This window comes from Streptomyces sp. NPDC051776 (assembly GCF_040681345.1).
In the GTDB taxonomy this organism is placed as follows: Bacteria; Actinomycetota; Actinomycetes; order Streptomycetales; family Streptomycetaceae; genus Streptomyces.
On the sequence record NZ_JBFAYQ010000013.1, the window covers coordinates 90,953 to 147,442 of the forward strand.

At 70.2% G+C, this 56,490-nt stretch carries 53 protein-coding genes, 1 tRNA gene and 1 pseudogene (2 of these 55 only partly in view); 29 read left to right on the plus strand and 26 right to left on the minus strand.

Annotation, left to right across the window (positions count from 1 at the left end):
• The 3 genes in view from AB0M26_RS13405 to AB0M26_RS13415 are tightly spaced (at most 17 nt apart) and all read left to right on the plus strand, a layout consistent with a single transcriptional unit that may run on beyond the window.
• Positions 1-311: the 3' end of a hypothetical protein gene (locus AB0M26_RS13405; protein WP_365259254.1), read on the plus strand. Its footprint begins 454 nt before the window's first position; the window shows 311 of its 765 coding nt (coding positions 455-765); its start codon lies off the left edge, out of view; it ends in the stop codon at positions 309-311.
• A 17-nt stretch (positions 312-328) separates the two neighbouring features.
• Complete coding sequence (locus AB0M26_RS13410) at positions 329-1,147, plus strand: EI24 domain-containing protein (protein ID WP_365259257.1); 819 nt, start codon at positions 329-331, stop codon at positions 1,145-1,147.
• Between the two features lie 15 nt (positions 1,148-1,162).
• Positions 1,163-1,453 (plus strand): hypothetical protein, encoded by a 291-nt coding sequence (locus AB0M26_RS13415; protein WP_365259260.1) that lies wholly within the window; start codon positions 1,163-1,165, stop codon positions 1,451-1,453.
• A 61-nt stretch (positions 1,454-1,514) separates the two neighbouring features.
• Here the strand turns inward: AB0M26_RS13415 and AB0M26_RS13420 are convergent, their stop codons facing one another.
• Complete coding sequence (locus AB0M26_RS13420) at positions 1,515-2,732, minus strand: pyroglutamyl peptidase (protein ID WP_365259443.1); 1,218 nt, start codon at positions 2,730-2,732, stop codon at positions 1,515-1,517.
• 675 nt (positions 2,733-3,407) lie between these two features.
• Positions 3,408-4,082 carry a TetR/AcrR family transcriptional regulator gene (locus AB0M26_RS13425; protein ID WP_365259263.1) on the minus strand — a complete coding sequence of 225 codons (675 nt, stop codon included), beginning with the start codon at positions 4,080-4,082 and terminating at the stop codon, positions 3,408-3,410.
• Positions 4,083-4,208: 126 nt separating this feature from the next.
• On the opposite strand from AB0M26_RS13425, the gene AB0M26_RS13430 reads away from it, so the two are divergent.
• Positions 4,209-6,710, plus strand: coding sequence for a glycoside hydrolase family 3 C-terminal domain-containing protein (locus AB0M26_RS13430; RefSeq protein WP_365259265.1), 2,502 nt, complete (start codon positions 4,209-4,211; stop codon positions 6,708-6,710).
• Positions 6,711-6,740: 30 nt separating this feature from the next.
• Here the strand turns inward: AB0M26_RS13430 and AB0M26_RS13435 are convergent, their stop codons facing one another.
• Entirely contained in the window at positions 6,741-7,685 is a 945-nt protein-coding gene (locus tag AB0M26_RS13435; RefSeq protein ID WP_365259268.1) for an SGNH/GDSL hydrolase family protein, read from the minus strand.
• A gap of 459 nt (positions 7,686-8,144) precedes the next feature.
• On the opposite strand from AB0M26_RS13435, the gene AB0M26_RS13440 reads away from it, so the two are divergent.
• Positions 8,145-8,639, plus strand: a complete 495-nt coding sequence (locus tag AB0M26_RS13440) for a DUF3145 domain-containing protein (protein ID WP_365259271.1) — start codon at positions 8,145-8,147, stop codon at positions 8,637-8,639.
• Between the two features lie 75 nt (positions 8,640-8,714).
• On the plus strand, positions 8,715-9,602 hold the full coding sequence (locus AB0M26_RS13445; RefSeq protein WP_365259274.1) for an NAD(P)-dependent oxidoreductase: 888 nt from the start codon (positions 8,715-8,717) through the stop codon (positions 9,600-9,602).
• Positions 9,603-9,681: 79 nt separating this feature from the next.
• Here the strand turns inward: AB0M26_RS13445 and fabF are convergent, their stop codons facing one another.
• The 5 genes from fabF to AB0M26_RS13470 all read right to left on the minus strand — a co-directional run bounded on the left by fabF (position 9,682) and on the right by AB0M26_RS13470 (position 14,625).
• Positions 9,682-10,944, minus strand: a complete 1,263-nt coding sequence (gene fabF / locus AB0M26_RS13450; RefSeq protein WP_365259277.1) for a beta-ketoacyl-ACP synthase II — start codon at positions 10,942-10,944, stop codon at positions 9,682-9,684.
• A 76-nt stretch (positions 10,945-11,020) separates the two neighbouring features.
• Complete coding sequence (locus AB0M26_RS13455; RefSeq protein WP_365259280.1) at positions 11,021-11,269, minus strand: acyl carrier protein; 249 nt, start codon at positions 11,267-11,269, stop codon at positions 11,021-11,023.
• 48 nt (positions 11,270-11,317) lie between these two features.
• Positions 11,318-12,352 carry a ketoacyl-ACP synthase III gene (locus tag AB0M26_RS13460; RefSeq protein ID WP_365259283.1) on the minus strand — a complete coding sequence of 345 codons (1,035 nt, stop codon included), beginning with the start codon at positions 12,350-12,352 and terminating at the stop codon, positions 11,318-11,320.
• Between the two features lie 12 nt (positions 12,353-12,364).
• Positions 12,365-13,351: an ACP S-malonyltransferase gene (locus AB0M26_RS13465; protein WP_365259286.1), complete on the minus strand. Its 987-nt coding sequence runs from the start codon at positions 13,349-13,351 to the stop codon at positions 12,365-12,367.
• 89 nt (positions 13,352-13,440) lie between these two features.
• Positions 13,441-14,625, minus strand: a complete 1,185-nt coding sequence (locus AB0M26_RS13470) for a helix-turn-helix domain-containing protein (protein ID WP_365259289.1) — start codon at positions 14,623-14,625, stop codon at positions 13,441-13,443.
• A 171-nt stretch (positions 14,626-14,796) separates the two neighbouring features.
• Between AB0M26_RS13470 and AB0M26_RS13475 the strand changes: the two genes are divergently transcribed.
• On the plus strand, positions 14,797-15,453 hold the full coding sequence (locus AB0M26_RS13475; RefSeq protein WP_365259292.1) for a pirin family protein: 657 nt from the start codon (positions 14,797-14,799) through the stop codon (positions 15,451-15,453).
• 147 nt (positions 15,454-15,600) lie between these two features.
• Here the strand turns inward: AB0M26_RS13475 and AB0M26_RS13480 are convergent, their stop codons facing one another.
• On the minus strand, positions 15,601-16,416 hold the full coding sequence (locus AB0M26_RS13480; protein WP_365259295.1) for a serine hydrolase domain-containing protein: 816 nt from the start codon (positions 16,414-16,416) through the stop codon (positions 15,601-15,603).
• Positions 16,417-16,575: 159 nt separating this feature from the next.
• Here AB0M26_RS13480 and AB0M26_RS13485 point away from each other — a divergent pair, with 159 nt between their 5' ends.
• Together AB0M26_RS13485 and AB0M26_RS13490 are read left to right on the plus strand one after the other, a co-directional pair.
• Positions 16,576-17,031, plus strand: coding sequence for a MerR family transcriptional regulator (locus AB0M26_RS13485; RefSeq protein ID WP_365259298.1), 456 nt, complete (start codon positions 16,576-16,578; stop codon positions 17,029-17,031).
• A gap of 3 nt (positions 17,032-17,034) precedes the next feature.
• Positions 17,035-18,069 (plus strand): aldo/keto reductase, encoded by a 1,035-nt coding sequence (locus tag AB0M26_RS13490; protein WP_365259300.1) that lies wholly within the window; start codon positions 17,035-17,037, stop codon positions 18,067-18,069.
• A gap of 101 nt (positions 18,070-18,170) precedes the next feature.
• Here AB0M26_RS13490 and AB0M26_RS13495 read toward each other — a convergent pair whose 3' ends face one another.
• The 3 genes from AB0M26_RS13495 to AB0M26_RS13505 all read right to left on the minus strand — a co-directional run bounded on the left by AB0M26_RS13495 (position 18,171) and on the right by AB0M26_RS13505 (position 21,290).
• Positions 18,171-19,091, minus strand: coding sequence for a DUF4429 domain-containing protein (locus AB0M26_RS13495; protein WP_365259303.1), 921 nt, complete (start codon positions 19,089-19,091; stop codon positions 18,171-18,173).
• A gap of 56 nt (positions 19,092-19,147) precedes the next feature.
• Positions 19,148-20,386, minus strand: a complete 1,239-nt coding sequence (locus tag AB0M26_RS13500; RefSeq protein ID WP_365259306.1) for an alpha/beta hydrolase — start codon at positions 20,384-20,386, stop codon at positions 19,148-19,150.
• A gap of 181 nt (positions 20,387-20,567) precedes the next feature.
• Positions 20,568-21,290, minus strand: coding sequence for a TetR family transcriptional regulator (locus AB0M26_RS13505; protein WP_365259309.1), 723 nt, complete (start codon positions 21,288-21,290; stop codon positions 20,568-20,570).
• A gap of 116 nt (positions 21,291-21,406) precedes the next feature.
• Between AB0M26_RS13505 and AB0M26_RS13510 the strand changes: the two genes are divergently transcribed.
• Together AB0M26_RS13510 and AB0M26_RS13515 are read left to right on the plus strand one after the other, a co-directional pair.
• A complete protein-coding gene (locus tag AB0M26_RS13510; RefSeq protein WP_365259311.1) occupies positions 21,407-23,008 on the plus strand; it encodes an MFS transporter in 1,602 nt (533 codons plus the stop codon).
• 558 nt (positions 23,009-23,566) lie between these two features.
• Positions 23,567-23,974, plus strand: a complete 408-nt coding sequence (locus AB0M26_RS13515; protein ID WP_365259314.1) for a peptidase inhibitor family I36 protein — start codon at positions 23,567-23,569, stop codon at positions 23,972-23,974.
• Between the two features lie 310 nt (positions 23,975-24,284).
• Here the strand turns inward: AB0M26_RS13515 and aceE are convergent, their stop codons facing one another.
• Positions 24,285-27,032, minus strand: a complete 2,748-nt coding sequence (aceE, locus tag AB0M26_RS13520) for a pyruvate dehydrogenase (acetyl-transferring), homodimeric type (protein ID WP_365259317.1) — start codon at positions 27,030-27,032, stop codon at positions 24,285-24,287.
• A 449-nt stretch (positions 27,033-27,481) separates the two neighbouring features.
• Between aceE and AB0M26_RS13525 the strand changes: the two genes are divergently transcribed.
• The 6 genes from AB0M26_RS13525 to AB0M26_RS13550 all read left to right on the plus strand — a co-directional run bounded on the left by AB0M26_RS13525 (position 27,482) and on the right by AB0M26_RS13550 (position 32,159).
• Complete coding sequence (locus AB0M26_RS13525) at positions 27,482-27,922, plus strand: DUF3052 domain-containing protein (RefSeq protein WP_365259320.1); 441 nt, start codon at positions 27,482-27,484, stop codon at positions 27,920-27,922.
• Positions 27,923-28,185: 263 nt separating this feature from the next.
• Positions 28,186-28,644: a peroxiredoxin gene (locus tag AB0M26_RS13530; protein WP_365259323.1), complete on the plus strand. Its 459-nt coding sequence runs from the start codon at positions 28,186-28,188 to the stop codon at positions 28,642-28,644.
• A 165-nt stretch (positions 28,645-28,809) separates the two neighbouring features.
• Entirely contained in the window at positions 28,810-29,385 is a 576-nt protein-coding gene (locus tag AB0M26_RS13535) for a TerD family protein (protein WP_365259326.1), read from the plus strand.
• A gap of 99 nt (positions 29,386-29,484) precedes the next feature.
• Positions 29,485-30,060 (plus strand): TerD family protein, encoded by a 576-nt coding sequence (locus AB0M26_RS13540; RefSeq protein ID WP_365259329.1) that lies wholly within the window; start codon positions 29,485-29,487, stop codon positions 30,058-30,060.
• Between the two features lie 47 nt (positions 30,061-30,107).
• A complete protein-coding gene (locus AB0M26_RS13545) occupies positions 30,108-31,247 on the plus strand; it encodes a DUF475 domain-containing protein (protein ID WP_365259332.1) in 1,140 nt (379 codons plus the stop codon).
• Positions 31,248-31,424: 177 nt separating this feature from the next.
• The gene (locus tag AB0M26_RS13550) at positions 31,425-32,159 is read left to right on the plus strand and encodes a Tellurium resistance (protein WP_365259335.1); all 735 of its coding nucleotides are present in this window, start codon (positions 31,425-31,427) and stop codon (positions 32,157-32,159) included.
• A gap of 98 nt (positions 32,160-32,257) precedes the next feature.
• Here the strand turns inward: AB0M26_RS13550 and AB0M26_RS13555 are convergent, their stop codons facing one another.
• Positions 32,258-33,115 carry a TerD family protein gene (locus tag AB0M26_RS13555; RefSeq protein WP_365259338.1) on the minus strand — a complete coding sequence of 286 codons (858 nt, stop codon included), beginning with the start codon at positions 33,113-33,115 and terminating at the stop codon, positions 32,258-32,260.
• 234 nt (positions 33,116-33,349) lie between these two features.
• Between AB0M26_RS13555 and AB0M26_RS13560 the strand changes: the two genes are divergently transcribed.
• From AB0M26_RS13560 to AB0M26_RS13575, 4 genes are all read left to right on the plus strand, one after another.
• Positions 33,350-34,507 carry an HpcH/HpaI aldolase/citrate lyase family protein gene (locus AB0M26_RS13560; RefSeq protein ID WP_365259341.1) on the plus strand — a complete coding sequence of 386 codons (1,158 nt, stop codon included), beginning with the start codon at positions 33,350-33,352 and terminating at the stop codon, positions 34,505-34,507.
• A gap of 74 nt (positions 34,508-34,581) precedes the next feature.
• Positions 34,582-37,095 (plus strand): phosphoribosyltransferase, encoded by a 2,514-nt coding sequence (locus tag AB0M26_RS13565; protein ID WP_365259446.1) that lies wholly within the window; start codon positions 34,582-34,584, stop codon positions 37,093-37,095.
• Positions 37,092-37,946, plus strand: a complete 855-nt coding sequence (locus AB0M26_RS13570) for an HAD family hydrolase (RefSeq protein WP_365259344.1) — start codon at positions 37,092-37,094, stop codon at positions 37,944-37,946. Before AB0M26_RS13565 ends, AB0M26_RS13570 begins: the two co-directional genes overlap by 4 nt.
• 14 nt (positions 37,947-37,960) lie before the next feature.
• Entirely contained in the window at positions 37,961-38,656 is a 696-nt protein-coding gene (locus tag AB0M26_RS13575) for an O-methyltransferase (protein ID WP_365259346.1), read from the plus strand.
• A gap of 111 nt (positions 38,657-38,767) precedes the next feature.
• On the opposite strand, the gene AB0M26_RS13580 is transcribed toward AB0M26_RS13575, so the two are convergent.
• The 3 genes from AB0M26_RS13580 to AB0M26_RS13590 form a co-directional block, all read right to left on the minus strand.
• Positions 38,768-38,983 carry a zinc ribbon domain-containing protein gene (locus AB0M26_RS13580; RefSeq protein WP_365259349.1) on the minus strand — a complete coding sequence of 72 codons (216 nt, stop codon included), beginning with the start codon at positions 38,981-38,983 and terminating at the stop codon, positions 38,768-38,770.
• Between the two features lie 101 nt (positions 38,984-39,084).
• Positions 39,085-39,720, minus strand: a complete 636-nt coding sequence (locus AB0M26_RS13585) for a DUF4383 domain-containing protein (RefSeq protein ID WP_365259448.1) — start codon at positions 39,718-39,720, stop codon at positions 39,085-39,087.
• Positions 39,721-40,330: 610 nt separating this feature from the next.
• The gene (locus AB0M26_RS13590) at positions 40,331-41,737 is read right to left on the minus strand and encodes a hypothetical protein (RefSeq protein WP_365259352.1); all 1,407 of its coding nucleotides are present in this window, start codon (positions 41,735-41,737) and stop codon (positions 40,331-40,333) included.
• 167 nt (positions 41,738-41,904) lie between these two features.
• Between AB0M26_RS13590 and AB0M26_RS13595 the strand changes: the two genes are divergently transcribed.
• A tRNA-Val gene (locus AB0M26_RS13595) sits at positions 41,905-41,979 on the plus strand.
• Between the two features lie 56 nt (positions 41,980-42,035).
• Here AB0M26_RS13595 and AB0M26_RS13600 read toward each other — a convergent pair.
• Both AB0M26_RS13600 and AB0M26_RS13605 read right to left on the minus strand, forming a co-directional pair.
• Positions 42,036-42,326, minus strand: a pseudogene (locus AB0M26_RS13600) (hypothetical protein); the annotation flags it as partial.
• A gap of 457 nt (positions 42,327-42,783) precedes the next feature.
• Positions 42,784-43,059, minus strand: a complete 276-nt coding sequence (locus tag AB0M26_RS13605) for a hypothetical protein (RefSeq protein WP_365259354.1) — start codon at positions 43,057-43,059, stop codon at positions 42,784-42,786.
• A gap of 243 nt (positions 43,060-43,302) precedes the next feature.
• Between AB0M26_RS13605 and AB0M26_RS13610 the strand changes: the two genes are divergently transcribed.
• The 5 genes from AB0M26_RS13610 to AB0M26_RS13630 all read left to right on the plus strand — a co-directional run bounded on the left by AB0M26_RS13610 (position 43,303) and on the right by AB0M26_RS13630 (position 48,160).
• The gene (locus AB0M26_RS13610; protein WP_365259357.1) at positions 43,303-44,034 is read left to right on the plus strand and encodes a GAF domain-containing protein; all 732 of its coding nucleotides are present in this window, start codon (positions 43,303-43,305) and stop codon (positions 44,032-44,034) included.
• A gap of 509 nt (positions 44,035-44,543) precedes the next feature.
• Positions 44,544-45,014: a DUF3592 domain-containing protein gene (locus tag AB0M26_RS13615; RefSeq protein WP_365259359.1), complete on the plus strand. Its 471-nt coding sequence runs from the start codon at positions 44,544-44,546 to the stop codon at positions 45,012-45,014.
• A gap of 421 nt (positions 45,015-45,435) precedes the next feature.
• Complete coding sequence (locus AB0M26_RS13620; RefSeq protein WP_365259362.1) at positions 45,436-46,029, plus strand: hypothetical protein; 594 nt, start codon at positions 45,436-45,438, stop codon at positions 46,027-46,029.
• Between the two features lie 804 nt (positions 46,030-46,833).
• Positions 46,834-47,271, plus strand: coding sequence for a tyrosinase family oxidase copper chaperone (locus AB0M26_RS13625; protein ID WP_365259365.1), 438 nt, complete (start codon positions 46,834-46,836; stop codon positions 47,269-47,271).
• A 70-nt stretch (positions 47,272-47,341) separates the two neighbouring features.
• Positions 47,342-48,160 (plus strand): tyrosinase family protein, encoded by an 819-nt coding sequence (locus AB0M26_RS13630; RefSeq protein WP_365259368.1) that lies wholly within the window; start codon positions 47,342-47,344, stop codon positions 48,158-48,160.
• A gap of 34 nt (positions 48,161-48,194) precedes the next feature.
• On the opposite strand, the gene AB0M26_RS13635 is transcribed toward AB0M26_RS13630, so the two are convergent.
• The 5 genes from AB0M26_RS13635 to ligD form a co-directional block, all read right to left on the minus strand.
• Entirely contained in the window at positions 48,195-49,265 is a 1,071-nt protein-coding gene (locus AB0M26_RS13635) for an MASE1 domain-containing protein (protein ID WP_365259451.1), read from the minus strand.
• 180 nt (positions 49,266-49,445) lie between these two features.
• The gene (locus AB0M26_RS13640; protein WP_365259454.1) at positions 49,446-51,290 is read right to left on the minus strand and encodes a glycoside hydrolase family 15 protein; all 1,845 of its coding nucleotides are present in this window, start codon (positions 51,288-51,290) and stop codon (positions 49,446-49,448) included.
• A 113-nt stretch (positions 51,291-51,403) separates the two neighbouring features.
• Positions 51,404-52,108: a L,D-transpeptidase family protein gene (locus tag AB0M26_RS13645; RefSeq protein WP_365259371.1), complete on the minus strand. Its 705-nt coding sequence runs from the start codon at positions 52,106-52,108 to the stop codon at positions 51,404-51,406.
• Between the two features lie 75 nt (positions 52,109-52,183).
• Complete coding sequence (locus tag AB0M26_RS13650; protein ID WP_365259374.1) at positions 52,184-53,089, minus strand: ATP-dependent DNA ligase; 906 nt, start codon at positions 53,087-53,089, stop codon at positions 52,184-52,186.
• Positions 53,086-53,982, minus strand: coding sequence for a non-homologous end-joining DNA ligase (ligD, locus tag AB0M26_RS13655; protein ID WP_365259377.1), 897 nt, complete (start codon positions 53,980-53,982; stop codon positions 53,086-53,088). Before ligD ends, AB0M26_RS13650 begins: the two co-directional genes overlap by 4 nt.
• Before the next feature lie 30 nt (positions 53,983-54,012).
• Here ligD and AB0M26_RS13660 point away from each other — a divergent pair, with 30 nt between their 5' ends.
• Both AB0M26_RS13660 and AB0M26_RS13665 read left to right on the plus strand, forming a co-directional pair.
• Complete coding sequence (locus AB0M26_RS13660; protein WP_365259380.1) at positions 54,013-55,056, plus strand: Ku protein; 1,044 nt, start codon at positions 54,013-54,015, stop codon at positions 55,054-55,056.
• A 45-nt stretch (positions 55,057-55,101) separates the two neighbouring features.
• The gene (locus tag AB0M26_RS13665) at positions 55,102-55,338 is read left to right on the plus strand and encodes a hypothetical protein (protein ID WP_365259383.1); all 237 of its coding nucleotides are present in this window, start codon (positions 55,102-55,104) and stop codon (positions 55,336-55,338) included.
• 270 nt (positions 55,339-55,608) lie between these two features.
• Here the strand turns inward: AB0M26_RS13665 and AB0M26_RS13670 are convergent, their stop codons facing one another.
• Positions 55,609-56,232, minus strand: coding sequence for a VTT domain-containing protein (locus AB0M26_RS13670; RefSeq protein ID WP_365259457.1), 624 nt, complete (start codon positions 56,230-56,232; stop codon positions 55,609-55,611).
• Between the two features lie 219 nt (positions 56,233-56,451).
• Positions 56,452-56,490: the end of an FAD/NAD(P)-binding protein gene (locus AB0M26_RS13675; RefSeq protein ID WP_365259386.1), read on the minus strand. It continues 2,133 nt past the right edge of the window; 39 of the gene's 2,172 nt are visible here — the last part of the coding sequence; the start codon falls outside the window, past its right edge — the gene reads right to left on this strand; its stop codon occupies positions 56,452-56,454.

Here is a 56,490-nt window from a genome sequence, read left to right on the forward strand (position 1 = left end):
GCAGTGGGCAACGCGTCGGCGAGATCTTCGCGCATCCCGGATCGCCCGGATGGATCTACATGTCGGTCGACCTCGACGACTACGACAGCTCCGGCTACGGCCAGGCGCCGACCCCGACCGGCAAGGTCACCTGCCAGCTCGCGCGCACCGACGGCACCACGACGGACGTCGGCACGTACACGCTCAAGGACGGCCACGGTTACTGGGGCGGCCCGGCGCCCGTCGACGCCGACACCGTCTCCGGTGCCCGCCTGGTCGCCGAGGACGGCGCGGTGCTCGCCACCGCACACTTCGACGCGGCGGGCCGCTGACAATTAGGCTGCCCCCCATGGGCGACCTCGGGCTCGGTATCCGCTATTTCGTCGACGGGCAGCGCTGGGTGGCCCGGCACGGCCGCTGGTGGGGATTCGGGCTGCTGCCCGGGCTCATCACCCTCGTGCTGTACGTCGCCGCGCTCATCGGCCTGGGCTTCTGGGCGGACGACCTGACCACCTGGGCCACGCCGTTCGCCGATGACTGGGGCTCGCCCTGGCAGGGCATCTTCCGTGGCTTCCTCACCGCCCTCGTCTTCGCCTTCGGCCTGCTGCTCGCCGTCATCTCGTTCACCGCGGTGACCCTGCTCATCGGCCAGCCCTTCTACGAGTCGCTGTCCGAGCAGGTCGACATCTCCGAGGACGGCTTCGCCCCCGAGTCCGGACTGCGGCTCTGGCGCGAGCTGTTGATCTCCGCCGTCGACAGTCTGTCGGTTCTGGCGCGGGTCGCTCTCTACGGTGTGCTGCTCTTCGCCCTCGGGTTCCTCCCCCTCATCGGCCAGACCGTCGTCCCGGTCATCGGAATCTGTGTCTCCGGCTTCTTCCTGACGGAGGAGCTCACCGCTGTCGCCCTCCAGCGCCGCGGCTTCCGCCTGACGCCGCGACTGGCCCTGCTCCGCCGGCGCCGCATGCTGACCCTCGGGTTCGGTGTTCCGCTGGCGCTGCTCTTCGTCGTCCCCGTCGCCGCGGTCTTCCTCATGCCCGGAGCCGTTGCGGGGGCCACGCTCCTTTCCCGCGACCTCGTGGGCCAGGACGACCGGCCCGACGAAGAGACCGGGGATGGCGGCACCCCGGACGCCCTGACCGCCAAGCCGCCGACACCGTTCCAGGGCTAGCCTGCGCGTACGACCATGCGCCTCCTCCTCGTGGCCGCCGCGCTCGCGGCCACGAACACGCTCACCAACCGCCTGCCGGAAGTCTGGTACGTCCCGCTGTGCGTGGTGGTCTCAGCCCTCCTCCTCGCCCTCGCCCGCTGGGACGGCATCAGCTGGTCCGACCTGGGGCTGGGCCGCGACACCGTCCGCCGCGGCCTGCGCTGGTGTGAACTGCGCCGCCGCTCCGGCAGCTTGATCGCCCCGGCCTCACTCCACTGCGCCCTCAACGGCGCGGGCTATGTGCTCGCCTGGCTGGCCGCCACATAGCCGAGCCGGCCCAGAGCACCCCAGCTCAACGCTCGGTTGTGCCGGCCGCCGGGGCGGCGCGTCAGCCCCGGGGCAGGGTGCCCGCCCCCGTGCGTATCACCGCCCGCACCTGCTCGGTGATCGCCAGCCGGTTCCGTATGAAGTCCGGATCCTCTGGCCGACCGGTGGCAGGATCGGTGTTGCCCTCGCCGAACTGCAGTACAGGCGTGTGGAGATGGCCCCCGGGGACGGCTTGCCCAAGCGCGTCGCGCAGCAAGGTCGCCCGATAGGCGATCTCGTTCGAGAGGTAGTCGCCTCCGCCGCCCGCACGCGCCGTCGAACCCTCGGTCGGCCCGTCGGGCCGGTCCACCGGCTCCGTCGCACCGGCCGGTATTTCGGTGACGACCCTGTTGTCGTTCACGGGGAAGGCACCGGTGTCCGCGTCCACGATCTCCCGGTACGGCAGGCTGGTCGTCGTCCACTGCGGCTGTGGCTCCACGGTCGGGAGGCCGTCCGGCACCGGCACGGTCTCCGTGCGTGACACATTCACGTTGTCCGGATAGCCGCCGCGCCAGGCCCCGTTGAAGCGTTCGACGTCGAAGCGCCCTACCCGGCCCTGGCTGACCGTGGTGAACATGTCCACCCGTCGCGGCCCGTTCCTGAAGTGCGGAAGCAGCGTGTGCTCCACCGTCCCCTCCGCGAAGTCCCCCCAGCGCACCGGGAAGACCGCGGTCTCGATTCGCGCGGGCCCCGAAGCCGTACGGACGGTGGTCCCGTCGAGCGCGAGCGCGGCCGCCCCCGACGGATTGCTGCGGCGAATGTCCGCGTCCAACTGGAACGGGTCGAACCCGGTGACCACGATCCGCTTCACCTGCCGCCCCGCCGGCAGATCGATGGAGTCCTGTCCGCGCGAGGTGCGCTCGAGGCGGGCGATCAGCGCCGCGCGGCGCGCGTCGGGCAGATCGAAGGAAGGAGACCACTCCCGCAGCGCCTTGCTCATGCCCAGCCGTGCCCAGTACAGCGGCCGATCGTCACCCCGGCTCAGATCCTCGCCCGCGGGCCCGCGGCCCTGCACTCGGTCGACCGCCCGCTCCCAGAGTCGCGCTCCGGAACGGCCGGTGAGCCGAGCGGCCTCGCGATAGGAACCCGCGCCGTCCAGTGCCCGCCCGAACTCCGGCGCCACCGCGTCGAATCCGCTGCGCCGCAGAATCTCCTGCGGCGTCTCCTTCGCCAGCCGCTGCTCCTCTACCGTGAGCGCAGTCGCCCCCGCAGGCGGGTCAGCGGGGGCGGCCGAAGCCATGGGTGTGCAGAGCGCCAGTACGGCACCGGTACCGAGCAGAACCTTGCGGGCGTCCGTCCATCTCATGGCTGGTGTCTCCTCCAACTCCGAAGTGGGACGAGGACGACTCCACCACACCGCCTCAACCCCCGTCACCACCTGTGGATAACCACGCGACCACGAGCAACCGGCGCGTCCGGCCCTATGAACCCCGGACATCGGCCCGGTACCGCATGTCCCCCCACCACCCCGCGCCCGGCACGGGCGTGGCGGCGACCGCCGGCCCCCACTAGGGGAGGCCGGGCCCGAGTGCACGTCCTCCGCACTGCCCGAGGACGCGCCGAGTTCGGCCGCTGCCGCCGAGGCGGAGTCCGGCACCACCGCGTACTCGCCCGAGGAGGCGCCGAGTTCGGCCGCCGTCGCCAGGACCACCGAAGTACGCGAGGAGCGCGTCGGCGTGGCGGCGGCTGTCGCGACGATGGCGCCGGGCGCCAAGGCCGACACCGGCGTCGACCGCGGACGCCCCCGCTAGGCTGTGATCATCAGAGGTTGTGCTGACTTCCGAGGGGCGTGCGGTGGCCGAGCGCAGGTCCCTGCCCGCGGGCTTCTCACCACCACCGTGCCGGCCGCCGGGTGCACCACACGCGTGCGCCGATGGCGGAGCTTCGCCCCGTTTTCCCCACAGCGCCCTGGAGTTCAGCCGTCCGCGCCGCCGTCGGCCGCGTCCCTGTCGGCCCCGCCACGCTTGTCCCCGCCCCCGTCGCCCGCGCCCTGCCGGAACAGTGAGACCAGGGCACGGAATGCCGCAGGCATGTCCACCCGGTCCGGGTCCAGCAGCCACTGGAACTGCATCCCGTCCATCACCGCCACCATCAGCGGTGCCGCCTCGTCCGGTGTGAGGCCCCCGGGCAGCCGGTCGCCGAACTCGCTGCGCAGCGTGGTGGCCATCCCCTCGCGCACCGATACGTAGCGGCGCCGGAAGAAGTCCTGCGCCGGGTGAACCTCGGTGACGCTCTCGCCGAGCAGGGCGGAGAAGGTCTGCACGATGCCCGGCCGCGTCGCGTTGTACTCGACGAGCGAGGTGTAGAGATCCAGCGGCCACGGCTCTCCGCCGGGCGCCGCGGCGCGCTGGGTGTCCCAGTCGTCCCGCGCTTCGAGTACCGCGATGAGCAGGGCCTCCTTGGTGGGGAAGTAGTGCAGCAGCCCCTGCTGGGTGAGGCCCACCCGGTCGGCGACCGCACTGAGTGACGCCCCGCGGTATCCGCGCTCGGCGATGACGGCCATGGTGGCTCGCAGGATCGACTCGCGCCGTTCCTCCCCGCGAGCCTCACGCCCGCTGCCACGCCTTCCCGGCTGCCACTGCTCCGCCACGCGCCCGAGCCTAGCCTCCGCATGAAGATAACGAAATGAAGACGACACCTACCGCTCACACGGTGTGCGAGGTCAGGATGGCGTGCGTCAACCCCGACGAAACGGACCACCCCGAGGAGGTCGACAGTGGCCACGCAGGACGCGGCAGACACCCCGGCACCGGGCACAGACGGCGACGCGGCGCGCGAGGCCGCCGTCGAGACCGCCCTCGCCAAGCTGGACCTGGACGCCAAGGCCCGGCTGCTCGCAGGTCAGGACACCTGGTCCCTGCCCGCGCTGCCCCAGATCGGTCTGAGGTCACTCGTCATGTCCGACGGGCCCGTCGGGGTACGCGGAGTGCGCTGGACCGCCGCCGATCCCTCCGTCGTCCTCCCCAGCCCCACCGCTCTCGCCGCGACCTGGGACCCGGCGCTCGCCCGCCGCGCGGGTCGGCTCCTCGCCCAGGAGGCCCGCCGCAAGGGCGTGCACGCCCTCCTCGCTCCCACCGTCAACCTGCACCGTTCGCCGCTCGGGGGCCGCCACTTCGAGTGCTACTCCGAAGATCCGTACCTCACGACTCGCATCGGCACCGGCTATGTGCGGGGCGTGCAGGACGGCGGCGTGGGCACCACCCTGAAGCACTTCGTCGGCAACGACGCCGAGACCGAGCGCTTCACCGTGAACAACACGATCCCGCCGCGCGCCCTCCGCGAGCTCTACCTCGCCCCCTTCGAGGCCATCGTCCGCGACGCCAGCCCCTGGGGCGTCATGTCCGCCTACAACGGCGTCAACGGATCCACCATGACCCAGCACGCCTCGCTCCAACTCGGCGTCCTGCGCGGCGAGTGGGGCTACGACGGCGTCATCGTCTCCGACTGGATGGCCACCCGCGACACCACCAGAGCCCTGAACGGCGGGCTGGACGTGGCCATGCCCGGCCCCCGCACCGTCTACGGCCAGGCCCTCGCCACCGCCGTACGGGAAGGCCGCGCCGAGGAGTGCGCCGTCGACGCCGCCGTACGGAACGTACTCCGGCTCGCCGCCCGTACCGGCGTGCTCGACGCCGCCCCGCCCGCCGTCGCCCCCGCAGACCTCCCCGCCACCGTCGACGGCGACGCCCTCGCGCGCGAAATCGCCCATCGCTCCTTCGTCCTCGTCCGCAACGAGCGCGGGACGCTGCCGATCGACCCCGCCGGCGTCAGCAGCGTCGCCGTCATCGGTGCCGCCGCCCGCGACGCCCGGATCCTGGGCGGCGGCTCCGCCGAGGTCTTCCCTGCCCACATCGTCTCCCCGCTCGACGGGCTGCGGGCCGCCCTCCCGGAGAGCGTCGCGGTCCACCACGCCGTGGGCGCCGACCCGAGCGACGAACCGGCCGTCGCGGGCCAGGGGTTCGAGCTGCGCGCCGTCTGCCGGGACGTCTCGGGCCGCCAACTCGGGAGCGAGCCGCTGCCCAGCGGCCTGGTGCAGTGGCTCGGCGACTTTCCCGACGGGGTCAGCTTCGAGGACCTGCACACCGTCGAGATCACCGGCACCTTCACCGCGCGCGAGAGCGGCGTACACGCCTTCGGTACCCGCGGGCTCGGCGGCCTCGCGCTCACAGTCGGCGGCCGGCTGCTCTTCGAGGGCATCGAGGAACCCGCCGACGAGGGCGATCCCTTTGAAGCATTCCAGGGCACCGCTGTCCCGCGCGGCGAAGTGGAGCTGACGGCGGGTGAGTCGGTTGAGGTCTCACTGATCTGCACGGTCGCCAAACTCCCCGAGGCGCCCATGTCCGCGGTCGCCTGCGCCTTGGTCCACAGGGACCCTGTACGCGACCCCGAGGCGCTCATGGAGGAGGCTGTCGCCGCCGCCTCCGTCGCCGACACCGCCGTCGTGGTCGTCGCCACCACCGAGCGTGTGGAGAGCGAGGGCTTCGACCGCACGAGCCTCGCGCTCCCCGGCCGCCAGGACGAACTCGTACGCCGCGTCGCCGCAGTAGCGCCCCGCACGGTCGTCGTCGTCAACTCCGGCTCCCCGGTGGAACTTCCGTGGCGCGACGAGGTCGACGCCGTCCTGCTCGGCTGGTTCCCCGGACAGGAAGCGGGCGCGGCCCTCGCGGACGTCCTGCTCGGCGACGAGGAACCGGGCGGCCGGCTGCCCACCACATGGCCGGTCGCCCTGACCGATGCCCCGGTCACGCAGGTCGAGCCCGACGACGGCGAACTCGTCTACGAGGAGGGCGTGTTCATCGGCTACCGCGCCTGGGAGAAGACCGGCCGCACCCCCGCCTACCCCTTCGGCCACGGCCTCGGTTACACCACCTGGGACTACGACAGTCTCGACCTTTCCACGACCGACGCCACCGCCACCGTCCGCCTGCGCAACACCGGAACGCGCCACGGTCGCGAAGTCGTCCAGATCTACCTTGCGCCGGGCAGCGGCGGCCCCGGCCTGCCGGAGCGGCCCGCCCGCTGGCTCGCGGGCTTCGCCACCGTCGAAGCCGCGCCGGGCGAGACCGTCAGCGCCGACATCCCGCTGCCGCGCCGCGCGTTCGAGATCTGGGACGAGAAGACGGACGCCTGGCGCCTCATCTCCGGCACGTACGTGGTGGAGGCGGCGCACTCCATCGCCGACCGGCGGCTTCGCGCCCGCCTGCACGTGGAGCGGTGACGGCGGGACGAGCGGCGGCCCGGGAGCCGGTTACGCCACCGGTCCCTTGGCCGTGATGCGGCGGTAAGCGATCTCGGCCAGCCGCTCCTGGCCGTTCTTGCTCGGGTGGAACCAGTCCCAGGGGCTGAGCTGCTTCCCGCTGAAGCGGTAGCGGAAGACCTCCCCTCCGTCGTACCGGCACCGCGGCTCCTTGCCGCACACCTCCTTGAGCGCGGTGTTGTACGCCACCACCCGGTCGTACACCTGCTGACGGCGGGCCACCGACGCCTTGTCCAGGGCGTCCGGCTCGCTCAGCATCGAGGCGCAGATGCCGAGCTTCCACACCTGCTTGCCGAAGGGGTTCTGCCGGCCCTCGCTCCACAGCCGCTTGAGGTCCGGAACGCTCGACACGTACACCTGCGTTTTGGGAAGCGCGCGCCGGAGGGCGCGCAGCGCCTTCTCGAAGTCGGCGCGGAAGTCGGCGACCGGTGTCATGAGGCGGGTGCTGTCGCGGCAGGCGTCGTTCGCCCCGACCATCACCGTCACCAGGTCCGGCCGTTCGGTCACGGCCGCCGCCACCTGGCGCGGAAGGTCCTCCATACGTGCCCCGGACCGCGCGTGGTTCCAGCTGCTGCGTCCAGGGTTCTTGAGCAGCCGTCGCGCCAGACTGCCGACGCCGGGGTCCGTACCCGTCGCCCAGGACACCTCCGGGCAGTCGGTGAGGACGCCACAGGCGTCGAAACCGCGCGTGATGGAGTCACCCAGAGCAGCGATGGAGCGTGGGCTCGTGTCCCACTGAGGGGTGGGTTTGGGACTGGGCCTGCGGGAGGCCGACGAGGACCCTCCGCCCGGCGGCTCGCCCCCCTCGTCGACGGCGAGCCAGACGACCCCCGCGGTCCCGGCCAGCACCGCGCCTGCCACGAGCGCCGCGACAGCGCGGCCCCGGCGCTCACGCCGGGGTGTGCGCGGTTGTGCACGCTCGGGGGTGTCCCGCATCCGTGTCCTCCCCTCCAGCGGTGGCAAGGGTTTCGCTCCGCTTTCCCACATGGGGGACGTATCGGCCCGCTCGGACGTTCCCCGATCGGAGGCCGGGGGGCGTCCCAGCGAGTGAAAGCTTCGTCCAGATCCGCCCGGGACCGACCGTACGTCACACCTGGCCCTCCGCCGCACGGTAGCTTTTCCCCGTGGCGTCGGGGCGCTGCGCCTCGGGGAACAGCGACCTGACGACCCGTCGACCCAGAGGAGCGTGCGCCTCCCGGCAACCCGGAAATTACATCGCGTCACATGTTGTCCCTTTTGGCAAGAATTGCTCTCCGTAGTGTTTACTGCATGTGACCTCGGGAGCTGGTTCGGAAGGGACCCGTGGGGCAGGATGTCAAGTGCTGTCCCGGACACGACCGGTACGGGCACGAGGCCGCTGGGGAAGGCGAACCTCGTCCCACACTGGAGGTCCCGGTGACGACACGTGGAGTTCTCTACGTTCACTCCGCACCGCGTGCGCTGTGCCCGCACGTCGAATGGGCCGTCGCGGGCGTTCTCGGCGTGCGCGTCAGCCTCGACTGGATCAGGCAACCCGCCTCGCCCGGGACATGGCGGGCCGAGTTCTCCTGGCAGGGCGAGCCGGGCACGGCGTCCAAGCTGGCGTCCGCGCTGCGCGGCTGGCACCTGCTCCGCTTCGAGGTGACGGCCGAACCCTGCCCCACCGCCGAGGGCGAGCGCTACAGCTCCACACCCGACCTCGGCATCTTCCACGCCGTCACCGGCATCCATGGCGACATCCTGATCCCCGAGGACCGGCTGCGCGCCGCGATGGCCCGGGCCGGGCAGGGCGAGACCGACCTGGAGGCCGAGATCGCCAGGCTGCTCGGCAAGCCCTGGGACGACGAGCTGGAGCCGTTCCGGTACGCAGGGGAGGGCGCACCGGTCCGCTGGCTTCACCAGGTGGTCTGAGCACCCGGGTGGTGCGGCGGCCTCACGATGCGCCGTTCTGTGCCCGGGGCGGGCCCGTCGGCGTAGCGTGCCCTCATGCCTGACACCACCTCAGCGGCCGTTCTGGGAACCGGCATCATGGGGGCCGCGATGGCCCGCAACCTGTGCCGAGCGGGACTGGACGTCCGCGTCTGGAACCGCACCCGCGCCAAGGCCGAACCGCTGGCTGCCGACGGGGCGCGCATCGCCGACGATCCCGCCGCGGCCGTCGAGGGCGCCGATGTCGTCCTCACCATGCTCTACGACGGCTCGGCCGCGCTCGCCACGATGCGCGCGGCCGCTTCGGCCCTGGGCCCCGGAACCGTATGGGCCCAGTCCACGACCGCAGGCCTCGAGGCCATCGAATCCTTCGCCGCCTTCGCAGCCGAGCACGACCTGTTGTTCGTGGACGCGCCCGTCCTCGGCACCCGTCAGCCCGCGGAGCAGGGTCGGCTCACGGTCCTCGCCTCGGGCCCCGGGGAAGCCCGAACCCTCCTGGCACCCGTCTTCGGCGCGATCGGCAGCCGTACGGTCTGGGTGGCGGAGGACGGTGCGAGCGGAGCCGCGACGCGGCTCAAACTCGTCTGCAACAGCTGGGTCCTGGCCGTCAACAACGCCACCGCGGAGGCACTCGCCCTCGCCGAGGGCCTCGGCGTCGAACCCCAGGGCTTCCTCGACGTCATCGAGGGCGGGGCGCTGGACTGCGGCTATCTCCGCACCAAGGCCGCGGCCATCATGTCCGGTGACTACGCACCGAACTTCACGGTGACGACGGCCGCCAAGGACGCCCGTCTGATCGTCGAGGCGGGGGAGCGGGCCTCGGTACGGCTGGACCTGGCCCCGGCAGGGGCCGAACGGCTGCTCCGCGCCGAACAACAGGGCCACGGGGAGGAGGACATGGCGGCGAGCTGGTTCGCGAGCTTCCCGGAGCGACCGCGTTCTTGAAGCGGCCCCGCGCCCCGGGTGACGATGCAGCGGCCCCTGCCCGGCACAGCGCACAGGGCAGGGGCCGTGAAGCCTCGGATCAGACGGTCCGGAACGCCAGGACGACGTTGTGGCCGCCGAAGCCGAACGAGTCGTTGAGCGCCGCGATGGTGCCCTCCGGAAGGGCACGGGCCTCGCCGCGTACGACGTCCGCGTCCGCCTCGGGGTCGAGCTTCCGGATGTTGATCGACGGCGGGGCGAGCCGGTGGTGCAGTGCGAGAACGGTTGCGACAGTCTCGATACCGCCCGCGCCACCGAGGAGGTGACCGGTCATCGACTTGGTGGCCGACAGGGCCATGTGGTCGACGTCGTCACTGAAGATCTTCCGCAGCGCCTTGATCTCGGCCACATCGCCCTGCGGCGTGGAGGTGGCGTGCGCGTTGATGTGCATGATCTCGGCCGGCTTGAGATCGGTGCCGTCGAGGAGGTTCTGCAGCGCATGCGCGATGCCGTTGCCGGACGGCTCGGGCTGCGTGATGTGGTGGGCGTCCGCGGAGATGCCCTGGCCGAGCGCCTCGGCGTAGACCCGCGCGCCGCGCTTGGCGGCGTGCTCTGCCGACTCCAGCACGACGACGCCGGCGCCCTCGCCGAGGACGAAGCCGTCACGGCCCTCGTCGTACGGCCGAGAGGCGCCCTCGGGGTCGTCGTTGTTCTTCGACATCGCCATCATGTTGCCGAACGCGGCGATCGGCAGCGGATGGATGGCGGCCTCGGTGCCGCCCGCGACGACGACGTCGGCGCGGCCGGTGCGGATCATCTCGATCGCGTAGCCGATGGCCTCGGCACCCGACGCACAGGCGCTGACCGGAGTGTGCACGCCCGCGCGGGCGCCCACCTCCAGACCGACGTTGGCGGCAGGGCTGTTGGGCATGAGCATCGGCACCGTGTGCGGGGAGACACGGCGTACGCCCTTCTCCCGCAGCACGTCGTACTGGTCGAGGAGCGTGGTGACCCCGCCGATGCCGGAGGCGATGACCGCGCCCAGCCGGTCCGGGTCCATCGCGGCGTCCTCGCCGGCCTTGGCGGTGAAGCCCGCGTCGGCCCAGGCCTCACGGGCGGCGATCAGCGCGAACTGCGCCGAGCGGTCCAGCTTGCGCGCCTGCGGCCGGGCGATGACCTCGCCCGGCTCGACAGCGATCTGTGCGGCGATCCGGACCGGAAGGTCGACGGCCCAGTCCTGCTTGAGCGCGCTGACACCCGAACGCCCGGCCACCAGGCCTTCCCAGGTCGATGCGCTGTCGCCACCCAGCGGTGTGGTTGCGCCGATACCGGTGACGACCACAGTGCGATTGGTCGCGTTCACAGGAATTCTTTCTCCACGTGTAGAGGGGTCCGAATCGACGGCGCCACCGCGGGGTGGCGACAGGCGCTCGGCTGGATCAGTCCTGGTGCTTGAGGATGTAGTCGACGGCGTCGCCGACGGTCTTGAGGTTCTTGACGTCGTCGTCCGGGATCTTCACGTCGAAGCGCTCCTCGGCGGCAACGACGACCTCGACCATGGACAGCGAGTCGACGTCCAGGTCGTCGGTGAACGACTTCTCACGCTCGACATCCTCGGTGGGGATGCCGGCGATCTCGTTCACGATCTCCGCGAGACCTTCGAGGATCTCTTCCTGGGTGGCGGCCATGGAGGCGCTCCTTCTGTGTCTTTCGCTTTCGCTGGTTGTGGATCTTGGCTAAGGGAGGGTAACGACCGTGGCGGCGTAGACGAGACCCGCCCCGAAGCCGATGACAAGCGCGGTGTCGCCGCTCTTGGCCTGCCCGGTCGCCAGCATCCGCTCCATTGCGAGCGGAATGGAGGCGGCCGAGGTGTTGCCGGTGGTCTCCACGTCCCGGGCGACCGTGACGTGCTCCGGCAGTTTGAGTGTCTTCACCATCGAGTCGATGATCCGCATGTTGGCCTGGTGCGGAATGAAGACGTCCAGGTCGTCCGGGGTGATTCCGGCCGCGTCCAGCGCCTGCTGGGCGACCTTCGCCATCTCGAACACCGCCCAGCGGAAGACCGTTTGGCCCTCCTGGCGGATCGCCGGGAACTTCAGCTCCCCGTCCTCGTCGAGCGGCAGCTGGGAGACGTCGCCGACGCGGAAGTCGTCCCAGGGGACGGTCTGCGAGATGACGTCGGCCTTGTCGCCCTCGGAACCCCAGATGCTGGGGCCGATCTCGGGCTCCTCGGACGGGCCGACGACGACCGCGCCCGCACCGTCCCCGAAGAGGAAGGCGGTGGAGCGGTCCGTCACATCGGTGAGGTCCGAGAGACGCTCGACGCCGACCACGAGCACATGCTCGGCGCTGCCTTCTGTGATGAGGCCCTTGGCGATCGTCAGGCCGTAGCCGAAGCCCGCGCAGGCCGCCGAGATGTCGAACGCGGCAGCCTTGCCCGCGCCGAGACGGTGCGCGATCTCGGTCGCGATGGACGGGGTCTGCTTGAAGTGCGAGACCGTCGAGATGATGACGGCGCCGACCTGTTCGGCGGTGATGCCCGCGGACGCAATGGCCTTGCCCGCGGCCTCCACCGACATCTCGGCGACCGTCTCGTCCGGCCCGGCCCAGTGACGCGTCGCGATGCCCGAACGCGAACGGATCCACTCGTCGGAGGAGTCGATGTGCTTGAGGATCTCCTCGTTCGGCACCACGCGCGTGGGGCGGTAGCCGCCGACGCCGAGGATTCGCGCGTACGGGGAACCCTTGCCGGGCCTGATCTTCGCGGTCATGCTGCGCGGCTCCTATTCGGCGGTCTGGTCGGCGGACGAGACGCCCACCGCGTCAGCGGATGACGGGGCGGCCGACGTGGCGTCGACGATGAGCTCGCGAGCTGCTTCGAGGTCGTCCGGGGTCTTCAGGGCAACGGTCTTCACTCCGGGCAGGGCGCGCTTGGCCAGACCGGAGAGTGTGCCGCCCGGGCACAGTTCGATCATTCCGGTGACACCGAGCCGCTGGAACGTCTCCATGCACCGGTCCCAGCGGACCGGGTTGGAGACCTGGTCGACAAGGCGCTGCACGATCTCCCCACCGCCGGCGACGACTTGGCCGTCCTTGTTGGAGACGTACGCTGTGCTCGGGGCGTTGACGTCGAGGTCCGGCACGAGGGCGGCCAGCGTGTCGACCGCCGGGGCCATGTGGTGCGTGTGGAACGCGCCGGCCACCTTCAGCGCGATGACGCGCGCCTTCTCCGGCTTGTTCCCGGCGAGTGCGGCCAACTGCTCGGCGGTGCCCGCGGCGACGATCTGCCCGGCGCCGTTCATGTTCGCCGGGGTCAGGCCCAGTTCCTCCAGGTGCGCGACCACCGTTTCGGGTTCGCCGCCCAGAACCGCCGACATCCCCGTCTCGGCCACGGCCGCCGCCTTCGCCATGGCCAGGCCCCGCTGGCGTACGAGAGACATGGCTGCCTCCGGTGCCAGCACGCCGGTCGCGGCGGCCACCGTGATCTCACCGACGCTGTGACCCGCCGCCGCACCGGCGAGGCGGCCGACGTCGGCGGGGGTCGCGAAGAGCTGCTGGGCCGAGACCAGTCCAGCGGCGACCAGCAGCGGCTGGGCCACTGCGGTGTCGCGGATCGCGTCCGCGTCGGCCCGGGTGCCGTAGTGCACGAGGTCCAGTTCGGTGGCGGCCGACCATTCCTCGAGGCGCTCGGTGACGCCGGGGAGGTCGAGCCAGGGTGTCAGGAAGCCGGGCGCCTGGGCGCCCTGGCCGGGAGCGACGAGTACGAGCACTCTCACACTCTCTCTTGTGGACGGTCGGTATCGCCGGTGGGGACAGGGACCAAGAACCGTCAGGGGAATTGTGGGTGTCCAACAAAAGGCTAGAGCTTGGTTTCCGCGTCGGCCAGACGCCCCAGAATGAGGGCGATACGGAGGGTGAACGCCGACCGTACATCGGACGGCGACCATCCGGTGACATCGGTCACACGTCGAAGCCGGTAGCGCACGGTGTTGGGGTGCACGAACAGCATCCGGGCGGCGCCCTCGAGGCTGCTCGCCTGTTCCAGGTAGACGCTCAGGGTTTCCAGCAAAGCCGAACCGGCTTCCTCCAGCGGTCTGTAGATCTCCTCCACCAACTGCTCGCGCGCGCCTGTGTCCCCGGCCATCGCCCGCTCGGGCAGCAGATCGTCCGCGAGGACCGGACGCGGCGCGTCCGGCCAGGCGTTGCAGGCGCGCAGGCTGGCGGCCGCCGCCTGCGCGGACCGGGTCGCCGATAGCAGGTCGCCGACGACAGGACCCGCGACGACGGGACCGGCGGCGAACGGACCGATCAGCGCCTTCGCCGTACGGAGCGGGTCGTTGCTGCCGCCGGCGATCACGACGAGCCGGTCCCCCAGAACCCCGGTGAGAACCTGGAGTTTGGCGTGCCGGGCGGCACGGCGGATCGCCTCGACGGTCAACTCGCTGTCGCCGTCGGGGGCGGTGCCCAGGACGACGATGACGTGTTCCGGGGAGTTCCAGCCGAGGGCGGCCGCGCGGGACAGGGCACCCTCGTCGGCCTCGCCGGAGAGCACGGCGTTGACGACGAGCGATTCGAGCCGGGCGTCCCAGGCTCCGCGGGCCTCTGCGGCCTGGGCGTACACCTGCGCGGTGGCGAAGGCGATCTCGCGCGCGTACACGAGCAGGGCCTCGCGCAGAGCGGACTCGTCACCGGGGGCCGCCACCTCGTCGATGGCGGACTCCATGACCTCGATGGTGGTGCGCACCATCTCCACGGTCTGGCGGAGCGTGATGGCCCGGGTCAGCTCGCGGGGCGCGGTGCCGAAGACATCGGTGCTGATGGCCTGCGGGGTCTCCGGGTGCCGGAACCACTCGGTGAACGCGGCGATGCCCGCCTGCGCGACGAGACCGATCCAGGACCGGTTCTCGGGAGGCATGGCGCGGTACCACGGCAGCGTCTCGTCCATGCGGGCGATGGCGTTCGCGGCGAGGCGGCCGGAGGACTTCTCCAGCCGCCGCAGGGTCGCGGCGTGGGGATGAGCGTCAGCGGATCCGGTATCAGGCACGGGACAAGACTGCCTCATCGCAGAGAGCGGGCGGTGCGGCGGGGGCGGCGGAACGCACGGTATGTGGCGGGAGAGACTCACGGGGCGTACGGGGCGGCAGGGCTCCGCCGGTGCGCGCGGACGGTGAGGGGACGGCGCGGCAGCGTCACCGCGCGCGGTTACGGTGGGGTGATGGCTGAGGTATGGCGGGGCCGAGATCGCTACCGGGGCGGAGATGCGGCGGCGGGTATCGAGACGCTGCACGCATTCTCCTTCGGCCACCACTACGACCCGGGCAATCTGCGCTTCGGAGCGCTCATGGCCTGCAACGAGGAACGCCTCGCGTCCGGTGCGGGCTTCGACGAGCACCCGCACCGGGACGTGGAGATCGTCACCTGGGTCGTCGAGGGCGAACTCACCCACCGCGACTCGCAGGGCCACGCGACCGTCGTCCGCGCCGGTGACGTGCAACGCCTCAGCGCCGGCAGCGGCGTACGGCATGTGGAGCGCAACGACGCCGACGAGCGGCTCACGTTCGTGCAGATGTGGCTCGAACCGTCATGCCGGCCGGGCGGCGAGCCGGAGTACGAGGTGGTGCGCGGTATCGCCGACGGCACGCCCTATGCGCTGGAGCGCGCGGAAGCCGTGCTCAACATCCGCCGCCTCGCCGCCGGAGAGCGCAGCGCCCTGCCGGACGCGCCGCGGGTGTACGTGCATGTGGTGCGCGGCGCCGTACGCCTGGACGAGGCGACGCTGGGCCCGGGCGACGCGGCCAGGATCACCGGATGCGAGGACCGCGAGATGGCGGCGGTTGACGGCGCGGAGCTGCTGGTCTGGGAACTCCGGTAGCGTGTACGGCTCTCCGGTCCCCACCGGTGACGGCCACCGGTGGTGCTCTCCGGTCAACGACGGCGTCCGCGGGTCACCGGTGGCAGCGAGGCCCGTTGCCGCTGGGCCGAACGGGCGGGCCGGTGCCGGGAGTTCGGTTCGGCGGAGTCAGACGGACAGCTCGGCGAGCACGGCGTCCGTGAAGGACGGCCAGCCCTCGATCGCCCACGGCCCGAAGGGCCGGTCGGTCAGCGCCACGCACGCCACGCCGGCGTCCGGGTCCACCCACAGGAACGTGCCGGACTGTCCGAAGTGCCCGAAGGTGCGCGGTGAGGACGAAGAGCCCGTCCAGTGAGGCGACTTGGAGTCCCGGATCTCGAACCCCAGTCCCCAGTCGTTCGGCTTCTGGTGCCCGTAGCCGGGGAGCACGCCGGACAGGCCCGGGTGCACCACGGACATCGCCTCGGCGACCGTCCGCGGGTGCAGCAGCTGTGGTGCCTGGAGCTCGGCGGCGAACCGGGAAAGGTCGGCGATGGTGGAGACGCCGTCCTTCGCGGGGGAGCCGGGCAGATCGGTGGAGGTCATGCCGAGCGGCTGCAGCACGGCCTGCCGCAGATACTCGGCGAAGGGGATGTCCGTGGCCTTGGCGATGTGGTCGCCGAGCACCTCGAAGCCCGCATTGGAGTACAGGCGGCGCGTGCCCGGCTCCGCCGTCGCACGGTGCTCGTCGAAGGCGAGGCCCGAGGTGTGCGCGAGCAGGTGGCGCACCGTCGACCCCTGCGGCCCGGCGGGCTCGTCGAGTTCGACCGCGCCCTCCTCGTAGGCCACGAGGGCGGCGTAGGCGGCCAGCGGCTTGGTGACCGAGGCGAGCTGGAAGCGGTGGTCCACCGGGCCCCGGGAGCCGGCGACCGTGCCGTTCGCCCGTACGACGGCGGCGGCCGCGGTCGGGACCGGCCAGTTCTCGATCATGCGCAGGCTCTGCATGAGCCCGAGCCTAACGCGGGCCTCCAAGGCGTCCCGCAGTGGCCGGAATCCATCGCCTCTCTCCGGGCGTCTTCGCTTGCCTGGAGTGCACTCGAAGTCTTTAGCGTTGACGCTGTCGCGAGGGTTTCCAGGGCTTCGGCCGGCGAAGGATGGTGACGCATGACCGTGGCGGAAGGCGTGTCCGAGCAGGTGGACCTGGGCGTCGCGGCTCCGGCTCCGCGCCCGCGCCCGGAGGGCGGGGACCGCTACACGATCAGCGAGGTCGCGGCCTGTTCCGGCCTGACGGCCCACACCCTGCGCTGGTACGAGCGGATCGGCCTGATGCCGCATGTGGACCGGTCGCACACCGGCCAGCGCCGGTACACCGATCAGGACCTCGACCGGCTCGCCTTCATCGGCAAGCTGCGGCTGACCGGGATGCCGGTCGCGGACATGGTCCGCTACGCCGAGCTGGTGCGGGAGGGCGACCACACGGTCACGGAGCGCCACCGGCTGCTGCACGCGCACCGCGACGACGTGCGGCGGCGGATCGCCGAGCTGCAGGACACCCTCGCGGTGCTGGACTACAAGATCGGCATGTATGCGGACGCCCAGGAGGCGTCGGAGAGGTCCTGACCGATGAGCACAACCGGTACCCACAGCAACGATGAGATCGCCGCAGTGACGCTGGGCACGGCCGGCCCCAGGGTCGGCGTGCAGGGGCTCGGCTGCATGGGCATGAGCTTCGCCTACGGCCCGACGGACGAGACCGAGGCGCGGGCCACTCTGGAGCGGGCGCTGGCACTGGGCGTCACGCTCTACGACACCGCCGATATGTACGGGTTGGGGGAGAATGAGAAGTTCATAGCCCCGTTCGTGCGGGCCCACCGCGAACAGGTCGTGCTGGCCACGAAGTTCGGCATCGTCCTGGACCCGGACAACCCGGCGTACCGGGGCATCAGGAACGACCGCGAGTACGTCCGGGCATCGGCCGAGGCCAGCCTGCGGCGGCTCGGGGTGGACACGATCGACCTGTACTGCATGCACCGGCGGGATCTGAACGTCCCCATCGAGGCGACGGTCGGCGCGATGGCCGAGCTGGTGCAGGAGGGCAAGGTCCGGCATCTGGGCCTGAGCGAAGTGACGGGCGACGAACTCCGGGCGGCCCATGCGGTGCACCCGATCGCGGCGGTGCAGTCGGAGTGGTCGGTTTTCAGCCGTGATGTGGAGGAGACGGTGGTCCCCGCGGCGGCCGGACTCGGAGTGGCGTTCGTGCCCTACTCGCCGCTCGGACGAGGCTTCCTCACGGGCTCGTTCGTGAACGCCGGGAGCGAGCTCGGGGCGGACGACTTCCGCAGGACGCTGCCCCGGTTCAACGGCGACAACGCGGCGGCGAACGCAGCGCTGCTCGATCCGGTGCGCTCGATCGCCGAGGCGCGGGGCGTGACGCTCGGACAGGTCGCCCTGGCCTGGGTGCAGCAGCGGGCCGGATTGCACGGCCTGCCCGTCGTACCGATCCCGGGCACACGCAGCCGGAGCCGGGTGGAGGAGAACACCGCGGCGACGCGGCTCGTCCTGACCGAGCAGGAGCTGGCGCTGCTGGAGCCGGTCGCGGGCAAGGTCGCGGGCGATCGGTACCCGGACATGAGCTTCGCCTCGGCGGGGCGCGAGTAAGGACGCTTGCGGTGGGAAACCGCTGCTGACGTGGGTGGTTCACGGAAGGCCGGGCGGCGCGGACGGCAGCGCGGGTGCACCGCACACCGGGGCACCGGGCGCTACAGCTCCGCGAGCAGCTCGGCCTTCTTCGAGCTGAACTCGTCGTCCGTCAGCAGCCCCGCATCGTGCAGCGCGCCCAAGTGCCGGATGCGGTCGGCGATATCGCCCGGGTCCGGGCGGCCCTTCGGGGTCACCGTCATGGTCGTGACGGTCGCCCGCGGCCCGGCCGGCATCGTGTCCTCATCCGGCTCAGCGGCCCGTACGGCCTCCAGCACCGAGGCCGCGAACGGCAACGACTCGTGGACCAGGCCGTAGCCGAGCCCGAAGACGACAGCCGCCGGATCCTGGTCCGCCTCACCGGGCTGCTCCGTACGGGACGTGCACCCCGCGCCGTCGGCCCCCTCGCGTCGCACCAGACGCAGATGGCCGTTGAAGACCTCCGGGGAGCGCCACTCCACCCCGGTCAGTTCCTCGACGGAGAAGTTCTGGTCCCCGGCCTTCCACTTCGCCGACGACGCGCCCGTCCAGAACCAGCGGAAGGCGACCGCCTTCCCGTCGAAGGACGCCTTGCCGTCGTATGCCTTGAAGTTGAGCGGCGGCGGGGGAGCGCTGACCAGGTACTCGTCGGCGGGAGCGGACGCGGATCCGCCCAATGCGGCCCGCATCTGATCCGCGTAGTACTCGGCGAGGACGTCGCGCTCGGCGGGCAGCACCAGCCGGTACGGGTCGCAGCCGTCCTTGAGCTGTCCGTCCGCGGCGTCCATGAGCGGGTCGGCGCCGCGCCGGGGCACGGCACGCAGCACGACCGTCCCCCGCTTCCCGGGGGTGAGTTCGACCGCGGCCAGCGCTTCGTAGGGGATGCGCCGCTCGCCGAGCACCTGGAACAGCTTCGGCGTGCGGATCCCCCGTTCGAAGCGGATGAGCACGGAGTCCGTGTCGAACTCCCAGACGGTGTGAAAACCGGCCAGCACATCACCCATGCGGCTCATCGTATGCGGCGGCGGTCCGCCCGTCCCCCTTCTGAACGCTACGCGCGTCAAACCTCTACGGAGCCCGGGATTCCGGCACGGCAGTCCGTCGCCGACCCGGGCGCGCAGTCGACGGACCGCAAGGCGCCTACCCCGATCTCGGCAAAATTCTCCAGGCTCCTGGTGCCGGGTTCGAAGTAGCCGGCGTGGCCGACGGCGCCGTCCGCGGAGAGCACCCGGGCGCCGAAGCCCTCGGACACCGGGTCCGCGCCGTGCCCCAGTTCGCCGATCTCCATGTACGGCACGTCCTGGATCCAGTCGTCCGCATCGCGCGTCGCCCATACGCGGGCGCGCGTGCCGAGCCCCACCGCGTTCTGCGCCCGCATGCCCGGGCTCCCGGCCACGGCGATGTCGGTGACCTTGGGGGAGAGCGAGTGGGCTGCGACGCCGCACACCACGGAACCGTACGAGTGGCAGAAGAGGGAGACGCGGGAGGCGTCGGTCAGCGTGTCGACGAAGGAGTCCAGCCGGACGGCCCCGTTCTCGGCGAGCCGCCCGGTCGCGGCGTCCACACCGAGCCCTGCGGGCGAGGTGTAATCGGCCCAGGCCACCACAGCCGTACGGATGCCCGGACGTTCGGCGCGCTCAGCCTCGTACAGGGAGCGAGCCATGCCGACGGGGGAGGTGTACGGGCGGTCGGTGCGTTCGAAATTCACCAGATTGGTGTCCACGCCGGGGACGACCACGGAGACCTCATGGGCCTTCTTCAGGTCACCGAAGACCTCGGCGGCGCGCCCCGGTCCCGTCGGATCGAACGACAAGACTTGCCGGCCCTTGGTGAGCATCGACTCGAACCGATGCATAAGACGCCCGGCCTCTTGGCGGCCCACGGCGGAGAGTTTGCGGTCCTTCATCCGCTTCTCGGCCACGCGCCGGGCATCGTCGATCGCGAAGTGGTTCGCACGGTAGCGCAGTTCCACAGGGGCGCCGCCCAGATTGCCCACGACCAGCGGGAATCGCTCGGCCAGATGGTTGCGGTCGGCCCCGGTGAGCGAGCGGAAGAACCGGGAGAGCTCGGCAGGCTCGGCCTCGGGGTCGGGAAGGTCACGACCGCCTATGCGCGCCTTGTTCCAGGCGGCGACGGCCGCTTCACGCGGTCCTGGCGACGGATGGTGGTTCCGGATCGTCGTCCAGCCGGTGGTGGCCAGGAGGACGAACACGACGGCCAGAGCGAGCAGTGCACGCCAGGCCGGGGAGTCGCCGGGCCAGGAAGTCGAGGTGGAGCCGAGCTCAGAGAAGGAAGACACTGCCGACCACCCTAAGAGAAGCACAGGGTGGCCCGTGGAGGGGGTGACACAACTCACGTTTCATGACGGTGCAATTACCGTCACATCGGACGACGGTCATTCGGGCCGCTTCAATGCCTTTACGGTGAGTTGTGCCATGCCCTGGGGTGATGCCCGCCATTCATGGGGGTGTTCGCGTTCGTCACTCCGGACGATGCGCCCGATCGGTGCGGGCTGCGTCGCGCCAGTCCTCCGACAGCGCGGGTCCCAAGTGGTCCAGGTAGGACTCGGTGATCTCGCGGATCGCGTCCGAGCTGCAGTCCTGCCCCGCGCCCCAGAGCCTGCCGCTCACGCGCATCACACCGCCGAACGCCGCTACGAGCACGCGCGGACGCGGGTCGCTGTCCACGTCGAGGCCTTCTCGGCGGGCGATTTCCCGGGCGAGCCGCTCTTCCTGCTCTGCCGAACGGCGCAGATGGACCGCGAGAAGGGCGGGTGTGGACTCGATGACCTGGTACATGCGCATGTGCAGTTCGGGCGGCACGGCTTCCTCGATGGCCTGCCCGATGGCGTCCCAGGCGTGCAGAACGGCGTGACGCAACGCGGTCATCGGCGGTTCTTCGGCGGGGCGTTCGCATACGGCGGCGTGGAACAACTCCTCCACCACGTCCTGGACGGCGAAGGCCACCTCTTCCTTGTTGGCGAAGTAGCGGAAGAAGGTGCGCTGCGAGACCTCGACGGCATCGGTGATCTCGTCCACCGTCGTCTGCTCGTAGCCCTGCGTCGTGAACAGTTCGAGCGCCGATCGGACCAGCGCGTTGCGCGTGCGCTGCTTCTTCAGCTCCCTGAGGCCGGTGGTCGGCTCCGGCTCCGCGGGTCGAGGCGTGGGGGACGGTGTGGACTCCGCCACATGCCGAGAAGTCATCTCCCTGCCCTTTCCGGACCGCGTTTTCCCTGATCAGGATACCTGTGAGCTATGTGACAGTCACCGACTCGTGAATTGGTTTGTCAACTGTCAGTAGCTGTCACTAGCCTCCCATTATGACGTCACAGACCACCGTCGCCGACGCGGCGCCGGAACTTCCTGTACCGGAGCCCCGTAAGGGGCTTCGGGGACACCCTTGGCTGACCCTCTTCTCCGTCGCACTCGGCGTCACGATGGTCGCCCTCGACGGCACGATCGTCGCGATCGCCAACCCGGCGATCCAGAAGGACCTCGGTGCGTCGCTGGCCGATGTCCAGTGGATAACCAACGGCTACCTGCTCGCGCTCGCCGTCGCCCTGATCACGGCCGGCAAGCTCGGTGACCGCTTCGGCCATCGCCAGACCTTCCTCATAGGCATCACGGGCTTCGCCGCGGCCTCGGGTGCCATCGGGCTCTCCGGCAGCGTGGCCACCGTGGTGGCCTTCCGCGTGATCCAGGGCCTGTTCGGCGCGTTGCTGATGCCCGCAGCGCTCGGTCTGCTGCGCGCCACTTTCCCCGCGGAGAAGCTCAACATGGCGATCGGCATCTGGGGAGCCGTCATCGGTGCTTCCACCGCGGCCGGTCCGATCGTCGGCGGCCTGCTCGTCGAGCACGTCAACTGGCAGTCGGTGTTCTTCATCAATGTGCCGGTCGGCCTTGTGGCGCTGCTCCTCGGCCTGATCATCCTCAGGGACCACCGGGCGGAGAACGCCGCCAAGTCCTTCGACATCCCCGGCATCGTGCTGCTGTCGGGCGCGATGTTCTCGCTCATCTGGGCGCTCATCAAAGCCCCCGCGTGGGGATGGGGCGACCCGGCGACCCTGATCTTCCTCGGAGCCGCCCTCGCCGGCTTCATCGTTTTCGCGCTCTGGGAGTCCAGGGTGCGCGAACCGCTCATCCCGCTCGGCCTGTTCCGCTCCGTGCCGCTCTCCGCCGGCACCGTCCTCATGGTGCTCATGGCCTTCGCGTTTCTGGGCGGGCTGTTCTTCGTCACCTTCTACCTGCAGAACGTGCATGGGATGAGCCCTGTGGACAGCGGGCTGCACCTGCTGCCGCTCACGGGCATGATGATCGTCGCCTCGCCGATCACCGGCGCACTGATCACCAGGTTCGGCCCGAGGATCGTCCTCGTCGCCGGAATGGTGCTCACCGCTGTCGCGATGCTCGGCCTGTCCGCGCTCGACGTGAACACCGGCACCGGCGTCATGTCCGTGTGGTTCTCCCTTCTCGGCCTGGGCCTCGCACCGGTGATGGTCGGTGCGACGGACGTCATCGTCGGCAACGCACCGCTGGAGCATGCGGGTGTCGCGGGCGGTCTCCAGCAGGCAGCGATGCAGGTCGGCGGCAGCCTCGGTACGGCCGTGCTCGGCGCCGTGATGGCGGCCCGGGTGGACAACGACCTGCCGGGCAACTGGACGGAGGCCGGTCTTCCGCCGCTGACCCCGGAGCAGTCGGCGAAGGCCTCCGACGCGGTCTCGGTCGGCATCCCGCCGGTCACCGAGCAGACGCCGCCGGCCATCGCCGCCAAGATCACGGACGTGGCGCATGACACCTTCGTGTCGGGCATGGGGCTGTCGTTCACGGTGGCCGGGGTGGTCGCGGTGCTCGCCGCTCTGATCGCGACGCTCACCAAGCGGGGCGAGAACGCGCAGCCCGGTGCCGGAGGCGGGCACATCTAGCGTCGCTCGGCACGACGGTTCTCCGGGTGCGGTACGCGCTGGGGGCTCCCGTGAGGACGATTGGATAGAAGGGGCCGAGTGTCTTGCTCGGTCCCTTGCGCGCGTTCGGGAGACGTTGCGGAGGGGCGTTCCTTCTCGGCGGTTGTGCACCTTTGCACCTCTGCACCTCTGCGCCTTTACGCCTTTGCGGCTGTGCGGCTGTGCGGCTATGCACCTGCGGCTGTGGGCTGTGGGCTGTGGGCTGTGGGCTGTGGGCTGTGGGCTGTGGGCTGTGGGGGCTGCTGGGACGACGCGCGGTCGGCTTCTGTGACCGGATGGCGAACTCCCGTGCCGTGACCCGGAACCCGGAGCGGGTCTGCGGTGTAAGAGAAGCAGAACCGCAGAACACGGGGAGTGATGAAGATGCGTAAGACAGCTGCAGACACGCCGAGGGCGACCGAACCCTTCAATGCGGCAGGTACCGGCGGGAGGGGCGTTGCGGTTGACTGCGACGGTGCCGGGGCACGGCGGGGCCCGGCCCGTACGTCCGCAAGGGTCGCCTTTCGCGCCCGGGTTGCAGTGCTGATCGCGGTGTTCGCGGCCGCTCTGCTTCCCAGTGCATTCGTCACCGCGGCTTCCGCGGCTCCTACGGCTTCCGTGGCCTCCACGGCTTTCGCGGCACCATCGGCCGCCGCTGCTCCGAGGCTTGGCGGCTGCGAGGCGGGCCAACTATGTCTCTGGCAGAAGGACTCATTCGGCTCCCGTCGTCTTACCTATGAGCTGTCGCAGATCGACATCGAGAGTTGTGTGCGGCTGCCGCGCGGCATCGCGGCAGCCTCGCTGGCGAACCGCACCGGCAGGCCCGTCACCACGTATCAGAGCGCGGAGTGCGCCGAGACGGGTGAATTCGAAACCTATCCGGGCGGCGGCACGTGGGTGCCCCAATCCCCTTACCAGGTACGGGCTTTCAAGGTCTGGGAGAGCTGAGGGATGGGAGAGCGCGAGGCCCGGGAGAGCCGAGGGGGCCACCAGGCCTGAGTTCGGCGGAGCTGAAGGTTCGTAGAGCTGAGGTCTGGAAGAGCTGAACTCTCAGGGAAGGAAGCCGTGATGAGGACATACGACAAGGGGCCCTCGGCGACGCATCCCGCGGCCGCATCGTCCCTCAGAGCACCGACCGCCCGCTGGTCTTGCGCATGCGTCCGTGGTGTCGTGGGCGCTCGCCCACGGGTACGGGCCCCGCTCGGCCCCGGCCGGGCGAGCCGGTCGGGGCCGAGGAGATGGTGTGCGATGCGGGAGGTTACGCGTCCCCGCCCGCGGGGCCGGGGTCGGCGGCCGCGACGTCGAGGAGCTGGTAGCGGTCGATCGCCTGCTTGAGCACCGAGCGGTCGATCTTGCCTTCCTTGGCGAGCTCGGTGAGCACTCCGAGGACGATCGACTGGGCGTCGATGTGGAAGAACCGGCGGGCCGCACCACGGGTGTCGGCGAAGCCGAACCCGTCGGCACCGAGGGACTGGTAGGTGCCCGGTACCCAGCGCGCGATCTGGTCCGGGACCGCCCGCATCCAGTCGGACACGGCCACCTTGGGGCCCTCGGCGTCCTGGAGCTTCCGTGTCACGTACGGGACGCGCTGCTCCTCCTCCGGGTGGAGCAGGTTGTGCTCCTCCGTCTCCACGGCGTCGCGACGCAGCTCGTTCCAGGAGGTCGCCGACCAGACGTCCGCCTTGATGTTCCAGTCGTCGGCGAGGATCTGCTGCGCCTCGAGCGCCCACGGCACCGCCACGCCGGAGGCGAGGATCTGAGCCGGGATGGCCCCGTTCTCGCCCGCCCGGAAGCGGTGGAGACCCTTGAGGATGCCCTCGACGTCGACACCGCTGGGCTCGGCAGGGTGCTGGATCGGCTCGTTGTAGACGGTGAGGTAGTAGAAGACGTCTTCGCCATGGGGGTGATCGTCGGAGGAGCCGTACATCCGGCGCAGACCCTCCTTGACGATGTGGGCGATCTCGAAGCCGAACGCCGGGTCGTAGCAGACGGCGCCCGGGTTGGTCGAGGCGAGCAGTTGCGAGTGGCCGTCGGCGTGCTGGAGACCCTCACCGGTCAGCGTCGTACGGCCGGCGGTCGCGCCGAGGACGAAGCCGCGCGCGAGCTGGTCGGACATCTGCCAGAACTGGTCGCCCGTGCGCTGGAACCCGAACATCGAGTAGAAGACATACACGGGGATCAGCGGTTCGCTGTGCGTCGCATAGGCGGAGCCCGCCGCGATCAACGAGGCGGTGCAGCCCGCCTCGGAGATGCCGTCGTGCAGCATCTGTCCGGTCGGCGATTCCTTGTAGGCGAGCAGCAGCTCACGGTCCACGGACTCATAGGTCTGACCCAGCGGGTTGTAGATCTTCGCCGTCGGGAACAGCGAGTCCATGCCGAAGGTGCGGTACTCGTCCGGGGCGATCGGCACGAACCGCTTGCCGATCTCCTTGTCCCGCATGAGGTCCTTCAGTAGCCGGACGAACGCCATCGTCGTGGCGATCTTCTGGCTGCCGGAGCCCTTCTTGATCGAGGCATAGGCCTTGTCGTCCGGCAGGTTGAGCGGCTTCGAACGCACCAAACGGGTCGGTACGTAGCCACCGAGGCCCTTGCGCCGGTCGTGCATGTACTGGATCTCGTCCGAGTCGCGGCCGGGGTGGTAGTACGGCGGGGCACCGGACTCCAGCTCCTTGTCCGGGATCGGCAGGTGCAGCCGGTCGCGGAAGCCCTTGAGGTCGTCGAACGTCAGCTTCTTCATCTGGTGGGTCGCGTTGCGGCCCTCGAAGTTGGGGCCGAGCGTCCAGCCCTTGACGGTCTGCGCGAGGATCACGGTCGGCTGGCCCTTGTGCGCCTGGGCCGCCGCGTACGCCGCATAGATCTTCCGGTGGTCGTGACCGCCGCGTCCCAGATGGAGGATCTGGTCGTCGGTCATGCCCTCGACCATCTGGCGCAGGCGGTGGTCGTCACCGAAGAAGTGGTCGCGGATGTAGGCGCCGGTCTCGGTCGCGTACGTCTGGAACTGACCGTCGGGGGTGGTGTTCAGCTTGTTGACCAGCACACCGTCGCGGTCCTGCGCGAGCAGCGGGTCCCAGCTGCGGTCCCACACCAGCTTGATCACGTTCCACCCGGCGCCGCGGAAGACCGACTCCAGCTCCTGGATGATCTTGCCGTTGCCGCGCACCGGGCCGTCGAGGCGCTGCAGGTTGCAGTTGACGACGAAGGTCAGGTTGTCCAGGCCCTCGCGCGCCGCAAGGGTGAGCTGTCCCAGCGACTCGGGCTCGTCCATCTCACCGTCGCCGAGGAAGGCCCAGACGTTGGACTTGGAGGTGTCCGCGATGCCCCGCGCCTCCATGTAGCGGTTCATCCGGGCCTGGAAGATCGCGCCGAGCGGGCCGAGACCCATGGAGACGGTCGGGAACTCCCAGAAGTCCGGCATGGACCGCGGGTGCGGGTAGCTGGACAGGCCGTAGGGCGCCTTCGACTTCTCCTGCCGGAAGCCGTCGAGCTGCTGCTCGTTCAGCCGGTCCAGCAGATAGGCGCGGGCGTAGATGCCGGGGGAGGCGTGCCCCTGGAAGAAGACCTGGTCGCCGCCGTCGCCCTGGTCCTTGCCGCGGAAGAAGTGGTTGAAGCCCACGTCGTAGAGCGACGCCGAGGAAGCGAAGGTGGCGATGTGGCCGCCGACACCGATGCCCGGGCGCTGCGCACGGGAGACCATCACCGCGGCGTTCCACCGGGTCGCGTTGAGGATCTTGCGCTCGATCTCCTCGTTGCCGGGGAAGAACGGCTCGCTCTTCGTCGCGATGGTGTTGACGTAGTCGGTACTGCGCATCTCGGGCACGGCCACGCGCTTCTCGCGGGCTCGCTCGATCAGGCGGAGCATCAGGTAGCGGGCACGCTCGCGGCCTCGCTCGTCGACCGCTGCGTCGAGCGAGTCGAGCCATTCCCGGGTCTCTTCGGGATCAAAGTCCGGGACCTGGCTGGGAAGGCCGCCAATGATGATCGGGTTGCGATCGGATCCGGAAGCCACGCTGTTCCTTCGCTGTTCGGTAGTGCTCTGCTGGGTCGCGCCGCCTCCATCGTGTACCTCCGAAGGCGGAAACGTCATCTCTACCGAGGGGTAACCGCCACCGTGTGAGACGGGGCGTTGCTCGGCGTCGCCGGACGGGAGACGGCCAAATCGCAACGATACGCCCACGTCGTCGCATCCTTGCGTACTGCTGTTCGCCGCCGGGCCGGTCCGTTCCCGTGCCGGGGTGGCGACGCGAGGGGAACACGACCCCACAAACCGGGCAGAATCATGTGGCGTGAATCACCCCAGCCGTTCCTTCATGATGGGAGTTACGGCGACACGTCAACGTTTGGGCGGGATCGGCGGCCGGGTACTTGCGCGAACAGCCCGGCCCGTGTGGACTACGCCCAATGGCTCGCGCACGCGCGAGCCGACAGACATTCCCAGGACATGACAGGAGGCAATCCGTGAGCGCGACCGCGGACCACGCGGAGGAGCGGACCAACCCTGCCGCGAGGCTGGGTTTCCAGCCCGGACAGGTGGTCCAGGAGATCGGCTACGACGACGACGTCGAGCAGGAGCTCCGCGAGGGTATCGAGGCCGTCACCGGCCAGGAGCTCGTCGACGAGGACTACGACGACGTGGCCGACGCCGTTGTTCTGTGGTTCCGCGAGGACGACGGCGACCTGACGGACGCGCTGGTGGACGCCACCACGATGATCGACGCCGGAGCCCCGGTGTGGCTGATGACGCCGAAGACCGGGCGTGACGGATACGTCGAGCCGAGCGACATCGGCGAGGCCGCGCAGACCGCCGGCCTGGCGCAGACCAGCAGTGTCAATGCGGGCAAGGACTGGACCGGCAGCCGCCTGGTCACTCCCAAGGCCGCCCGCACCGGCAAGCGATAACCCCTCCACACTGCGGACCGTCCCGGCTGCCGCCACGTCGGCCCGGGCGCGGTGAGGGCTGCTCCGCGGTGAGGGCTGCTCCGCGCTGAGGGCCGCTCCGGCCGGCCCACCCGTCCGCGCCGCGGTGACGCCGCCCGTGCCGCCCTGCCCCGGGGCGCCGTGCCGGGGCGGGCGCATGCGGTGACAGACTGGGCTGCGAAACCGCAGGTGCCGGGTCGGGCACGTGCCCGACCCGGCTCTTTCCGAGAGGGGACCCAGGACTCATGGCGATCGAGGTCGGCGCGAAGGCTCCGGACATCGAGCTGAAGAACCAGCACGGCGAGGCCGTGCGGCTCTCGGACTACCGGGGCGAGAAGAGCGTCGTACTGCTCTTCTATCCGTTCGCGTTCACCGGCGTCTGCACCGGCGAACTGTGCGCCCTGCGTGACGAGCTGCCGAAGTTCGTCAACGACGACGTGCAGCTTCTCGCCGTCTCCAACGACTCCCCGTTCACGCTCCGGGTCTTCGCCGAGAAGGAGGGTCTGGACTACCCCCTTCTCTCGGACTTCTGGCCACATGGCGAGGCCTCGCGGGCGTATGGCGTCTTCGACGAGGAGAAGGGCTGCGCCGTGCGCGGCACCTTCATCATCGACAAGGAGGGTGTGGTGCGCTGGACGGTCGTCAACGGTCTGCCCGACGCCCGCGACCTGAACGAGTACATCAAGGCCCTGGACAACCTATAGCCGGGGCGGGAGGAGAGCCGCCCCTCCCGCGGCCGCGACCCGGAACCACCCCAAGTCGGTCGAAAGGCTGTGGTCAGGGGAACCGCTCACTAGGATCAGTTCGTTGATCCGATGCCAACGCACGACGGGGGCACGCAGTGCTCCTCGATCTCAATGGGAGGACTCGTGGGAGTCAGCCTCAGCAAGGGCGGCAACGTCTCGCTGACCAAGGAAGCCCCCAACCTGACCGCGGTGATCGTCGGTCTGGGCTGGGATGCCCGCACCACCACCGGCACCGACTTCGACCTCGACGCCAGCGCCCTGCTGGCGAACGCCGAGGGCAAGGTCTCGAACGACCAGAACTTCGTCTTCTTCAACAACCTCAAGAGCCCCGATGGCTCCGTCGAGCACACCGGTGACAACATCACCGGTGAGGGCGAAGGCGACGACGAGCAGATCAAGGTCAACCTGTCCGCCGTGCCCGCGGATGTCGAGAAGATCGTGTTCCCGGTGTCGATCTACGACGCCGAAACCCGTCAGCAGAGCTTCGGCCAGGTCCGCAACGCGTTCATCCGCGTCGTGAACCAGTCCGACAACAATGAGCTGGCGCGCTACGACCTGAGCGAGGACGCCTCGACCGAGACCGCCATGGTCTTCGGCGAGCTGTACCGGCATGGCGGGGAATGGAAGTTCCGCGCCATCGGCCAGGGCTATGCCTCGGGCCTGCGCGGCATCGCGCAGGACTTCGGCGTCAACGTCTGATCTGCAGCAGAGTACGGGCCCGGCCGCCGCATCCACGAAGCCCCAGGGGCCGAGGGTGCGGCGGCCGGGCATCGGAGCACCAGGGGAGGATGCAGAATCATGGGCGTCACACTCGCCAAGGGAGGCAATGTCTCCCTCTCCAAGGCAGCGCCGAATCTCACGCAGGTGATGGTCGGCCTCGGCTGGGACGCACGCTCGACCACGGGCGCGCCGTTCGACCTCGACGCCAGCGCACTGCTGTGCCGGTCGGGGCATGTGCTCGGTGACGAGTACTTCGTCTTCTACAACAACCTCAAAAGCCCGGACGGCTCGGTCGAGCACACCGGCGACAACCTCACCGGCGAGGGCGACGGCGATGACGAGTCGATCCTGGTCGACCTCTCCAAGGTGCCCGCCCAGGTCGACAAGATCGTCTTTCCCGTGTCGATCCACGACGCGGACGCCCGCGGGCAGACCTTCGGCCAGGTCAGCAACGCGTTCATCCGCGTGGTGAACCAGGCCGACGGCCAGGAGCTGGCGCGCTACGACCTGAGCGAGGACGCGTCCGGCGAGACCGCGATGATCTTCGGCGAGGTCTACCGGTACGGCGGTGAATGGAAGTTCCGGGCGGTGGGCCAGGGGTACGCGTCGGGGCTGCGCGGCATCGCTCTAGACTTCGGGGTCAACGTTTCGTAAAGTCCGCGCACTGCGCGCGGGGGACCCCGCTAACGATTGGGTAGCCAGTGCTTCTGAGAACCTTTGGCTGGTCGTTCGCCATCACGGCGATCGGTCTCGCCGCGGCCGCGTGGGGCTGGGGATGGGAGGCCTTCGGGATTGTCCTGATCCTCTCCGTCCTCGAGATCTCGCTGTCCTTCGACAACGCGGTCGTCAACGCCGGCGTGCTGAAGAAGCTGAACGCCTTCTGGCAGAGGATCTTCCTCACCGTCGGCATCCTCATCGCCGTCTTCGGAATGCGCCTCGTCTTCCCGGTCGTGATCGTCGCGATCAGCGCCAAGGTCGGCCCGATCGAAGCCGTCGATCTGGCGATCAAGAAGCCGAACACCTACGAGGATCTGGTCACCGACGCCCACGCGGCCATCGCCGCGTTCGGTGGCATGTTCCTGATGATGATCTTCCTCGACTTCATCTTCGAGGAGCGGGACATCAAGTGGCTGGGCTGGATCGAGAAGCCGCTCGCCCGGATCGGCCGGATCGACATGCTGTCGGTGTGCATCGCCCTGATCGCCCTGCTGCTCTCGGCTATGTACTTCGCCCCCGAGGCCCATGTGAGCTCGGGCCACGCCGACAAGTCGGCCACGGTCCTGCTCTCCGGTGTCGCGGGCCTGATCACCTATCTCCTCGTGGGCGGACTCTCCGGCCACTTCGAGAACCGACTCGAGGAAGAGGAGGAGCGCGAGCAGGAGGCCGAGGAGGAGGCCAGGAAGGCGGGGAAGGAGCCGACCGTGATCGGCCTCGCCGGCCGGGCCGCGTTCTTCATGTTCCTCTACCTCGAGGTGCTCGACGCCTCGTTCTCCTTCGACGGAGTCATCGGCGCCTTCGCCATCACCAACCACATCTTCTGGATGGCGCTGGGTCTCGGCATCGGCGCGATGTACGTCCGGTCGCTCACGGTGTACCTGGTCCGCCAGGGAACCCTCGACGACTACGTCTACCTGGAGCACGGCGCGCACTACGCCATCGGCGCGCTCGCCGTCCTCCTTCTCGTCACCATCAAGTTCCAGGTCAACGAAATCGTCACCGGTCTCATCGGTGTCGCCCTGATCGCCTGGTCCTTCTGGGATTCGGTGCGCCGCAACCGCGCCCTCGCGGAGGAGGAGGGCGGCACGTCCGAGGAGAAGTCCGAGGTCTCTTCGGGAGTGTGATCGCGGCCCGAATGAGGAACGCTCTCTGATGCGGGGCGGCTACGAGGCACTGAGCCTGGTGGCCGCCCCGATCGGTTGGGAGAACGGCCCGGCACGGGATCGCTCGGGCCGGCCGGAATGCGGGGGCGGACGGGTCGGTGCGTGCCGTCCGGGATCGTCGATGAATGGGGGTAGGAAGTGTCGTTCTGGAGCAACTGGCGGTTCGGCGGCGGGAACGGCTTCGACAGCGGCAGCGTGTCCTCGTACGCGATCGAGCTGACGAAGCGACGGCAGGTCGTCTCGCTCACCAAGCAGGGCGCGGCCACAGGCAATCTGCGCGTCAATCTGTCCTGGCGGATGCGGACTTCGGACATCGGCGGATCCGGGCGGAGCAGCAGCCTGCTGCGCCATCCGTTCAAGCTGTTCAAGCCCGAGATCGTGCAGGCCCAGGGCCCGGCGGTAGTGCAGATCGACCTGGACCTCGCCTGTCTCTACGAGCTCAAGGACGGTACGAAGGGTGTCGTACAGCCGCTCGGCAGCTTCTTCGGCGACATCAACTCGCCGCCGTATGTGAAGCTCAGCGGCGATGACCGGTTCGGATCGGGGTCTGGCGAGACGATCTACATCAACATGGACCACCGGGACGACTTCAAGCGTCTGTTGGTCTTCGTCTACATCTACGACGGCACGCCGGCCTTCGACCGCACCCACGCGGTCGTCACGCTCTACCCCAGCAACGGTCCGCGGATCGAGATCGGACTCGACGAGCGCGCCCCGCAGGCCCGTTCGTGTGCCGTGGTGCTGATCGAGAACACCAAGGGCGAACTGACCGTCCGGCGCGAGGTGAAGTACGTCTACGGCTTCCAGGCCGAGCTCGACCGCCTCTACGGGTGGGGGCTCCAGTGGGGCCGCGGCTACAAGAGCAAGGTCTGAGGGGCGACACCCGGAGCCGAGCCCGAGGAGCCGGCGGAACGGGGTCCGAGCCGGAAGCAGCGCCTCCGTCCGCGTCCTGGCCGGGGGCCGCGGCGGCCTCAGGGGTGCTGCTGGAACTGGGGCCCCTGCGGCGGCAGCGTGAAGGCGGGCGCCGGATGCTGCGGGTATCCGTACGCGGGCTGCTGCGGGTAGCCGTAGGCGGGCTGCCGCTGCGGTGGGGCCGGAGGCGGCAGCGGATATCCGTAGCCCGGCTGGACCGGCTCCGTGACGGGTGCCGGTTCCGGCTGGGGCTGCGGCTGCGGCCGCGGTTGGGCCTGGGGTTGCGGCTGTGCCTGGAGTGCGTCCTGCGACGGGGGCTGCGGCTGGGGCGGGGCGGAGGGCTCCTGCCCGGCGGCATCGGACGCCGCGTCGCTCTCGTCCACGGAGATGCCGAACTCCGTGGCCAGGCCGACCAGTCCGGTCTCGTAGCCCTGCCCCAGCGCGCGGAACTTCCAGCCGTCCCCGCGCCGGTAGAGCTCGCCGCAGATCAGTGCCGACTCGTCGCCCGTCTCCGGCCGCACGTCGAATGTCGCGATCGGCTCCGCGCCGGCCGCCGCCCCCGCGTCATACAGCAGCACCCGCAGGTCCCGCACCAGTCCGAACGGGCCGCCGTCCGCCGAGGCCGCGAGCACCACGCGGTCCACCGAGGCGTCCAGCGCGGCGAGGTCCGCCTCGACGGTGTCGGTCAGACCCTCCGCCAGCCGCTGCTTCGACAGATGCCGGACCAGGCCGGAGGGGTGGTGCGGCTGGTTGTAGAAGACGAAGTCCTCGTCCGAGCGCACGCGGCCGTGGGAGCCCAGCAGCAGGGCCGAGGCGTCCACATCCGGCACGTCCGGGCCCGGCGTCCAGCGCAGCACGGCCCGTACGGCCGTTGCCTCGAGCGGGAGGTTGGACCCCTTCAGCATCACGTGCGTCATGGCCGCAATCCTGCCCTCCCGGTAGTGGCCACGACAACGTGGGATGCCGTGCTGGTGCGGTCGGGGGGAGGAGCGGACCCGGGCGCACAGCGCGCGCGGTTCTGGGGGAGAGAACTCCGCCGATGCACGCGGGCCACCTGTTTTTTCACGCGCTTGGGGAACTTTTGACCCCTGCCTGCACGTACGATAACCGGCCAGATCAAGTCATGGCGGATCTGCAGTACGGGGAGATGTATGCGTCATTTCGGGCATGTGCCGCCCGATGTCCGTGCGGACCTGTTCCACCGGCAGCCGGTGGAGTTCACCGCGGACTCGCCCTCCCGTACCCTCGCCGTCGCCCTCGGCGCGACGCTCTACAGCCCCGCCACACGCCCCCGGCTCTGCGACGACGTGCTCAAGCGGGCCTCCGGCGGTGTGATGTCGATGGTGCTCTGCCTGGAGGACTCCATCGACGACACCGAGGTGAGCGCCGCCGAGGAGAATCTCGTACGGCAGCTCGTCGCTCTCGACGCATGTGGCCGGGATCTGCCCCTGCTGTTCATACGGGTCCGCGAGCCGGAGCAGATCCCGGACCTCGCGGCCCGCCTCGGAGCGGCCGTCCGGCGCCTGTCCGGATTCGTGCTCCCGAAGTTCACCGAGGAGAGCGGGGTGCCCTTCCTCGAGGCACTGGTCGCGGCCGAATCGGCCTGCGGACACCGCCTCTACGCCATGCCCGTCCTCGAATCGCCGGAGCTGCTGCACCTGGAGAGCCGCGTCGAGACGCTCGGCGGCATCCGCCGGACCGTCGACAAGTACCGCGACCGGGTCCTCGCGCTCCGCCTCGGCGTCACCGACTTCTGCTCGGCGTACGGGCTGCGCCGCGCTCCCGACATGACCGCGTACGACGTCCAGATCGTCGCCTCCGTCATCGCCGATGTCGTCAACACCCTGGGCCGCGCCGACGGCACGGGCTTCACGGTGACGGGCCCGGTCTGGGAGTACTTCCGCGTCCAGGAGCGGATGTTCAAGCCCCAGTTGCGGCGCAGCCCCTTCACCGGCCGCGCCGAACAGCTGCGCACCGCGCTCATCGAGCACGACATGGACGGTCTGCTGCGCGAGGTCGAGCTCGACCGGGCAAACGGTCTGCAGGGCAAGACCTGCATCCACCCCTCGCACGTCACGCCCGTGCACGTGCTGTCGGTGGTCAGCCACGAGGAGTTCACGGACGCGGTGGACATCCTGCGGCCGGAGCGCGACGGTGGCGGTGTGATGCGTTCCGCGTACATCAACAAGATGAACGAGGTGAAGCCGCACCGCGCGTGGGCCGAGCGCACCATGCTGCGTGCGGAGGTCTTCGGCGTGGCCCGCGAGGATGTGAGCTTCGTGGAGCTGCTGGCGGCCGGGCTGACGTGAGCACGCACCACCGGAATGACGTGAGCACGCACCAGGAGCAGGACGATCCGACCGGAACGGGAGATGGGCGCGGTATGGAGTGGTCGGGACAGTGGGTCGCGGACCGGTTGGGCGTCGGGCTCGAGGGCGACGTGGAACTGACCCGGCTGCTCGGGCTGGCCCTGCGCCGCAACACCAAGCGCGCGCACCTGCTCGTCTCGAGCGTCCTCGGCAAGCACGTACCGCAGCGGCCGCAAACCGTCTACGGCGCAGGGCTCCGGCTCGGGGAGCGCGTACGGGAGCTGCTCGGTGACGCAGAGGCGGCCCGCGCGGTGGTCGTCGGCTACGCGGAGACGGCGACGGGTCTCGGCCACAGCGTCGCCGACGGGCTGGCCCTCGCCCCGTATCTGCACTCGACCCGGCGGCCCGTGCACGGCGTCGAACCGGCGGGCGGCTTCGAGGAGGCCCACAGCCACGCCACCTCGCATCTGCTGCTGCCCGAGGACCCGGCGCTGCTGACGGGCGACGGGCCGCTGGTGCTCGTCGACGACGAGTTCTCCACCGGCAACACCGTCCTCAACACCATCGCCGCGCTGCACGCCCGCTACCCGCGCGAGCGGTATGTGATCGTGGCCCTGGTCGACATGCGGTCGGCCGCCGACCGGATCCGGCTGGAGGCGTTCGCGGCCGAACTCGGCGCGCGGGTCGACCTGGTGGCCCTGGCCGCGGGCACGGTGCGGCTCCCGGACGATGTGCTGGCCCGCGGGCAGGCGCTCGTCGAGGAGCACGAGCAGGACGGCGAGCCCGCCGCGCCCGTACGGACCCGCGCCGAACGCCTCGACCTCGGCTGGCCCGCCGCGCTGCCCGACGGCGGACGGCACGGCTTCACTCCTGAGCACCGTGCCCGGCTGGAGGCCGCCCTGCCCGGGATGGCCGTGCGCATCGGCGACGCGCTGCGGGCCACCGGTGCGCACCGGACCGCGCTTCCGACCTCCCGGGAGCGGCAGCGCACCAGCTCACCCGCCCCGCGCGTACTCGTCCTCGGCTGCGAGGAGTTGATGTATGCGCCGCTGCGCCTCGCCACCGCGCTGGAGGAGGTCGTGGACGCCGAGGTACGGTTCTCGACCAGCACGCGGTCACCGGTCCTGGCCGTCGACGACCCCGGATACGCCATCCGCACCCGGCTGGCCTTCCCCGCGCACGACGATCCGGCGGACGGACCGGGCGAACGCTTCGCGTACAACGTCGCCGCCGCGGGCTTCGACGCCGTCGTCGCCGTCGTCGACTCCGCCGCCGACACCCCCGAGCTGCACGGTCCCGGCGGGCTGCTGGAACTCCTCGCAGCGCACACCGACCGCCTGCTGCTCGCCGTCGTCCCCAGCTACGCACCCGACGTGACGGCCGCACCGCGGAGCGCCGCCGCGACGCTCGGGGCACCGCATCCGCCAGAACCGCTCCGCGGTCCCGCCTTCTCCTCCTACGCCCCCGACGACGTCGGCTGGCTGCTCCAGGACTTCTCCGCCGTACGGCTCGAAGCGCCGACCGAGGAGCGCGAGGAGGCCATTCAGCGCGGCGGGGCGCACTACGCGGAGTCGCTGCCCGTCGAGTACCAGCCCAGCGCCGAGTACCAGCAGCTGTTCCGCGCCGCGCTCGACGCCTCCGCCACCCGCATCGCCCGCGCCGTGGGCACCGTCACCGACACCGTGCTGGCCGAACTCCCGCGCCGGGCGGGCCGGAGCGGTTCCGGTGCGAACCCCGTCCTGGTGTCGCTGGCCCGCGCCGGGACGCCCATCGGCGTCCTGATGCGGCGCTGGGCACGGCACGCGCACGGACTGGACCTTCCGCACTACGCCATCTCCATCGTCCGCGGGCGCGGCATCGACACCACGGCGCTGCGCTGGCTGGCCGCCCACCACGACCCGGCCGACGTCGTCTTCGTCGACGGCTGGACCGGCAAGGGCGCGATCACCCGCGAACTCGCCGACGCCCTGGCCGGTTTCCCCGGCTTCCACCCGGAGATCGCCGTGCTGGCCGACCCCGGCGGCTGTGTGCGCACCTACGGCACGCGCGAGGACTTCCTCATCCCCTCCGCCTGCCTCAACTCCACGGTTTCGGGGCTCATTTCGCGTACGGTGCTCCGCTCCGACCTCGTCGGGCCCGGCCAGTTCCACGGCGCGAAGTTCTACCGCGACCTCGCGGACTCCGACGTCTCGGGCACCTTCATCGACACCGTCGGCGGGCGCTTCGACGAGGTCGCCGACGACGTCGCGGTGGACGTCAAGAACCTGCTGGGGGCGGACCGTTCGCCCACCTGGGAGGGGTGGGCGGCCGTCGAGCGGATCAGCGAGGAGTACGGCATCCGCGACGTCAACCTCGTCAAGCCGGGCGTCGGCGAGACCACACGCGTCCTGCTGCGCCGCGTACCCTGGCGGATCCTCGCGCGGCGCGGAGCCGGCGCCGACCTCGACCACATCGCGCTGCTCGCCGAGCAGCGCGGCGTCCCCGTCGAGGAGACCGACGATCTGCCCTACACCTGCGTCGGCCTCATCCACCCGCGCTACACCCGGGGCGCCACCGGCGCCGACGGCAAGGCGGTGACGACCCGATGAGCTCCCTCGCCGGCCTCGCCGGAGGCGGCATCGCCCGGGCCACCGGCCCTGTCCTCGTCGCCAGCGACCTCGACCGCACGCTGATCTACTCCGCCGCGGCCCTTGCCCTGGACATGCCGGACGCGCAGGCCCCTCGGCTGCTGTGCGTAGAGGTGTACGAGCGCACGCCGCTCTCGTACATGACGGAGGCCGCGGCCGTGCTCCTCGACCGGCTGGCGCGAGAGACGGTCTTCGTCCCCACCACGACCCGGACCCGCGCGCAGTACGGCCGGATCAGCCTGCCCGGACCCGCCGCCCGCTACGCGATCTGCGCGAACGGCGGCCACATCCTCGTCGACGGCGTGCCCGACTCCGACTGGCACACGCAGGTCCTGGCCACGCTGGACGCGGGCTGCGCGCCGCTCGCAGAGGTCCGTGAGCATCTCGTGCGCACGGCGGACCCGGCCTGGCTGCTGAAGGAGCGGGTCGCCGAGGACCTCTTCGCGTACCTCGTCGTCGATCGCGCCCTCCTTCCCGCCACGTGGGTCAAGGACCTCGCGGCCTGGGCGGAGGAGCGCGGCTGGACTGTCTCGCTCCAGGGCCGGAAGGTCTACGCGGTCCCCCAGCCGCTCACCAAGAGCGCGGCGGTCGCCGAGATCGCCCGCCGCTCCGGGAGCCGGGAGATCCTTACGGCCGGCGACTCGCTGCTCGACGCCGACCTGCTTCTGGCGGGCGACCGCGGCTGGCGGCCCAGCCACGGGGAACTGGCCGAAACCGGCTGGACGGCCCCGCAGGTCACGGCCGTTGACCGGCGCGGTGTCGCGGCGGGGGAGGAGATTCTGCGAGCCGTGCTGCTTGCGGCGGCTGGTTGAGCAAAGATGGCGGCATGTCTACTCCTTCCTCCGATCAGCAGACCGACGGCGCGCCGAACATAAAAGGTGTTCCGGTCACGCCCGCCCTGTACGCGTACGTTCTGGCGCACAACCCGCCGCTCGACCCGGTGCAGCGGGAGCTCATCGAGACCACGCGGACGCAGCTCGGCGACGCCGCGAGCATGCAAGTCGCCCAGGAGCAGGCGCCGTTGCTGGCGTTCCTCGTCCGGCTGACGCGAGCACGGCACATCGTCGAGGTTGGCACCTTCACCGGACTCTCCGCTCTGGCCATGGCGCAGGCCCTGCCCGAGGACGGGACCCTGGTCGCCTGCGACATCTCGGAGGAGTGGACGGCGTACGGGCGCGAGGCCTGGGCCAAGGCGGGCGTCGCGGACCGGGTCGACCTGCGAATCGGCGACGCGCTGGAGACGCTGACCGCCATGCCGGAGGAGCCGCACATCGACTTCGCGTTCCTGGACGCCGACAAGGAGAGCTACATCGCGTACTGGGACGCGCTCGTGCCGCGTATGCGCGAGGGCGGGCTGATCGCGGTGGACAACGTCTTTCTGCACGGGCGTGTGCAGGACCCGACGGCATCCGGGCGCGCGGCGGCGATCCGGGCGTTCAACGACCATGTGTCGGCGGACGAGCGCATGGAGTCGGTGATGCTCACGGTCGCGGACGGCTTGACCCTGGCGCGCAAGCGCTGACACGCGTACGGGGGGCGCGATGCGTGCGGACCGGGCGCGGCGGCCCGTGTGCGGCGGTGCGTGGTGCGGCGGTCTGTGTGCGGCGGTGCGGCGGCGAAGGGCGGGTACCGCTCAGCCGCAGCAACCGCCCCCGCAGCAACCGCCGCCTCCGCCTCCGCTGGGCGCCGGGGCGGAGGCCGCACTGCCGCCGACAGCGACGGTGGACAGCAGTTTGACGGTGTCCTCGTGGCCGTCCGGGCACGACGCGGGCGCCGAGGACTCCGCCATCGGGCGGCTCAGCTCGAAGGTGGTCCCACAGGACCGGCAGCGGTACTCGTAACGAGGCATGGCGACAGATTAGCCCTGCGCAGCCGCGGTTGGCGGCGCAGTGGCCCATGATCGGCGTCACTTGCGCCCGCGTCGTGATCGGCGTTTTCGCCCCGGCCCGGTCAGGGAGTGCCCGGCCGCTGATGACCCGGGCGTTGGTTGCCCGGCCGTTGATGCTGCGGGGGAGGCTGCTCCGGCTGCTGACGTTGCGAGGGCCGGTGCTCCGGGTGCCGGTGCTCCGGCGAAGGGTGCTGCGCCTGGATGGCCGGCCGCCGCGCCCTGGTGCGCAGTGCGGCCTGCTGCTCGTACGCGAGCTGGTCGGGGTGGCGGGCCCGCCAGTACGGATTGTCGTGCGGCAGATGGCCGCTCACCCGCCCGTACATCCCGAAGGTCATCAGCAGCAGCCCGAAGACAAAGCTGAACAGGACGTTCTGGATACGGAACGCCAGGACGTTGAAGTCGGTCTCCAGCAGCGCGAGATTGACGAATCCGCTCAGCAGGAAGGCCACGCCCAACCCCATGTTGAGCGACGAGGCGATGTTGCCGCCGACGAGCATCCCGCCGAAGAGCACGAACCCGACGATGATCGAGAGCACGCTCAGGGCGCCGTTGGTGTTGAGCCCGGCCACGGTGTCGCCACCGGTGTCGAAGAACCCGACCCGCCCGATCAGCCCGAGAATCCCGAAGGCGACGAGCACAAGGCCCATGAGCCCGGCTCCGATGCGGTAGACGGTGCTGAGCCGGTGATCGACGGGCAGGTGCTCGTCGAGCCGGGTGCGCCGGGCAAGCCGCTCGGAGAACCGGCCGCCGGGACCGCGGCCCCTGCCGCCCCCGGGGCCGCCTGTGCTCCTGCCGCCCGGGAGTGACCTGGCGGCGTGGCTGGAGGCCATGCATCCAGGATCCGCCGGGACGGGGGGGCGGGCGCCAGAGGGAGCGCGATGAGCGCGATGCCGTACGAGGGCGGGACCGCTGGGACGCCACGAGCAGTGCCGCCCGCGGTGGTACGAGCACCGCCACCCGCCGCGTCCGAGCAAGACCACCCGCCGCTGGTACACCGTCGCCACCCGCCGCGTCCGAGCAAGGCCACCCGCCGCTGGTACACCGTCGCCACCCGCCGCGTCCGAGCAAGGTCACTCGCCGCTGGTACACCGCCGCCACCCGCCGCCGTACGAGCACCGCCGCCACCCGCCGCTGGTACGAGAACGCGGCACGCACGCCGTGCGCCAGCCGTGCCCGCACCGGTCATGTGCGCGCGGGCACGCGGCCGACGCGGGGCGGGCCGTGCACAGCGGTGGGCAGCCGCTCGCGTGGGCGCGGGCAGGGGGCCTCGGGGCTCGGGGCAGTGTGCTCGGGGCGAGGCGGCCAGGGTCAGGCCCTGCCTGCGCCCCGCTCCTCGCGGATCTCGCCGACGACCTTGGCCACGGACTGCCGGACGCCCTCCGTCTCGGTCAGGAAGTGCCAGTAGTCGGGGTGGCGCCCTTCCAGGCCCGCGACGGCCCGCTCCAGCCGCAGAACGGCCTCGTCCAGGGGGCGCGCGTGCCGGGGGTCGGGGGTGCTGCGCCCGGCCATGGCGAGGCGCTGCGCGTCGCGAATCGCGAACCGCGTCCGCTCGATCTCCTTCGACGGGTCGAAGGAGACCTCGTCGAGCCGACGCAGCCGCTCACCGGCGGCGGAGACGGCCTCGTCCGTGGTGTTCAGCAGGGCCCGGGCGGTGCCGATCAGTGCGGTCGCGTCGGGCCAGCGCTGCTCCTCGCGCGCCCGCTGCGCCTCCTTGAGCTTCTGCTCACCCTCGGCGACGGACCGGGCGGCCTGCTCCGGCACGTGCTGGAGGTCCTGCCAGCAGGCCGCGGCGTACCGGCGGCGCAGCTCGCTGAGGATGGGCTCGACGCCGTCGGCCCGCGTTGTGAGCGCCTGGGCGCGGGTGCGGAGGGAAACGAGACGCCGGTCGATCTCGGCGGCGCGCTCGGGCAGGCGCTCGGCCTCGCTGCGGACCGCCTCGGCCTCGCGCAGCACCTGGTCGGCGCGGCGGAGGGTCTCCTGGACACCGTGCCTGCCGGCGCCCTGGTTGAGCTTGGTCAGCTCGGGGGACAGGGCCGCGAGACGGGAGGCGAGATCGTCGGCGCGCAGGCCCTTGCCCCGTACGGCGTCCAGCGCGTTCGTCGCCGCGAGCAGCGCCTGGCGGGCTCGCTCGACGGCAGGTGCGAGTCGGGCGAGCTGGGTCTCGGCCTGGTCGAGCAGCGGGCCGAGGCTCTCGCCGAAGCGGTCGAGATCGCGCTTGACCCGCTCCAGCTCGTCCTTGGCCCGGGTCAGGTCGGTACGGGCGCGGGCGGCCACGGAGGCCTCGAGGTCGACGCGGTCCAGGTCGTGGGTGTCGACCGCGGTGATGTAGTCGTGACTGGCCTGGTCGATGCGCTGCCCGAGGGTCCGGAAGTCCTCGGCGGCCTTGCGGGCCCGGGGGGAATTGTCGACGGCGGTGATTGTCTCGATGGAAATCCGCAGATCGCGCTGCGCGGTGTCGAGCTCGTAGAACGCCGCGGCGGCCGCGTCCTTGGCGGCCTGAGCATCGGCCCGGTGGTTCTCGCCGCGTCCCCACCAGCGCCGGGTGCCCCCGCCGGCGAACGACGCGGGCACGGCAGCCCCCAGCAGCACCAGCGGCAGGGCCACGAGCACGAAGAGATCCCGCCCGCCGCCCCGGCTCCCGGCACCCACGCCCGGACCGGTGCGTCGACGGCGGCGTGCCGACCGCGTGTACGGCTGCGCGTCTCTCGCCGTCATCCCTCTCCCCGTGCCTGTCCGCATCCGCCCGGAAAACCCTGTGTCATTCTCCCACCAGCCAGTGACGAACACACGGGGCCGGTCAGTTGCCGCTTCGGGGGCCCCTGTGCGACACGTACGGGTTTGCGGCCGGGGTGTGCGGGCCATGTAGTCTGTCAGCTCATCCCGGGCGCATAGCTCAGCGGTAGAGCGCTGCTCTTACAAAGCAGATGTCGGCGGTTCAAATCCGTCTGTGCCCACCACCCAAAAGACCCCCGGACCGAGTGTGTCCGGGGGTCTTTGACATCCAGATCCGATATCAACGGCGGCGGTCGGCCGCGATCGAGCCGGTGTTCAGCAGCCCGTCCATGTGGCTCACGGCCTCGCGCTGGGTGTCCTGGACGACGTGGGTGTAGACGGGCATGGTCACCGCGATCCGGCTGTGCCCGAGGATCTCCAGCACCACGTACCCCGTGTCCTTCCAGTCCGCCGCCCCAGCCCGTGCACGCATGGCGGGCTGGCGCATCCGCTGCCATCGGAGGAGCACTCGGCACGTGGCAGGCAGGGGTTGTGTCTGTCAACGACGGCGCCCCTTGGGTTCGTCGTCATACGCCTCAGCGCCGACCCACTGAGCGCTGCTTCCGAACTTGGATCTCCGCGAACTTAGCCACCCCCGGCCGGGGCCCGCGTCGAGCAAGACCAGGGGGCCACCCGCTCGATCATGCTCGACTCCAAACTGGGCAGGCCACCGGCCAAACCTGCTCCAGCGACCTAGAGGTCGAACCCTGCGGCAGGCTCCTGCGGGGCCGTCGCCGCGCAGCTCCGACGACGACACCGGCGTTCAAATGCAAACGACCCCCAACCACGCGCTGGTCAGGGGGCGTTTGCCTGAATGCAGCGAATCCAGGCCAGGGCGCTGTTGGGCAGTTCAAGGAAGTTGGCGCAGCTTCGAGGGCCTAGAAGCCCGAGTGATCAATACATCTAGTGGCCGTTGACCCGATGTCTCGCTATGACCAGCCCGTGTGCCAGAACTGCAACGACGTTCGTCAGGTCGCCTGTTGAACAACCTATGAGGGCTTGTACAGGTGGCGCAGCACCTTGCGGATCACCGCGCGAGTCCGCTGCTTCTGCTGCCTGATCAGCTTGGCTTGCTCCTCATCGAAGTTCGCGGACCGCAGCGTCTCCGCCCGCTCGCGGATATAGGCAGCAGGATCCGCGTTGAATTCCGAGATGCGCGGATCAACCGCTAACGCGCGCCCCGTCCAAACTCCCGCAGTCGAACCCACGGTAGACTCCCCCCTACGGCTGTAGCAGCTTGCCTCGTCACCATCGGTGGTGGACATGGGACCCACCCCTTACGGCAAGAGGGCCGATCTTCATCAGAGCACTTGAACCGCCACTGTGCTTCGCCGCCCCCGCCGGACAGCTCAACAACAGGCAATGTTCAAGCCGTCGAACGGACTGCAGCCTACCTTGGTCCTCCCCGTCTCCGTTGGCCAGTAAACAGTTTTTAGCCCACAAGAGCTACGCTCTGTGTATCGTATGTGACAGTAAGCCAAGAGTAGGTCTTGTGCGGGGGGTCTCTGGTGGGCTGGGGTGCGATCGTTGCGGCCTTACTGGCCGTTCTGTCCTACGTAGCGCAGATGGTCATCGGCTTGAAGATGCCTGGATGGCTGTATACGACGATCATCATCGTTGGCGCGTTGGCTGTCCTCGTCGCCATGATCCTTGCCGATCGTCGCGTGAGCACAGCACGACAGGCGGCTGCGATTGCCACGCGGAAGCAGCGCAAGGCGTTCGAAGACGTCTTGGTGCCGATCGTGAACCTACTCGGGGACATCGTCAGCAGTGACAGGGTGCAACGACCTGCGCTCAAACAGCAGATGAAGTTGTCGATCGTCACTTTGACGGCCCAGTTGGTAGGGCCCGCCGATACTCGTGCATGTTTCCTGGAAGAGGTGCCGAACACCCCTCCCGGCGGGCGAGAGATCAAGTGTCAAAATCACTTGTGGAGTGGACGCGGCGAGCCGCCAGTGACCACCTTCCGGGAACAGGATGTTCGAGGCAAGGAGCTACTGAAACTCCTTGATGAAGGTACGGACACCTTCGTCCCGGATGTTGACCAACTGCCTGCCTCACTACGCCCCGACAGCCGCACCTACAAGACGTACATCAGCACGGCCGTCAAGGTGGGAGGCGCTTCGCTGGGCGTCCTGACGGTCGACTGCATGAAACCCGGCGACCTCACTGAAGATGACACAAAGATGGTCGCAGTCTTCGCACGCCTCCTGGGGGCTGCGCTCGCGGTGAAGCGCTGACGTCCGCGACAACGTGTGCCGGACTCAAGGCAGAACTTACCGCAGCAAGATCGCGGGCTGCTTCGGGCGGCCACAGCAGAGCGCCGCTCGCACCGACGAGTGCCCCATGCGGGTCCATCAGCTCTCCGGTCGTTGCTCCACCGGTGACCGCGCCCCTTGCGTACGAGTCAGATGTTGGTGTCGCGCTGGGTCGCGCAGGTCGTCGCGGCCGTGCGGAGCAGCCCAGCCGCGCCCGGGTATCGGGCTTGGAAGCGGCCGGACGGCAGCTTGTGCACGGAGCCGAACCGGCGCCATTTTCCCGTCGAGTTGGGCAATGGGCGACCACCCCGAGTCGGCGGCCGGCGGTGAGCGGGCTCCGGCACCGCAACTCACCCCTTGGTGCCTACCGCGCGTAGCCGCCTTGCGGGCTGGGTGGCAGAGCTCCATGACCTGGCCCGTCGCCGGACGGCGGACGGAACGGAACCGCTTCCCGTCGCGTCTTGTGAGGGGACTGCGGCGAGGGAGGTTCCATGCCCGAAGGCATTTTCGTGGTCGTGCCGATTCTGATGATCGCGGTTGCCCTCGTGGCGGCCCTCCGGACCGTGCGGCGCTATCTGCGGCTCAGGGCCGCCTGGGCCGGCGGCGCCACCGCGGAGGCCCGCTGCCTGCGGGCATACACCACCACCAGCGGCGACCGCCGGCATGTCCGCTCCACCCAGCACCACGTCTACGAGTTCACCGACCGTATGGGCCGGTCCGTACGGTTCGAGGAGACCGACGGGCCCTCGACGACGGTCCTGGGCGACAACGTGGTCGTCCACTACCCCCCGGACCGACCCGACCGGGCCACAGCGATCCCGCCCCGCCACTCCGGTGAACTCGCCCGCATGGTCGCGACGCTCGCCTTTCTCACCGTCTTCGTCGGTCTCTGCATCGTCTTCATTCGGGTCGCGCACGGTCTCGTCACTGCGGATGCGACGGTGTTCTCCGAACTGCCGTGACCGCCCGGGCGCCCGTCAGCGACGTTCGACGGCTGCCCGCGCCTCGCCCTGCCTGATGTGCCGCCGCGGGAAGCCAAGGCGGACCTCGGACGGGGTGGGCCCCCACCCAACCCGCCGTCCGGACCTCTGGCGCTCTCCACCTTCACAGTGTCGTCCGTCCGTCACAGGTGTCGTCCGTCAGGTGTCGTCGCGACCGTGGACTGATGTCAGAGACAGCACCCGTACGCAGTGGGGTTCACCGTCTCGGCTCGGTCAGTAGCAGGGGAGTTCCCTCATAGGCCACGGAGGAGATTTCGTCGTCGAGGGCGTACAGGCCGAGGTCGTGGACGTGGGTGTGCAGAGGCAACGACGAGGCAGGTCCACGGTCGCTCCATGACGGAAAGTGCCTGTAGAGGTCGGCCGGCCGAAGCACACTGGATGCATGGAGGTTGTTGCAGCCGTCTGTTCAGCAGTGGCAGCTCTGATGGTCGCCTTGCTCAGTTACGCCCAATGGAGGCGAACCGAGAAGCGTCAGGCAGAGTTCGAGGCCGCGAATCTCAGGATTGCCGAAAGCGAGCGGCTACGAGCGATGGGCGCGACCTATCGAGAGGAGCGCATCCAGGCGCTGCGGGAACTCAATGAAATGCTCAAGACGATGGAGCTGGAGTCGCGTTGGAAAGGCGGTGGGCACGACATGAGATCAGAGGAGCCGAAGCTCAATTCGTTCCTCATCAGGCATCGAGCCGTACTCGCCGACGACGAACATGAACTCGCTCGCCAGTTTCTCGAGGGTCTGACCTGGATCGATGGTGCTGCAGAAAGATATCGCTCGAAATGGGAGCAGGAAAGGCAGGCCACTCTGGAGGCAAGTGGCATCGACATCGGGCCCGTTGAGAGCTCCTGGGAAACGACGAGGAGCGACGTGTTGCCGAGCGATGACAACGTGCAGGACATGTTCTACGCCCACCAGAAGTGGCGGTCCGCATCAAACGCCCTCGATGAGCGGCTCCGTGACGCCCTCCAAGGGAAGGATTGAAAGCTGTCCCACGAGTCCCGGCCGATGGCATTTCGAGACGGCCTGGTTGACATCAGCGGCAGCGGGGGATGCGCGAGTCCGGGCCTCGGACAGGACGCCGGATGGCGCACGTCCGGTGCCTCATAGTGGACAGCTCCTGCCCCGGTCGTCCCGGGGTGACTGCTCGCCACCATCGTGACCGCGGGAGCGGCAGCCGTGATCTTGTGGCGGAACTGACAGACCACACCTGCGTACGCCGTGTGGCGGCCGTACTCGGCCATCGAACGGGATGAACTCGACCGCGCCGGTCTCTGCCCGCACATGAGCATGCGGGACCGCTCGCGCGGCTGCATCCTCAACACCCCGTGAACGACAGCCGGTTGCCGAGGCCCTCAGCGATAGCGCGGCGCGGCGCGGCGCATCAAGCGTGCTCACCGGAGGCGGCGAGGACTCCTGAGAACGGCGCAACTGCCCGGGAATCCGGTCGAGTTGATGGCGTGAGAGATTTCACGGTTTGCGGGTGCCTGCGGGAAATCCTTCGGCGCGATCGAGCAACGGGCGCGGAATATTTTGCTCCGGGCGGGCGCCGGGTCTCCCCGCTCACAAGATCGCCGCCGTTTGAACATTGCATCTCTGCACGGGGATTGTCTTGTTCATGTTCAAGCGCGTCTCTTGTGTTCTGTCGATCCGTGTGTCCCTGCCAGCATGTGGCGGCAGGTGATCACGCCATGACTGGACGTGATCACTCCATGAGCGGATGAAGAGCCGCCCCCTTCCGCGGGGCCTCCGCGGAAGCCGACTGAACTCAAAGAGAGGGGTCGAACCATGTCTCGTCCCGACCGCCGTCAGGTGTTGCGCGGAGGTGCACTCGCCCTGGTGGGGGCCGCGCTGGCCACACCGGCCGCCGTTGCCGCGTCCCGTGCCGCCGGGGGCAGCGCATCGCATGCCGGTCATGGCGCTCACGGCGCCCATGGGAGCCATGCCTCCGACGTGCCCGAGGCGTTCGACGAGGTCTACCTCGGCCGCCACATAGAGGGCTGGCCGTCCGCCGAGGGCCCGGGCGGCGGCCACGGGGGTCATGAGGGCATGGCCTTCACCGTCCGCGTCGACAACGACGACCTGCACGTGATGCAGAACGCGGACAGCACCTGGATCAGCGTCGTGAACCACTACGAGACGCACGCCTCGCCCCGCGCCGTCGCCCGCGCGGCCGTACGGGAGCTGAACGGCTCGGACCTCGTCGTGATGGCCGGTACCGGCTGACCGTTCCGGCGCGGCAATCGTCCCCGTCCCACCTCCGGATCACGACCGACCTCGCAGAGGAACCCTCCACATGGCAGATCGCAAGAACCAGGCGGATCTCACCGCCTCCGAGAAGCGGAACTTCGTCGACGCGGTGCTGGAACTCAAGCGCGCCGGCCGCTACGACGAGTTCATCACCACGCACAACGCCTTCATCACCAGTGACACCGACAACGGCGAGCGGACCGGCCACCGTTCGCCGTCGTTCCTCCCCTGGCACCGCCGCTTCCTGCTCGAGTTCGAGGAGGCGCTGCAGTCCGTCGACTCCTCCGTCACCCTGCCCTACTGGGACTGGACGGTCGACCGTTCTTCGCGCAGCTCCCTGTGGTCGGACACCTTCCTCGGTGGCGACGGCCGGAGCGGCGACGCGCGCGTCACCTCGGGCCCGTTCGCCTTCGGCGGCGGCAACTGGCCGTTGAACATACGCGTCGACGGCCGGAACTTCCTGCGCCGTACGCTCGGCCAGGGCGTACGTGATCTGCCCACCCGCGCTCAGGTGGACGCCGTCCTCGCCATGCCCGTCTACGATGCCGCCCCCTGGAACAGCGGATCAGACAGCTTCCGCAACGCCATCGAGGGCTGGCGCGGCCCGAACCTGCACAACCGCGTGCACGTCTGGGTCGGCGGTCAGATGACCTCCGGGGCCTCGCCCAACGACCCCGTCTTCTGGCTCCACCACTGCTTCATCGACAAGCTGTGGGCCGACTGGCAGAGCCTGCACACCGACTCCGGCTATCTGCCGACCAGTCCGGTCCGCAACGTCGTGAGCCTCCGCGACACGATGAAGCCGTGGAACGACGTGACCCCCGAGGACATGCTCGACCACACGCAGTTCTACACCTACGCCTGAGCCCGGACCGTAGGTCCCGGGGCGGCGCGGTTCCTCACCGGCCGCGCCGCCCCGCGTCGCTGCCCCCGTCGCCCTCGCCCTTCGCGTCGTCGCCCTCGCCCTTCGCGTCGTCGCCCTCGGCCTTCCCCCCGTCGCCCTCGCCCTTCGTGTCGTCGCCCTCGTCCCACCGCCGCTCGGGCGCGCCCCGCTCCCCGGGTGCCAGGCGTACCACCACCTCCGCGAGCTGGGCGCATACGGCCTCGATCCGCTCCCGTGTCTCGTTCCGTTCGGTGACCATGGCCGAGAGCACCAGGGCGGTCAGCGCCGCCGATCCGTTGAGAGCCTGGAGCGTGAACATCTGGGCGAAGAGGTCGTGGCCGTGGAACGGACCCGAGGCGGAGCCCGCCGCGAAGATCGCCAGTACGGAGATGATCAGCACGCACGGTGCGGCTCCGGGGAGCTGGAAGCGGTACGCCGCCCAGATCAGGAACGGGAAGATGACGAACAGCATGTTCAGCGTGGAGTGCAGCGACCCCAGCGCCACCAGTCCCGTGCAGATCAGCAGCGCCGCCGCCTCCGCCCACCGCCACGCGGGGGCCGTCAGTATGCGCCGCCCCGGCCAGGCCGCCCGCAGGGCGAGCAGAACGGGGACGACGACGAGTACACCCATCGCGTCGCCCGTCCACCACACCGACCAGGCCGGCCAGAACTCGTCCGCGTCCAGGGCCCCGGCGAGTACGAGCGCACCGGTCCCGACGGTCGAACTGACCAGCATCGCCAGCAGCGCTCCGAGGAACACCAGGGCCAGCGCGTCCCGCAGCCGGTCCAGTTCGGTGCGGAAGTCCGCGCGGCGCAGGAGCGCGTACGAGACCAGCGGCGCGATGGTGTTGCCCAGCACGATCGCAAAGACCCACCCGGACGGGCCGAGCGGCACATTGACCAGGAAGGCACCGAGCGCGATCCCCGGCCATACGCGCCGGCCGAAGAGCAGCAGGCAGGCGACGGCGATCCCGGTCGGGGGCCAGAGGGGGGTGATCTGCCCGCGGACGAGCTCCTGTTCCAGTCCGGCCTCGCCGGACGCGTAGTACCCGCCTGTGACGGCGAGGTTCAGCAGAACGCCGTTCACATGCCGCCGGAGTTCCGGGTTGCGTGACGCAGGCTGTGCCACGGCAATATCAGAACCTTCCGTGCCGTCCGGGGCGGGCAGGACACACGGCGCATGCCCCGCCCGGATTGCTCGGCTCCGCCCGACGAGCCCCGCACCTCGTTCCCGCGCGACCCTCGCCTCCCGCGTGCTTCCGACCTCTCAGCCCAGCGCGCGGTCCAGATTGAACGCCGCGCTGATCAGCGAGAGGTGGGTGAACGCCTGCGGGAAGTTGCCGTGCTGCTCGCCCGTACGGCCGATCTCCTCCGCGTACAGGCCCAGGTGGTTGGCGTAGGTCAGCATCTTCTCGAACGCGAGGCGCGCCTCGGCCGTGCGTCCGGCACGGGACAGGGCCTCGACGTACCAGAAGGAGCAGATCGAGAACGTGCCCTCCTCGCCGCGGAGTCCGTCCGGGCTGGCCTGCGGGTCGTAGCGGTAGACCAGGGAGTCCGAGACCAGCTCCTCGCCGAGGGCGTCGAGAGTGGAGAGCCACTTGGGGTCGGTCGGGGAGACGAACTTCGCCAGCGGCATCATCAGGACGGAGGCGTCCAGCACATCGTCGTCCTCGTGCTGGACGAATGCCTTCCGTTTCTCGGACCACCCCGCGCTCATGATCCGGCGGTAGATCGTGTCGCGCGTACGGGACCAGCGCTGCAGATCGGCGGGCAGGCCGCGGTGGTTGGCCATCCTGATCGCCCGCTCGATCGCGACCCAGCACATCAGCCGGGAGTACAGGAAGTTCTTCCGGCCGCCGCGGGTCTCCCAGACGCCCTCGTCCGGCTGGTTCCAGTTCGCGCAGACCCACTCGACCAGATCGCAGACGGTGTCCCAGTGGTCGCTGGAGAGCGGCTCGCCCCACTTGTCGTAGAGGTAGAGGGAGTCGATGAGGGCACCGTAGATGTCGAGCTGGAGCTGGTGGACGGCGTCGTTGCCGACGCGTACGGGGGCGGAGTTCAGATAGCCCTCCAGGTGCGGAAGTTCGCGTTCGGGCAGGTTGTGACGCCCGTCGATGCCGTACATGATCTGCAGTGGGCCGTCGGCGGGATTGTTGCTGAGGCCGGCCCGCTCGGACAGGAAGCGCATGAACGCCTTAGCCTCGTCGGTGAATCCGAGCCGCAGCAGCGCGTAGATGCCGAAGGCGGCGTCGCGGATCCAGACGTAGCGGTAGTCCCAATTGCGCTCACCGCCGATCTGCTCGGGCAGGCTCGTGGTCGGCGCGGCGACGATGGCCCCGGTCGGGGCGTAGGTGAGGAGCTTCAGGGTGAGCGCGGAACGGTGGACCATTTCGCGCCACCGCCCGCGGTACCGGGACGCCGCCAGCCAGCCGCGCCAGTACCGTACGGTCGCCTCGAACAGCCGCTCCGCCTCGCGCTGGGGGCAGTCGCGCAGACCGACCTCGCCGCCGACCCGGTCCAGGGCGAACACCGCGACCTCGCCCTCACGCAGCTTGAACGGCGACCGCACGTCGGGGCCGTCGATCTCCAGCGGAGCGGTGGACGTCAGCGCGAGGGAGAGCCCATCCGACTCGAAGACGGCGACACCCCGTTCGTTGATGCGGACGGTGTGGGGCTGCTCCCCGTAGTGGAAGCGCGGGGCCACCCGGGCGCGGAACGGCAGGGCGCCGCGGACGCACAACACGCGTCGGATCAGCCGGTGGCGGTCGGTCTCGCGGGAGTCCTCGGCGTCGACGATCGGCATGAAGTCCTGGATCTCGCCGACCCCGTCCTCCGCGAAGAAGCGGGTGATCAGCACATTGGTGTCGGGGAAGTAGAACTGCTTCGTCCGGGCCGGTACATCCGCGGCCAGCTCGAAAGAGCCTCCGCGGTCGGCGTCCAGGACCGACGCGAAGACGCTGGGCGCGTCGAACCGGGGGCTGCAGTACCAGTCGATCGTCCCGTTCGTGCCGACCAGCGCCGCCGTGCGCAGATCCCCGATCAGACCGTGCTCCGCGATGGGGAGGTAGCGGGGGCTGCCTGTGCGGTACGCCTCGTTGGCCACGGTGGTCACATCGGCCTCCCTGGGGTCGGCGCTCCGCCCCAGGTGGGACGGTGCCACGAAGCCGTCATTTCAGCGTAAGACGGTGCGGCCGGACGACGCCCGCGGAAGATGCGGCGGCGCCGTCAGTACCGGGTGATCGCGGTGGGGCCCGAGCGCGTGCCGATGGCGATGTGGGGCAGGGCAGCCGGGTCGACCCAGGTCAGGATCGTCTCCATCGCCCGCGCGGGGACGGACACACAGCCTGCCGTGGCACCCTTGCCGTGCACGTGCAGGAAGATCCCCGCGCCCCGGCCCTTGACCGGGCGGGCGTAGTTGAAGCCGATGACGAGCGCCCGGGCGTACTGGACGGTGTACGAGGCCAGGTGCTCGGCCTCCTGCGCGGCGCAGTCCCGCGGCAGCGGCTCCACCCACCGGTTGTACGAGGTGGAGCCGGTGTCCTGGCACCACCAGGACCGGTCGTTGATCACCCGGTACGGGACGGAGGTGCCGGACGGGGCCGCGCGCGTGCCGAACGCGAAGGGCAGGTCGTAGAGCCCGGTGGGGGTGGTGGACGTGCCCTGTTCGCGGGTGCCGCCCTCGGTCAGGCCGCCTGCGCCGAATCTCGCCGGGGCCGACCCGGCCCGCCGCCATGAACCGTCCCGCTTCTCCCACCAGGTCAGCGTCCCGGTGGTGGCGGAGGCGGCGGGAGCCTCGGCCGTGATCAGCTGCGTGCCGCCGCCGGTGTCCGCCAGGCGTTCCGGCAGCGGGGCCTCTCCGCCGGCTGCGAGGAGCAGGGGCAGGGCAGCGGCCGTGACCAGAAGCCGGACGAGCCGGGAAAGACGTGCCATGCCCGATGCGGTGCCCGGGTCGGCGGGCCCGCCAAAAGCGCGGGCGGGGCGGTTCATTCCTGCGGGGCAGGGCGGCTACTCCGGGCCGCGCAGCCTGAGGACGGTGATGATCGGCGTCCTGGTCTCCGTCCAGAGGATCTCGACGGTGAGATCGGGCGCGACCGGGGTGTAGAACGTGGTTCCGTCGGGTGTGCTCCGCCGCTCGCCCGCGGTCCCGTCGGCGGGCGGGCCGAGCCCGCTGAGCGCGGTCGCGAGCGAGGCCTGGAGATTCGGCGGCAGACGGCCGGAGACGACGGGGGCGTCGTCGCCGGGGAGGACGACGACCAGGTTTCCGGGCCGGGTGCGGAGCCCGGTGTAGCCGACGACCACGGCCTCATGGGTCTCGTTGTGCCGCAGCTTCAGCCAGTCGCGGCGGCCGCCGCGGTAGGGGTGGTCGAGCCGCTTCATCACCAGGCCTTCGACCCCGACCTCGCGCAGCGACTCGTACCAGGCGGTGGCCGTTTCGGGGTCGGTGGTCATGGGGGCGGGCTGGAGCGGTGGCCCCAGCGGCGTCAGCAGCTCGACGAGGCCGGCGCGGCGTTCCTCGTACGGTCGGCCGCGCAGGTCCGAGGCGCCGGAGCCGAGCAGGTCGAATGCGGCGTAGGAGGCGGGGCGTTCACGGGCGAGGGCGGCGGCGCGGGTACGCCCGGCCATCGCGCGGGTCTGAACGGCGGCGAAGTCGGTCCGTCCGCCCGTCCACACGACCACCTCGCCGTCGAGAACCGTGTCCGGCGGCAGTGCCCGCGCCGCCCGCGCGAGGTCGGGGAAGGAGTCGGTGACGATGCGCCCGGAGCGGGCCTGGAGCAGCACGCCCCGTTCGGTACGGAAGACGACGAGGCGGTGGCCGTCGAACTTCGGCTCGTACGCGTACCGGCCGCGGGCGAGCACGTCCACCGAGCGGGCCAGGGCGACCCGCAGCGGAGGCCGGGGCGCAGGGCTCACTCCGCCGCACCGGGCAGGGGGCGGGCGCTACCCGGCTCGACGAGCGGGGCGAGGAGATCACCGTGCTCCTCCAGGCGCGGCAGGATGTCACCGGCTTCGAAGACCAGGTCCTCCGGCTCTGTGCACGCCTCGACCTCATCCCAGGTCACCGGAGCGGAGACGGTGGGGGTGGGGCGGGCCCGCAGGGTGTAGGGGGCGGCGGTCGTCTTGGCGGCCGTGTTCTGGCTCCAGTCGACGAAGACCTTGCCCGGGCGCAGATGGCGGGCCATGCGGTGGATCGCAAGCGGCCGCAGCTCGCGCTCCGCCTCCACAGCGAGTGCTTTCGCGTACGCGGTGACTTGCTCGGACGGTACGGGCTCCAGCGCGGCCAGGATGTGCAGGCCCTTGGCGCCGCTGGACTTGGCGAGGAGCTCCAGCCCGTCCGCGGCCAGTCGGTCGCGCAGCCAGCCGGCGACCGCGCAGCACTCGACGATCGTCGCGGGCGCCCCGGGGTCGAGGTCGAAGACGAGCCGGTCGGCCACGCCGGGCGCGTCCGCCTTCCACTGCGGGGTGTGGAACTCGGTGACCAGATTCGCCGCCCACACCAGGGTCGGCAGGTCCTGGACCAGGACGTGCCGGCCGGTCTCGCCGGCTCCCGAGCGCGGCACGACGGCCGTCTTCACCCAGTCGGGCGTGCCGAGGGGGAGGTTTTTCGCGAAGAAGTGCTCGCCCTCCGAGCCGTCCGGATAGCGCAGGAAGGACAGCGGGCGGTCGCGGAGGTGGGGGAGCACGGCGTCGGCGGTGGTGGCGTAGTAGTGCAGGAGCTCGGCTTTGGTGAAGCCGTTGGGATACAGCACCTTGTCGAGATTGCTCAGGGCCAGTCGCCGCCCCTCCACCTCCGTCATCTGCGACATACCATGAGAATCCCATGAAAGGGATGAATCGTGCGATCGATTTGGAAAGGGGCCATCTCCTTCGGCCTGGTCAACATCCCGATCAAGGTGTTCGGGGCCACGGAGAGCCACTCGGTCTCCTTCCGGCAGGTGCACGCGGCCGACGGCGGGCGGATCCGCTACCGGAAGGTGTGCGAGCTGGAAGACATCGAGGTACCGAACGAGGACATCACGAAGGCGTTCGAGGCACCCGACGGCACCACCGTGCCGCTGAGCGACGAGGATCTCGATTCGCTGCCGCTGCCGACGGCCAAGACCGTCGACATCCTGGCGTTCGTCCCCGCGGACACGATCGACCCGCTCCAGCTCGACCGCTCCTACTACCTCGCGCCCGACGGGGCCGGCGCGGCCAAGCCGTACGTCCTGCTGCGCGAGGCGCTGAACCGCAGTGAGAAGGTGGCCGTCGCCAAGCTCGCCCTCCGCGGACGCGAGACGCTCGGCATGCTGCGGGTCGTGGGGGAGACCCTGGCCATGCACACCATGCTCTGGCCCGACGAGATCCGGCAGCCCGAGGGCATCGCGCCCGACTCGAACGTGACCGTCCGGGACGCCGAACTCGACCTCGCCGACACCCTCATGGACACCCTCGGGGAGATCGACCTCGACGAGCTGCACGACGAGTACCGGGAGGCCGTCGAGGCGCTGGTGACGGCGAAGCTGGAGGGAACCGAGCCCGTGCCCGTGGGTGGGGAACCCGAGCGCGGTGGCAAGGTGATCGACCTCATGGCCGCCCTGGAAAGCAGCGTCAAGGCGGCCCAGGAGGGACGGGGGGAGGCCGAGAGGGTGCCGGCGAAGAAGACCGCCGCGAAGAAGACCTCCGCCAAGAAGAGCACGCCGGCGAAGAAGACGACTGCCAGGACCGCGGCGCGGAAGACCGCCGCGCAGTCCGGGGCGAAGGAATCCTCTGGCAAGAAGAGCACGTCGACGGCGAAGAAGACCGCGGCCAAGAAGACCACCGCCAAGACCACCGCCAAGACCACGGCGAAGAAGAGCGCCGCGAAGAAGACGGCGGGGAGGAAGCGCGCCTCGGCCTGAGGCGCACCGGGCGGACCGGACGGTCCCGAGCCGGAGGGAGCGCATGTGGCAGCTGTGCACGCCACGCACGAACTGCGCGCCGAACACCACGCCGCCGCCCCCGGCGAGCCCGGGCCGGGCCCGGTGAAGTCCTGGCACATGGTGCGAGGCTCCGGTACGACGGCCATGTGCGGACGTGAGCTGGATTCGGCCGCCGCGTCCCGGCCGGAGGAGGCCTGGGGCAGGACCCGCGAGATCTGCTGCCACACGTGCGGCGCGCTCTATCTGCGCGAAGTGCCGTAACACGGCGGGCCGTACGAGAGCTTGCGGGCGCCCGGTCCGTACGAGCCCGGGTCCCTACAAGCCCGGGTCCGTACGAGCCCGGGTCCGTACGAGCCCGGGTCCGTACGAGCACGGGTCCGGAAGGGGACGAGTCGTATGAGCACGGGTCCGGAAGGAGACGAGTCGTATGAGCACGGGTCCCTACGCGTCCGGGTCCGTACGAGCACGGGTCCCTACGCGCGACGCGCACAAGCACGTCAGCGCAGGAGGTGCCGCTGAGTCCTGCCGGCGTCAGGCGCTGCGCCGCGCCCGCTCCGCCGGGCGCCGCAGCGCGTACGCCGCGCCCGCGCCCGCCGCGAACAGTGCCAGCACCGACACTGCCGTACCGAGCCAGGTCGCGCCGAGCCACTGCCCGCCGAAGTAGCCGAGACCTGCGCTGTATCCGGCCCAGGCGAAACCCGCCAGAGCAGACCACGGCAGGAACTCGGCGGCCCTGCGGTGCATCGCGCCCGCACCGAGACTGACCAGTGAGCGCCCGGCCGGGGCGAAGCGGGCGATGAGGACGAGCATGCCGCCGCCGCGCATGAGGGCCGTGCCGAGCCGCGCCTGAGCGCGCGTCAGCCGACGGGAGCGCGCGATCGCGCGGTCGAGACGATCGCCGCCGCGCCAGGCCAGCCGGTACGCGACGAGGTCGCCGAGGCATGAGGCCGTCGCGGCACACAGCACCAGGGCCAGAATGTCGGGGACTTCGGCGTTCGCAGCACCGACGGCGTCCGCTGCGGTCTGGGTCCCCGCGGCGGCGGTCGCCGCTGCGATCACGAGCACACCGCTGGGGAGGACGGGGAGGAACACGTCCAGCAGGACGGAGACGGCGACGACGACGTAGATCCATGGGGTGACGGCAAGTGCCCCCAGGTTGTCGAACTCCAGACTCTCCAGCACCCGTTTCTCCCTGTCCCGGTCCCCCGCCGCGACGTCGCAGGGAAGCGGCAGGGGCGGCACCAACAGCCATACAGCGTACGCCTGTGTGAGTCGGGTGGATCTGGTGGGGTCCGTGATGTTGTTCGCATCACTCTCCCGCTCCCACGTTCCGCTCACTCCTCCAGGGGCGGCGCATGGTGGAATGAGTGCGCTTCAGGACCCGGTCGGCACGCTTCCGGTGGCGGTGGCGGT

Bases quoted from the DNA above. Each gene is read 5' to 3' on its own strand.
- AB0M26_RS13490 (WP_365259300.1), top strand. From the start codon at position 17,035: ATGAGCACAACCGGTACCCACAGCAACGATGAGATCGCCGCAGTGACG.
- AB0M26_RS13630 (WP_365259368.1), top strand. From the start codon at position 47,342: ATGGCAGATCGCAAGAACCAGGCGGATCTCACCGCCTCCGAGAAGCGG.
- AB0M26_RS13505 (WP_365259309.1), bottom strand. From the start codon at position 21,290: ATGACTTCTCGGCATGTGGCGGAGTCCACACCGTCCCCCACGCCTCGA.
- AB0M26_RS13565 (WP_365259446.1), top strand. From the start codon at position 34,582: ATGGAGTGGTCGGGACAGTGGGTCGCGGACCGGTTGGGCGTCGGGCTC.
- AB0M26_RS13460 (WP_365259283.1), bottom strand. From the start codon at position 12,352: ATGACCGCGAAGATCAGGCCCGGCAAGGGTTCCCCGTACGCGCGAATC.
- AB0M26_RS13590 (WP_365259352.1), bottom strand. From the start codon at position 41,737: ATGACGGCGAGAGACGCGCAGCCGTACACGCGGTCGGCACGCCGCCGT.
- AB0M26_RS13410 (WP_365259257.1), top strand. From the start codon at position 329: ATGGGCGACCTCGGGCTCGGTATCCGCTATTTCGTCGACGGGCAGCGC.
- AB0M26_RS13625 (WP_365259365.1), top strand. From the start codon at position 46,834: ATGTCTCGTCCCGACCGCCGTCAGGTGTTGCGCGGAGGTGCACTCGCC.
- AB0M26_RS13575 (WP_365259346.1), top strand. From the start codon at position 37,961: ATGTCTACTCCTTCCTCCGATCAGCAGACCGACGGCGCGCCGAACATA.
- AB0M26_RS13530 (WP_365259323.1), top strand. From the start codon at position 28,186: ATGGCGATCGAGGTCGGCGCGAAGGCTCCGGACATCGAGCTGAAGAAC.
- AB0M26_RS13475 (WP_365259292.1), top strand. From the start codon at position 14,797: ATGGCTGAGGTATGGCGGGGCCGAGATCGCTACCGGGGCGGAGATGCG.
- AB0M26_RS13485 (WP_365259298.1), top strand. From the start codon at position 16,576: ATGACCGTGGCGGAAGGCGTGTCCGAGCAGGTGGACCTGGGCGTCGCG.
- AB0M26_RS13605 (WP_365259354.1), bottom strand. From the start codon at position 43,059: ATGTCCACCACCGATGGTGACGAGGCAAGCTGCTACAGCCGTAGGGGG.
- AB0M26_RS13495 (WP_365259303.1), bottom strand. From the start codon at position 19,091: ATGGGTGATGTGCTGGCCGGTTTTCACACCGTCTGGGAGTTCGACACG.
- AB0M26_RS13645 (WP_365259371.1), bottom strand. From the start codon at position 52,108: ATGGCACGTCTTTCCCGGCTCGTCCGGCTTCTGGTCACGGCCGCTGCC.
- AB0M26_RS13560 (WP_365259341.1), top strand. From the start codon at position 33,350: ATGCGTCATTTCGGGCATGTGCCGCCCGATGTCCGTGCGGACCTGTTC.
- AB0M26_RS13510 (WP_365259311.1), top strand. From the start codon at position 21,407: ATGACGTCACAGACCACCGTCGCCGACGCGGCGCCGGAACTTCCTGTA.
- AB0M26_RS13540 (WP_365259329.1), top strand. From the start codon at position 29,485: ATGGGCGTCACACTCGCCAAGGGAGGCAATGTCTCCCTCTCCAAGGCA.
- AB0M26_RS13435 (WP_365259268.1), bottom strand. From the start codon at position 7,685: ATGCGGGACACCCCCGAGCGTGCACAACCGCGCACACCCCGGCGTGAG.
- AB0M26_RS13480 (WP_365259295.1), bottom strand. From the start codon at position 16,416: ATGCAGAGCCTGCGCATGATCGAGAACTGGCCGGTCCCGACCGCGGCC.
- AB0M26_RS13580 (WP_365259349.1), bottom strand. From the start codon at position 38,983: ATGCCTCGTTACGAGTACCGCTGCCGGTCCTGTGGGACCACCTTCGAG.
- AB0M26_RS13420 (WP_365259443.1), bottom strand. From the start codon at position 2,732: ATGGCTTCGGCCGCCCCCGCTGACCCGCCTGCGGGGGCGACTGCGCTC.
- AB0M26_RS13415 (WP_365259260.1), top strand. From the start codon at position 1,163: ATGCGCCTCCTCCTCGTGGCCGCCGCGCTCGCGGCCACGAACACGCTC.
- AB0M26_RS13615 (WP_365259359.1), top strand. From the start codon at position 44,544: ATGCCCGAAGGCATTTTCGTGGTCGTGCCGATTCTGATGATCGCGGTT.
- AB0M26_RS13455 (WP_365259280.1), bottom strand. From the start codon at position 11,269: ATGGCCGCCACCCAGGAAGAGATCCTCGAAGGTCTCGCGGAGATCGTG.
- AB0M26_RS13570 (WP_365259344.1), top strand. From the start codon at position 37,092: ATGAGCTCCCTCGCCGGCCTCGCCGGAGGCGGCATCGCCCGGGCCACC.
- ligD (WP_365259377.1), bottom strand. From the start codon at position 53,982: ATGTCGCAGATGACGGAGGTGGAGGGGCGGCGACTGGCCCTGAGCAAT.
- AB0M26_RS13445 (WP_365259274.1), top strand. From the start codon at position 8,715: ATGCCTGACACCACCTCAGCGGCCGTTCTGGGAACCGGCATCATGGGG.
- AB0M26_RS13620 (WP_365259362.1), top strand. From the start codon at position 45,436: ATGGAGGTTGTTGCAGCCGTCTGTTCAGCAGTGGCAGCTCTGATGGTC.
- AB0M26_RS13555 (WP_365259338.1), bottom strand. From the start codon at position 33,115: ATGACGCACGTGATGCTGAAGGGGTCCAACCTCCCGCTCGAGGCAACG.